The following is a 57,671-nucleotide window of genomic DNA, read 5'->3' on the forward strand; positions in this document are numbered from 1 at the left end:
TGTCCGTTGGAAAAACTGGAAGATATCCTCTTCCTAAATGGAATTACGTTGTAACTTTAGAGTAGATTTTTTTATTAATAGATTGAAGCTCTGGTATCTTATAAAGATATCAGAGCTTTTTATATTTTTGTTATTACAAATTAAAAATATATAAATATTATTTTATGCTTTAAAATATTATGAATATAGTATGACATTGCTTATAAATTAAAAATACAGTATAGTTATTGCAGTAATGTTTCATCAATATAAAATAAAACTGGGCATATGCCTGAAATATATACAGCATAAATAAATTTATACATTTAAATTTAATTGCATACAAAAATGAAAAAGCTATGGTTATAAAACATTTACTTAAATTTGATTATATTATAGAATATAATAAATTATTTAAGGTTTTTTTATTATGATATTGAATTTTACAAAAATGCATGGCATAGGAAATGATTATATTTATGTAGATTGTTTCAAAGAAAAGTTTACAGTAGAAGATGCTATGAAATATTCCCCTATATTGAGCCATAGACATTATTCTATAGGAGCAGACGGGATTATACTTATAATGCCTTCTGATAAAGCAGATGTTCAAATGAGAATGTTTAATTATGACGGCTCTGAAAGTGAGATGTGCGGTAATGGTATAAGGTGTGTGGCAAAATATGCTTATGATAAAGGAATAAGTAAAAATAACCCTATGAAAATAGAGACTTTGAGAGGTATATTAGACGCAAAACTTTTTATAAAAGATAATGAAGCTGATAGCGTTGAAATAAATATGGACTCTCCTATACTTGAGGGCTTAAAAATACCTACTACTATAGATAAAAATGTGATAATAGATGAGCCTATAACTTTTAATGGTAAAACATATTATTTTACCTGTGTTTCTATGGGAAATCCTCATACAGTTATATTTGTAGATGATGTTTCTAATATGGATATTGCTGATATAGGAAACTATATTGAAAACAACACTATATTTCCAAACAGAACTAATGTAGAGTTTGTAGAAGTAATAAATAGGGGTGAGGTTAAGCAAAGAACTTGGGAGAGAGGAAGCGGCGAAACTTTAGCCTGCGGTACTGGGGCATCAGCTGTATGTGTTGCCGGATTTATAAGTAAAAGAACAGATAATATTATACTTAATCATCTTTTGGGGGGCGATTTAATATTAAGATATGAAAATAACAGCGTATTTATGAGAGGAGAGGCTAGATACTCTTTTGAAGGCTCTGTTAAATTGTAAAAAATGTATAAAAATATTAAAGATAATGTAAAAAAATTGTATTTTGTTATGACATTTTTGAAAAAAATGTTAATTTTAAAGTATATAATAATTATCTTTTTTGCAGTTTATATATAAGCATATTTTAGCTAAGAGGGGGGTGTATGAAAAGAACGGTTATAATATTGGTTTTATTTCTTTGTAATTTAAATCTTGAAACGCATAATTTTAATATAAATGATTATTCTTTTCCTTCTAATGATTGGGTTACTTTAATAAAAGATGTTTCAAATCATTATAATCAGGACTTTTGGTTTATAAAAGATGTGTTTGATGTTTGCGTTAACTATAATGTAGACCCTCTTTTAATGGTTGCTTTAATAAAAGTTGAAAGCAGCTTTATTCCTACAGCTTTATCCAAAAAAAATGCATACGGATATTGTCAGATAACACCCATTGCTAATGAAGATGTAGATCCTTCACTAAACAGATATAATGCAAGAGATAATATTATACTTGGTGTAAGATTTATAGATAAACTATTAGATAGATTTGATGGTGATATAATAAAGTCTTTAAGATATTATAATGCCGGAAATAATTACGATGAATACGGAGAATCTTATGCAGAAAGTATAAGATATGAATATACAAATATGGTTAGCCTTTATGTTAAAGATGAAAGTTCATACGGAAATATATACAGAAAAGAGGTCTTTGAATAATATAAAATCAAGACCTCTTAATATATAATTACTAGTTATTAAAAAAATTATCTTTTTAAGTTTACAACTGTTGCAAGCAAGTTATCGCTAGTTTGTACTGCTTTAGAGTTCATTTCATACGCTCTTTGTGCCACAATCATATCAACCATTTCATCAACTACTTTAACGTTTGACATTTCAACGAATCCCTGATGTATTCTAGGAAATCCGTTAGCACCAGGTTCACCTTCAAAAGCAGGACCGCTTGCTATAGTTTCTTTATATAAGTTATCGCCTATAGAAAGAAGTCCGGGCTGATTGATAAATCTATGAAGTGTAATTTGACCTATTTCTACAGGATCATTTTCATCACCTATTTTTACAGATACAACACCTTCTCTTGATATAGATATTTGCTCTACCAAAAAGTTTTCTGGAAATACTATTTCTGGTACTAGTCTGTATCCATTTGAAGTAACCATTTGACCGTTAGCATCAATTTTGAAAGATCCGTCTCTAGTATATGAAACGCTTCCGTCCGGCATTAATACTTGAAAGAAACCTTCTCCTTCCAATGCCAAGTCAAGTTTATTTCCTGTTGCCTGTAAAGAACCTTGATCAAACATTTTTTGTGTAGAAGCACTTTTTACACCTAGTCCTGTTTGAAGTCCTACAGGTCTTACTGTATCTTCTGTAGCTGGTGTGCCTTGTATTTTTAAGTTTTGATATATTAAATCTTCAAAATCAGCTCTTACTTTTTTATATCCTATAGTGTTAACATTGGCAAGGTTATTTGCGATAGTGTCAGTTTTAAACTGCATACCATTCATACCGCTTGCTGCTGTCCATAAAGAACGTACCATATAATACACTCCCTAATTTATAAATTTATTGATATTATATATTCGGTAATTATAAAAATTGCTTTATAGAATTTATATAAAAATATTATGTTAAGTTATTTAATTCTGTTTTGATATTAAAATACTTGTTAAAGATAAAATTCTGTTATAAAATAATATAAATTAAAAAAGGTATTTTGAAAATGTCATATTCCAAGCTAATAATTAAAAATTTCGGTAAGATTAAAGAGGCAGAAATAGAGCTTTCTAATTTTATATTGTTTATAGGTGATAATAATAGCGGAAAAAGCTATTTGATGACATTGATATACGGTTTGATGGAATACAGTAAAGCTATTGCTGATATTATGTTTCAAGATAAGGATTTTATTTACAGCTTGGAAGAATATAAAAAAATTAAAATTATTGTTGATAAATATGTAAAAATAAATGAGAAAATAGAAAATGATAATGTAGTTACTGATAGTCTTTTAATAAATAAAGATGCTGATAAAAAATTGTCTCTTTTAAAAAAGGATGAAATTAATTTATTTAATGAATTATTAAACAAATTATTAAATAAATACAAAATAGAAATTTTGAAATTTATTTTTAATGATAATGATAATGTAATAAATTTAGAAAGTATATATTTTGATAATTCAAATTATTTATTTAATATTTTTATTACTAAAAAATCTCTATTTATTCGTAAATTAAATTCTTTTTCTATATTAAAAATAGGAAATGATGATAGTATCGACTATATTTTTATAATGAGAAATATATTTTCTAATATATTAGAAAATAATTCTTCTTCTTTTGAATTAAAATTTTTACCAACATCAAGAACAGGTTTTTTATTAACATATAAAGAATTATCAAAAATATCAAATATGCATCAATTTAGTATTGGAGATAAAAAAGAAAAAACTTTATTTCAGAAACCTATTATAGATTTTATTAATAGTTTAATAGATTTGTCTTATAATTTTGAAGAAAGTGAAGACTTTAAAGATATAATAGAAATACTTGAAAATAATATACTAAAAGGTAAAATTAATATTAATAAAGAAACAAATGCTATGTATTATCAGCCGAATAATAAAGATTTAAAAGTACCTATGCATTTATGCTCTGCTGTTATTACAGAAGTTGCTCCATTATATTTATTTTTGAAATATTACAATATATTTGGGGATTTATTTATTGAGGAGCCAGAATTATCATTGCATTTAAAATTGCAGAAACAATTAGCCCGTATATTAATAAACTTAGTTAATAAAAAAAGAAATATTATAATATCTACTCACAGCGACACAATATTGGAACATATAAATAATATGGCAGTTCTTAACAGTATGAAAGATGATAATAAAAAAAATCAAATATTAAAAGAGTATTCATATACAGAAGATGACACTATAGATATAGATAAAATTAGGATATATCAATTTGATACTGATGATAATGATATTACAGCCATAAAGGAATTGAAAGGCGACAGAGAAACAGGATTTTATATAGAAACATTTCATAAATATATAAATAATGCCTCTTTAGAATATGATGCAATAAATGAAGATTAATGATTATGGACGATTTTAATAAACTTTATAATACTCCTTTTATAGATAATCAAAGATATTTATTTGATAATACCATGTGCAAGATTGATGTGATAGAAGATATTTTTACTATAAAAGATGAAAAATCAGAAATGGAATGCCGTATAAAATTAAACTCTAAATCTATTTGCAGTTCGGATATAGAAGGCAATAAAAAATTTAACCATTTAAGAATGAATAAATGTGCTGATGCTGTTATTATAAATAAAAATAAAAATGATAAATTTGATTTGCATATAATAGAATTAAAAAATGATGTTCATGATGATGATTTGAAAGAACTTCATAAACAGTTTTTAGGTGCATATTTGAGAATAAGAGCTATTTTTTTAGCCTATTCTAATGATATAGAAAATATAAAGTTTTATCTGATATATAATAATTTTAATAAGTCATATAGAAATATAAATAGTACAAATAAGAAAAAAGATAAAATTATTGAAAGACAATTATTATCTAAAAATAAAATTATTAATAATATATTTCTTCCAATTTATCCGTTTAATTCTAATACATTAAATATAAAAAAACATAATATAAGTTTAGAAAATGAAATAATCATTTAATTTTATTATTGTGATTTAGTTTATTAAATATACTGTGAATAATTCTTTGTATATTTTTATTATTGATATTTTTACAAATAGTATTATAATGGCATTTCAATTAACTTTTTATATTTATTGGTTTTATTTATGGATTATGTAATATCTACTACTTTGTACCTATTAAAAGGAACATACATCACCTTATGTCTTTACTTTGTAACGGCAATATTTTCTCTTCCATTATCTATGCTTTTTGCAGCATTGCAGTTTAGTGCTCCAAAGTTTATAAGGTATATTTTTGATATATATGCTTGGATATTTAGAGGAACTCCTTTAATACTTCAGCTTATATTCTTTTATTATGGGCTTCCTCTTATGACCAATAATATGATAGCTTTTCCGGCTTTTACATCCGCTGCTGTAACTTTTATACTTAATTATTCTGCCTATCTTATGGAGATATTCAGAGCTGGTATTGAAAGTATAGAGAAAGGTCAGTATGAGGCTGGTTTTGCTCTTAATTTAAGCTATAGACAGATTATGACTAGAATAATACTTCCTCAGGCTGTGAGAAGAGTACTTCCTCCGCTTTCTAATGAGGCTATTAACTTAATAAAAGATACTGCTTTGGTCATAGTGTTGGGTATAGGCGATTTAATGCTTCATGCCAGACAAATACTTACTAGAGATTATAAATTACTTCCGTTTTTTATAGCAGCTATTATATACTTGCTTTTTACTTCTATTTTGGTTCTTGTATTCAGACAATTGGAGAAGAAATATGTCATTAGAAACTAAAGAAACTAATTTGAAAGTTGTAAATATAAAAAAACATTATAAAGACACTCCAGCTATAAACGGAGTATCATTTACGGTTAATAAAGGAGATATACTTTCTATTATAGGACCTTCAGGAGCTGGAAAGAGTTCGCTTTTAAGAAATATTATACAGATAGAAGAGCCAGACTACGGAGAGGTTTATATAGATAATGAGGTTTTATTTTGTAAGAGGGAAGGTGAGAAGGCATTAAATATTACACATTCAGATTTTATGAAGCGTAAAGAAAAAATAGGTATGATATTTCAGCATTTTAATTTATTTCCTCATAAAACGGCATTAGAAAATATAATAGAAGCTCCTATCATAGTAAAGAAACAGAATAAAGACGAAGCTATTGAAGAGGCATTAAAACTTTTAGATAGTGTAGGGCTTAAGCATAAAAAAGACAGTTATCCTAATGAACTATCAGGAGGACAAAAACAGAGAGTGGCGATTGCAAGGGCTTTGGCTATGAAACCAGAAATACTTCTCTGCGATGAGCCTACATCAGCATTAGACCCAGAACTGATAGGTGAAGTTTTATCAGTATTAAAAGAGCTTGCAAAAGAAAAAATGACTATGATAGTTGTAAGTCATGAAATAAGTTTTGTAAGAGAGCTTTCTACAAATATTGCTTTTATGGACGCTGGAAAAATTATCGCTATGGATACTTCGGATAATTTTTTTAATAATCAGAGTAATGATAGGATTAAAGATTTCTTAAACAAGATATTTCATAAATAATATTTTTATATAAAATCAAAAATTGGAAATTAATTTTCAAATAAATGTTGACATTTTCTTAAATAGTATTACAATACGTAGTAATGAAGTAGGTTATGGAGCTGCTTATGAATAATAATTATTGTTTATGCAATATTTCTAATATTCTTTTTTTGTCATTTCATTATACCAATCATAGATATCATAGATAAAATCTTTAATTATAAGCTGTATAAGCTAATTTTATAAACTAATTAAATATAAAAATTTCTTAAGGAGAAAAAATTATGAAACGTATATTAACTTTTTTATTATTGGCTTTTTTTGCAGTTATTATAAGCTGTAATAATAATTCAGGAAGTGCTAATAATAATGCAGCACCAGAATCAACAGAGGATAATTCTCTTCAAAAGGTAAAAGATGCAGGCAAATTAGTATTAGGTTTGGATGATACTTTTGCTCCAATGGGTTTCAGAGATGAAAACGGAGAAGTTGTAGGATTTGATATTGATTTGGCTAAAGAAGTTGCTTCAAGACTTGGTGTAGAATTAGAGATAAAACCAATAGAATGGTCTAGTTCAATATTAAGCCTTAATAAAGGCGATGTAGATGTGCTTTGGAATGGTGTAACTATCAATGACGCTAGAAAACAGCAGATTAATTTTTCTAAACCTTATCTTAATAACAGACTTGTTATAGTAAAAGCTATTGATGATGCTGCTATTAACTCTAAAGATGACTTATCAGGAAAAGTATTGGGTGTTCAGGTTGGAAGTAATGATGAAGCATTAACTGCTGATCCTTCAAGTAAAGATGCTAAAGAAATACGCAGATATGATGTAAATGTAAATGCATTTTTGGATTTGCAGGCTAAAAGAATAGATGCTGTTATTATAGATGAAGTAGCTGCTCAGTACTATATATCAGAAAAGAAAGCACCTTTTGTTGTAGTTGATAATAGCCCTTTAACAGAAGAATTGTATGGTGTTGGCTTTAGAAAAAGTGATGAAAAACTTTTGGCAGAGGTTGACAGAATATTAGATGAGATGAAAGCTGACGGAAAGGCTGCTGAGATATCTCAGAAATGGTTTGCTAAAGATATAGTTTTAAAATAAAATTATATTTTTAATATTTTATTTATTGATGGAGAAAATAAAGATGAAAAAAGCATCAATTATTATATTGTCTTTCTTTTTATTATTTGCTGTTTCATGTTCTAAAGAAGATAATAAAAATCAGCCTTTAAATAATTTTGATATTGTTAAAGAAGATGAGATGCAAGTTCAGGAAGAAGATAATTCTTTATCAAGAGTACAAAATGCAGGAAAATTGGTACTTGGTTTAGATGATACTTTTGCTCCGATGGGATTTGTAGGAGATAACGGCGAAATAGTTGGATTTGATATTGATTTAGCAAGAGAAGTTGCTAAACGTATGGGAGTTCAGCTTGAAACTAAACCTATAGATTGGGGCAGCTCCACATCCATTTTAACTAATGGTGAAATAGATGTTCTTTGGAATGGTCTTAATATCAGCGATGAAAGAAAGTTGTATATGAATTTTTCAAAGCCATATTTGAATAATATGCTTATTATTGTTAAAAATAATGATGATGAAAGTATTAATTCTATAGATGATTTGGCAGGTAAAATTGTAGGTGTTCAATACGGCGGTAATTATGAGCAAATATCAAATCACCCTATAGTTTCACAGATAAAAGAATTACGTCAGTATAATGGAAATATTGATGCACTTGCTGATTTGCAAAATGACAGATTAAATGCTGTGATAATAGATGATGTTTTTGCTCAGTATTATATAGCTCAAAAAAATGCTCCTTTTACTATAGTATACAGCACTCCTTTTACAGATGGTTTATATGCTGTAGGAATAAAAAAATCCGATAAAAAACTTTTGGAGGAAATTGATAAAATATTAGATGAGATAAAATCTGACGGAACAGCTTCAGAAATATCTCAAAAATGGTTTAACAAAGATTTAATTATAAAGCAGCCATAGATATTATTGGTAATAAGACAAGGGTAGTAGATACTCTTGTCTTATTTTTTATTGATAATGAAATTTATAAGCTTTTTATTATCATTCCGTTTATATATAAATATTTTAATTTTTTTAATTTATAAATTTCATTAGGCAAAGATGAGAGGTTTCCTTTTATATATAGTTTTTTTAGATTTTCTAAATTATAAAAATCATTTTCTATAGTTATTAATGAGCTGCTGCTAAAATATAACTCTTCCAAGGTATTGATATTTCCTATATACTCACTTATAACCTTTAAATTATTATCCAGCAATGATAAAATTTTTAATTTTGGAAGTTCTGTTATTGCTTTAGGAATAGATTTTATTTTATTATTATTAATATAAAGTTTTTTTAAATTAGTTAATTTTGAAATCTTATTAGATATATTTACTATATTGTTATTTGATATATCTAATTCTTCTAATTTTGATAAATAAAATACTTCATTAGGAATTTCATCTAATGAATATCCTGATAGATTAAGAGTTTTTAATTTCTTTAATTTAAATATTTCTTTAGGAAAACTTTTTAATATATTATTTGATATATCTATTTCTTCAGCATTTTGCAAGACAATAATTTTTTTAGGTATTGATTTAATTTTATTAAAACTGATATCAATATATTTTAAATTTTCCAGCGATAATATGCATTCTGGAAATTTATCTATATCATTATTACATATATCTAAATGTCTAAGATTTGTTAATATACTTATTTCATTTGGAATATATCTAAGCTTAAGACTGCTTAAATCTAAGTTTTTAATATTTAATAAATCTTCTTTTTTATAGCTTTTTATTTTAGTTATATTATTATTTTCAAAGAAATCATATAAAACTTCTAGTTTATTATTTATTATTTCATTATTATTTTTTGATGACGATATATTTTTCATTATCATTCTCCTTTTCTAATCATATATTATAATTATATTAGGAGTCTATGACAGATTTTGTCATTGATATGAAAAAATATAAAAAAATCTAATTTTTTGTATAAATACTGTCTAAGATATATTTAAGTTTCATAGCCTCTAGCTGCCCTGGTGCCGATGAACGTTTAGCTGAGGCAAATGTTAGTATAGAGCCGAATATTCTGCTTATAATTCCAAGCTCTCCCATAGATATAGCTATTATAGGAAAATCTTTTATTTCGTTTGAAGCATCTAATAATGTTATTACATCTTTTTTTGTTTTAGGCATATATGCTACTTTTGCTATATCACATTTGAATTTTATCATTTTTTTTATTCTTGATATTATTTCTTTTTTTGAAGGTGTTTTATTAAAATCATGATTTGATATTATTGTTTTTATATTGTTTGCTTTTGATAATTTTATTAATTTTTTGATATTATCATCTTTTAATGTTAATAATTCTAAATCTATTAAGTCAAAACATTTATTTTCGATGACAGCATTATATACATCTATTATAGAATTATTATATTTTATATTTCCTCCTTCCTTTATGCTTCTTAATGTAAATAATATAGGCTTGTTTGTTGTTTTTTTTATTTCATTAGAGATAGATATTATATAATCAAAATTTGAAGTGTCATTTATAAAAAAATCTGCCCTCCACTCTATAATATCAACAGGAAGTTTGTTTATCTCTTTTATATATTTTATTATATCTTTTTCATTTTTTTCTACTACAGGTATACATATTTTTGGAGATCCGATTCCTAATTTTATATTCTTTATTTTTACTATATTTTCCATTTTCTAAATCCTCTCATTTTTATGTATACTTAATTTATTTAAATATGATATTTTTTATATATTCTACAGGCATTTTTTCATTAGTCCAAAGCTCAAATGATAAAGCACCCTGATACAATAACATTCCCATACCGTTTATGATTTTACATCCTTCTTTTTCTGATATTTGAAGCAGTTTTGTTTTTGCGGGACTATATATACAATCGCTTACTACTAAATCATCTCTAAAAAAAGTTTTATCTTCTATTAAAGAAACATCTTCTTTCATACCAACGCTTGTAGCATTAATTAATATACTGCTGTCGTCTATTTTTCTTTTTAAAATGTTTTTATTTTCAAGTGAGAATAATTCTATAGAGCAGTTAGTTTTTTCTGCTATATTATCAATAATTTTTTTTTGTTCGCCCCAGTTTGTATCTCTTTTAAAAACATATATTCCTTTTACTCCATACAAAGCAGCCTGTGATATTATAGCAATAGAAGCTCCTCCAGTACCCAGTATTGTAATATTTTTATCTTTTATAAATATATTTTCTTCTTCTAATGATTTTATAAAACCCTCTCCATCAGTAGAGTATCCTTTGAGTATTCCATTATCATTGACTATGGTATTAACGCTTTGAGTGAGTTCTGCGGCCTCTGATATTTCATCAAGATATTTTATTACCTCTTTTTTATTGGGCATTGATAGGTTTACGCCTCTCATGTTTAATGTTTTTATTGAGTTTACAGCATCTTTTAAATTATTTTTATCCACTTCAAAAGCTAAATAAGCATAATTAAGATTAAGTTTATTAAATGCTTCATTATGCATAATAGGGGATATACTATGCCGGCATGGAGAAGCAAATAATCCAGTAAGTATAGTTGAAGAGTTTATTTTCATGAATATATAACCTTATAAAATATAAAAAATACTGCTACTAATAATAATATAATTTTTATTATTGTCAATTAATACTATTTTTAATTCTTAAAAATAATGTTTAATTACTTGATATTTTGCAAAAACTAATTATAATTAACATAATAAAGTAATGAAAAAAAATATATAAAAATAGAAAGGAGAATTAGTATATGGATAAAAAAATCATTAAAACACACAAAGCTCCGCAAGCTATAGGACCTTATTCTCAAGCTGTGAAAAGCGGAAATTTCATTTTTGCTTCAGGTCAGATACCTTTGGATCCAGTAAGCGGAAATATGGCTGAAAATGATATAAAAAAACAAACTGAAAGAGTTATGGAAAATATAAAAGGTCTTTTAGAATCAGAAAATTTAACTATGGCTAATATTATTAAAACTACTTGCTTTTTAACTGATATGGCTAATTTCGCTTCTTTCAATGAAGTATATGCAGCATACTTTCCAGAAAATCCTCCTGCAAGAAGTACAGTTGCAATAAAATCTCTTCCAAAAGATGCTTTGGTGGAAGTTGAAATAATAGCTGCTATAAGCTAATTTATTAAATTTATTAATAATAGCCATGAGTATAATTTTATATTCATGGCATTTTTTGTGAAAATTGTTATTTTTTATTATTGCTAATAAAAATTGTTCACTAAAAATGTATGGTAAATGAATTTTCTATATGCTCACAATTTTTATATTTGGCTTTCTAATATTTAAAAATTATTATTTTTTATTATTATTGCTAATAAAAATTGTTCGCTAAAGATGTATAGCAAATGAATTTGCTATACGCTCACAATTTTTATATTTAGCTTTCTAATATTTAAAAATTATTATTTTTTATTATTATTGCTAATAAAAATTGTTCGCTAAAGATGTATAGCAAATGAATTTGCTATACGCTCACAATTTTTATATTTAGCTTTCTAATATTTAAAAATTATTATTTTTTATTATAATAAAAATTAAAATAAATTTAATAAACTTATAAAGAGGAAACGATGAAAAACTATATATCATATTTTATAAAAGGAATGGCTATAGGTATTGCTAATGCTATTCCGGGAGTTTCAGGCGGTACTATTGCTTTTGTACTTGGAATATATGAAAAATTGACATATTCAATATCTATTCTGCCTGAGGCATTAATAAAACTTAAATGGTCTGATATTAAAGAGAGTCTAAAAGTATTAATACCTGTTGCCGTTGGAGCAGCTATTTCTATAGTATTATTTCTTAAACTTATTAATTATACTTTTACATATTATCCTATTCCTACAAGAATATTTTTTGTAGGTCTTATATTGGGTTCATTTCCATTTATAACAAAGACTGTAGAAGAGTTTAATATTAAAGTATTTATAGCATTTGTACTAGGGGCTTTTATTATGTCTGTATTTGTGTATTTTGATATTAATAAACCTGTAAGTGATACCGCTGTATATACTGGTTCTTTTTCAATTATTTATTGTTTTAAGTTATTTTTATGCGGTATTGCTGCTGCTGTTGCTATGGTTATACCGGGTATATCAGGTTCTTTACTTCTATTAATATTAGGAGAATATGAAAATATATCATACTTTATATCAGCATTTGTTGAAACTTTTAATTTATCTTTATTAATACCTTTAATATTTTTGGGTTTTGGTGTTGTTATAGGTATATTTAGTATATCAAAATTGGTAACAGTATTACTTCAAAAATATAAATCTATATTATTCGGCTTTGTACTTGGTATTATAATAGTATCTTTTTTAAGTTTATGGCCTAATATAACATCTTTAAGTGTGCCTATGCTTGCTTCTACTGTTATTTCTATGTGTGTTGGATTTTTAGTGGCTATTGTTATGGAGAAGATATAATATTAATATATACTGATAAGTTATAGAGGCTTAAAATATTATAATTATTTCATTAAGGAAATAAATTATAATTTTTAAGTCTTTTTATTTATGTATATATTATAATGTATTTGTATTATTGTTGTAATTAATATTCTGCTTTATTAAATTTTATATATTTCATTTCCGAGAATTTTTATAGTGTATATAAGGATAACTGCATGAAAAAAATAAGAACTAAAAAAAATGGAATATATTTGATATTTGCTTTTGTAAGCATAATATTTTTTTATATATCTATCAATGTTTTGTATACTCAAACATCATCATCTCTATATAATGAAGATTTGATAAACGATCTTCCAAATGCTGAAAGATTTGCAAAAAATATAAAAATATCAGCTTCAGAAACAAATAGTAATACATTGATTATTGAATGGGACGGTATAAACGACAGCAGTGTAATATATTATATATACAGAAGTCTAAGCCCTATAATAGGGAAATCTTCTTTAATAGATTCTTCTGTTGTTGATTATATAAAAGCGACTAATGATTCAAAACATTATTATGTATTAGACAGACCAATATTATCATCTAAATATTATTATGCTGTTGTTTCTTATGCAGACGATTTAATTTTTTATAGTGCTAGAGATAATGTTGATACATCATCAATAGTTTTTAATGGTTTTTCTAATATTAAGTCATACACTAATAATAGCGGCTTCTATGATACCAATAATACTTTAAATAACAGTAAATACATTAGCAATTCATATATAACAAATACTGTATTTAATACTAATAATATAACAAATACTTATGTACAAACTAATGTATATTCGATTACAAATATGTATACATTAACTAATATATATTCTTTAACAAACAGATATAATATTACAAATATAGTTAATAATAATAATAATAATAATAATAATAATGCTTCCGCATCATCTTTAATCAGCAAATATAATGGTGATTATAATAGAGCATTGACAGAGTTTAAAAATAAAAATTATTTGTCAGCCGTAAATATTCTTGAGCCAATATCATCAAGAAATATTAATAATGATATTTATTATAAGATTAATTTGCTTTTAGGAAAATGCTATAAATATTTAGGAAGGAAGAATAATGCATTAGATGTTTTGAACAGAATAAAAACGTATAATGCTCAAGAGGTTAATTTTTGGATTAATCAAGTTTTAAGCGATTTATGATTGGAGTGTAAATATTTATGAAGACTTATGCAGCAGTTTTGGCATCTGTTATAACAATAGTAGCTATTTTAGGCGGTGTATTTATTACTAAAGTTTCTGCCTTATCTTCTCCTGAAAGGTATTTTCAGAAAGGTAAAAGAAGCTACGAGATAGAAAATTATGAAGATGCTATTAATAATTTAAATGAATATTTATCCATAGACAGCAGATCCAGACCTATAACCAATATAGCAGAATCATATTTTATGGTAGCCGATTCATTGAAGAGATTAAAAAAATATTCTTTGGCAAAAGAGAGACTTACAGACATAATTAACAATCCTAATTTTGCATATTATTCTACAAATGCAGTTCTAGCCTATGCAGATATTTCAAGATTAGAAAATAGTGCAGATCCTTATATAATGTCAAAATTGCAGGAAAACTTGAAGACAGCAGATAAAGATTTGTCTTCAAAAATTAATATTCAGTACGGGTATCAATTGTTTCTTCAAAAAAAATACGGAGAAGCATTGAGCTATTTTTTAAGGGCTGACGGAGAATTAGCGGTTTTAGGAAGAGCGAGAGTATATTTCAATATGAATGAATATGACAGAGCTTTTGAAACTTATGAGGATTTCCTTAAATATAATAAAACGAGTATATATTATGATGAAGTTGTAAGAACATATTTGATACAGGTTCCGGCGATGGCACATAAAACTTTTGTAGAGGGCAATTATGTAAAATCGAGAATGTACTATACAAAAATAGCAGAGTTATTTCCAAGAACAGAGTATGCTGAAGAGGCTTTATTTAGAATAGCACAGTCTTATTATAATGAGAAAAACTATAACAGAGCTATTGATTATTATAATAGGGTAAGGCTTAATAATGTTTATACTTTAGATGCTGAGGCACTTCTTTATATAGGTTTATCATATTTCAAAGTTGGAAGATATTCTGATTCTTATAAGGCTTTAGATAATTTTGTATCAGAGTACCCTGCTAATCCTAATGCCTCAAGAGCAAGAGAGTATATGCAGGCTTTACAGGAAACACTTTTAGCTATTAATTAATTTTATTTTATATACTTTGTTTTAATTAAAAATAATAAGTAATATTTATTATACTTGTTTATTCACAATAAGTTTATATTTAGATAAAAATTAAGAGTTGGTAGTTTCTTTAGGCTTTTTTGCCGTTATTTTTTCAAAGAATACTAATACCCAGAATCTCATATAATTAAAATATAGAAATATTCTAAATATATTTTTTTTAAGATAAAATCTTTCATTTTTATCTTTGTTTAGTATTTCCATACTTGGGGGCTTTATTTTTCCTGCAAAACTATCAAGAGGTCTTTTGAAAGGGATGCAGAATTTCATGTCTAGGTTTTCTTTATTATTGTTAAACCAATATAAAGATTTTTTGAAATTCATATATATTAAAAATACATCAGGCTCTATTTTTTTAAATCCTATAAATGCTTTGTCTAACTCTTTTTTATCTTTTGTATTTTGATAATTTCCCATCATATATATGCCGGGGTATATTTTTTTGATTTTCTCAGATATAGTAAAGAAATACTTTTCTTCATCGCCAAAGAGAAACATAGACATTTTTTTTCCTTCTATATAGTCTAGGACTTTTGAAAATAAAATAAAATTATTTATATAATTTAATTCTTCTTTATGTATAAATTTATATGCTTTAGCTATAGAGGGATGTGCTGCAATTACAAAAGAAGCATTATTAACAATTTCTCTTAACTTTTTATTATAATGAACTTTTAGTAATTGATGCACGTCCAAAGATATTATGAGTATATTTTTTCCATATTTAAGGTAATCTAATATTTCTTCAAGAGTTGCCTTGAAATTATCTATTCTAACACCTAAAATGGACTTATTTTCTATCATAATATCTAATCCTCTGTTTATTAATTTTTTAAATTATATAGCAAGTGTTCTGCATAGTGCTAAGTCTATAGGATCAACTTTAGGCACTTTTTTTACAGCATCTGTTAAAGGAGTATAAGTATATTCTCCTTTCCAAATACCAACAGCCACATTTTTTTTGCCTTCTAGTAAAGCCTTAACAGCAATATATCCGAATCTTGCAGCCATTAAGCGTTCTCTTGAAGTAGGGGATCCTCCTCTTTGCATGTGACCGAGTATAGTAACACGTGTATCAAAACCAGTTTTACCTTCTATTTGTTTAGCTACTTCCATAGCTCCGCCAGACTCATCACCTTCAGCAACAACTATAATAGAAGATTTTTTTCCTCTTTTTTTAGCTATTTGCAATTCTTCTACTATTTTATCCATATCAGTAGGAGTCTCAGGTATAAGTATATCCTCAGCTCCTGAAGCTATTCCTACTTCTAATGCTATGTATCCGGCATGTCTTCCCATAACTTCTACGACAAAGCATCTTCCATGGCTTGTAGCAGTATCTCTTAATTTATCAATAGCGTCCATTGCTACATTAACAGCCGTATCATAACCTATAGTATAATCAGTACCAAAAATATCATTGTCAATAGTACCCGGTATTGCTACTATAGGAAAATCAGGGTGATGATTATAAAAATCCAAAGCCCCTTTATAAGTTCCGTCTCCGCCTATTACTATTAAGGCGTCCATACCATGATATCTCATATTATCAGCGGCTTTTTTCATACCGTCTTCTGTTTGAAATTCAGGTGATCTTGCAGAAAATAATATAGTTCCTCCATGATTAATGATGCCTCCAACACTTCCAGCTGTCATTGGGTATACATCATTATACATAAGTCCTTGATAGCCCTCTTTAATTCCCATTACTTCCAAACCATTGGCTATTGCTGTTCTTACAACACTTCTTATAGCAGGATTCATTCCAGAGGCATCTCCTCCGCTTGTTAATACACCAATTTTTTTTATATCAGACATATTACAATAACTCCTTTATTTTTTCATAATATTCAAGTATATATTGGATTTTTTTTATTATATTATATAATGTTATATATTATATAATAATAATAAAAGAATTGATATACAAAATATAAAAAAAATTATGACAGAAAACAAAGAATATACAGAAATTATTAATATTATAGAAAATCAGAGATGGGATAAACTTAAATATTTGCTTTCTAATATGCATGCTGCTGAAGTAGTGGATATTATACGTATACTTGATAATGATAAAAATAGAAGTATGGTTTTTAGACTTTTATCAAGAGAAAATGCAGCATATGTATTTTCTGAGCTTGATACAGAAGAACAGGAAAAAATCATAGTTTCTATGAGTGATAATGAGCTTAAAGAACTTATGCATGATATGAGTCCTGATGACAGAACCTCACTTTTTGAGGAACTTCCAGCAGACATTACAAAAAAGATATTTTCTTTAATGGGGGAAAAAGACCTTAATGTTACAAGGCAGTTATTAGGATATCCTGAAGACAGTATAGGACGTATAATGACCCCTGAATATATTGACGTATTTCCAGAATATACTGTAAAACAGACTTTAGACTATATTAGAAAATACGGCAAAGATTCGGAGACTTTTGAAGTTATATATGTTGTAGATAAAGAAGAAACATTATTAGGTTATATTTTATTAAAAGATCTGTTATTCGCCTCTCATGATGAGAAAATAGAAGAGCTTATGCATACAGATATTATATATTTATCGGTATATTCAGACCAAGAGGAAGCTGTACGCATAGGAAGAAAATATGATTTGCTTTATATACCTGTAGTAGATTCCAAAAATGCTTTGATTGGAATAGTTACTATAGATGATATATTTGATATTGCTGAAGAAGAAGATACAGAAGATTTTCACAAATTGGGTGCTATCAGCATTGATGATGATTTTGACGGAAATATAAAACAAACCAATCCTTTAATTTTATATAAAAGGCGTATATCTTGGCTTTTTATTTTAGTATTTGTTAATATTATATCTGGTTATGTTATAGGTATGTTTGAAGAAACAATAAGTCAGTATGTTTCTTTAATATTCTTTTTGCCTCTTTTGATAGACAGTGCAGGAAATGCCGGGGCTCAGTCTTCTACTCTTATAATAAGAAGTTTATCTGTAGGAGACGTAAAGAAAAGCGATTGGTTTTTTATGCTTTGTAAGGAAATACTTGTTTCTCTTACTCTTGGTATTACTATGAGTATTGCAGTATCATTAATAGCAGTTTTTAGAGGCGGTTTAATGATAGCATTGGTGGTATCGCTTTCTATGGTTCTGGTTGTAGTGATAGGAAGTTTAATAGGTTTGTCCCTTCCTTTTTTATTTGTAAAGCTGAAAAAAGATCCTACTACAAGCAGCGTACCTTTGGTAACTTCTATATGTGATATAAGCGGTACAGCTATATATTTGCTGCTTGCTACAACTATATTAAGCAGACTTTCTCATTAATAAATTATTTTTTTATAATTATTAGGATTATACTTGTTTAAAACCTATTTATAATTATAAATTTAATCTATAAATAGATTTTATAGAATTCTAATTTACAAATATTAAATTAAAAACTTATAAGTATTAAAAGGCTAAAATAAAAATTTAGTTAAAACTTTCTTTTTAAAAAGATAGCCTTATGCGGACACAGCTCCTGACAGCAGTAGCATGATATGCAGTGTTTATAATAATATTCTGGCGGAGAGTTTTTACCTTTTTTATCAAAATTAAGTGCTAATGGTGTTACAGGGCATACTTTAACACATACTCCGCATTTTACGCATTTACTTTTATCTATTACAGGTTTTGGTATAATAGCAGCAAATAGCCTTTTTATTATAGGGAATTTGCTTAGTTTCATCAAACTTCTGCCTATGCCGACACCTTTATGAGGCTTTTTAAAATCTGTAACTTTTACGCTTTCTATGCCGTCTCCTAATACTTCTATATCATCTTTATTGCAGAAACCATGCTTAAATCCCATTTTTAAAGTAGGTATAGTATTATAATCAAATGATATTATCTGTGAAGCTGTATAATCTAATGCCACTGCATCATCTGATACTATTATAGCATTTATTTTTCTAGGGCTTCCGTTTCTAGGTCCGTTTCCTTCCATAGCTAAAATAGCGTCCATTATATAAAGTTTAGGACTTATAAGTTTATTCAAATCAAGGAGCATAGTTGAAAAATCTTCAAAATCTGGAAGTTTTAAATGGTATTCAGCCTTCCTAAAACCGGGTATGCATCCGAATTGATTTTTTACAGCCCCAGTCATAGTCGTAAGTGCATGCGATTTTAATTTGGGCAGACTTATTATAACATCAGCTTCTTGAATAGGTTTTGCTATTGTAAAGCTTTTTTCCTGCACTCCATCTTCATATGTAACTCCTACAGGTTCTTCAAAATCAGCATACTGAACATTTAATCTATTAGCCGCTTCATCTATACCAGCCTTTGATGCCGCACTGCTTCCTCTTCCTATACCGGGAGAATCTCCATAAGAAATGTTTTTTGTTTTCTCCTGAAGTATAGATACTACAGCTTCAAATACAATAGGGTGGGTAGTAACTGATCTTTCTGCCGTTTCTGCTGCGAGTAAATTGGGTTTTAATAATACTTTATCATTTTCTTTAATAAATAAATCTATTGTGCCAAGCAGGTCTAAAGCTCTTTTAATAGCGTTTTTTACCTCTTCTAAATTATAATTTTCACATTTTATAACAGCAACTTTGCTCATAATAATTAATCCTAAATTAAAACTATTTTTATATATTATATAGGAATTAAATTAATTGTAAATAATGACAAATGAAATTTGTAAAGTAGAGCTATCAGTTTTTTAATGATAAAAATTAACATACTTTTTTATAATACTAATTTTATTTTTTAAACTAAATGAAAAATATAATTAATAATATTTCAGAGTATTTAATTGACAAATTATAGTTGTTTATCTATATTTAAATATATCTTTGATTTTTTCAATTCTTTCTGATACTCTTTTGATATTTTATTTTGTAATTTTTCATCTTTTACAATATCACAGCATAATAATACTTTTTCGTATAATTTTATATAAAAAGAAGAATGTTTATTTGTAAAAGGCTCACTTATGAAAGCCCATATTTCTTTTTCCGTCTCATCATCTTTTATATTAAACATTATATCCGCTGCTCTTTCTATTATATATCTGCCTAAATTAATATCATAAAAATTATCATCTTGAATATTTTTTATATTGTTCATATATTTTGATATTAATTGCCAAGCATAATCATATTTATTATTATCAATTAAAGATTTAAGATAACTATTTAAAGCAGAAACTATCTCCCAATTACTTTCATTTTCTTGAAGAGCCATTTCAAAAAGTTTTTTATTAGTTTCAAGTAAAGATTCTTTATCTTCTATAAATGACACATAATATTTTAATTTATCTAAATTATTTTTGTCCCATTCTTTTACATTGCTTTTCCATATACAAACAAGTTTTGAAAACAATGTTAACTCATTAATATCTATAGTATATGATATTATAGAATCTAAATTTAATTCATCTAATCTTTCATTATAATAATTATAATCATTATAGTAATCAATACCATAACCGCAATTACAATCAAAGTTGGCATTTTTTGCTTTATCAAATAAATATTTGTATTTAGAGAGTAATTTATTTATATCACCATTATAGAGTTTGACAAATAAAAAACTTATAATTTCTAAAGAAGTACCTATACCTTGATAAGAATTAGATTGTCTGTCTTTTATTTCTTCTTCAAACAAAAAAACAAGCAAATCTTCAAATGATTTTTTATTCATTAAATCATTTATATTTTTATGATAAAGCATAGATAAAACTAATTTTAATCTTTCAATATAATTTTTATCTTTTGTATATTCTTCCTCATTATCTTCTTTATATACAAATGGAGCAATATTTATTTCAAATTGTTCTTTATCATTATTTTCTAAGCAATTTAATAATTCTTCAAAAACATTATAATATTCTTTCAAACAATCATTAAACATCTCCTGATACAATAACATAAAATACCTCAAAAAATATATAATCAGTTTTATATTTTTTACTTATCTTGGTCGTATATTGAAGTTACTCCAAGAACTTTAGCAACCATATATGATATTATAGCAACTATCACCAGAGCCGAGAAATTAGAAATGGAGTTAGATATTTCAAGTATTAATATACATACCATTATAGGAGTTCTTGTAATACCAGACATAAGAGAAGTTATTCCAAGAAGTATAAACAAATCCCCGTATACTGCATAATCTGGAAAATATTTAATAAGAAATGTATCATATACAGAACCTATAGAAGCCCCAAGTATAAATGTAGGAAAAAATACACCGCCTACAGCACCAGATGTAGCACATACAGAAGTATAAAAAAGTTTAACAAAGATAAGTATAAAAAGCATAGAAACAGAAAATTTATCTTTAACAATACTTCCTATAAGCAAATCTCCGCTTCCTAAAACATAAGGAAAAAACATTATCATAAAACCAGCAAGCAGAAATGCCGGTACAGGACGAATTATATCATTATTAATCTTCTGATACATCTTAGAAAAGAAATTCATAAGAAAGTTTAAAATAGAGGCCAGTATTCCGCATATTATACCAAAAGGAAGAAGCGATATATAATGCCTTACTTCAAGTATTTTAGGCAAATTAAAATTAAGTATAAATCCCTGACCTACTATATGCTCCACAACTAAAATTGAAGCTATAGAAGAAAAAACTATGCATACAAATACTATATGGTTTTTCTGCTCTCCAAGCTCCTCAAAAGAAAAAGCAATTCCAGTAAAAGGAGCACTAAAAGTAGCCGTCATTCCAGCACAAGCACCTGAAACAAGTAAATACCTCCTATATTTAGATAATTTAGAAAAGTATTTATGAAAGAAAAGCCCCACAAGCATACCGACATGCATAGAAGGACCGGCTCTTCCTAACGAAATACCGCTAGCAAAAGATATCATACTCCCGAAAAGTTTAAATAAAATTTCAAGAAAAATATTTTTAGGTTCATGAAGCGATATATAGTATTTTATTTGCGGAACTCCGGCACCTCTTATCTGAGGGTACTTAGTTAATATATAACCTATAAGGCAGCCCATACCTATAAGGAATGCAAAAAGAAGTATAGGATAGTACCATCTTTCAAATATAAAATTTGAAACATAAAAGACATTAACACTTAGTCTATACAATAATAACCTATAAATAGAAACTATAAAACCTACAACAGCACCTATACATGCTGATAATATAAAAAATTTTATATATTTTATTTCAAAATTTATTTTCATTATTCTAATCGTTGTTTTTATTTACATATGTTTATTTTTAATAATTAAACATTAAATCTGAAAGTAACAACATCGCCTTCCTGCATAAGATACTGTTTTCCTTCCAGTCTTATAGCACCAGCCTCTTTTGCTTTAACAAAACTTCCAAGCTCTAAAAGTTTATCGCAGTTTATAACTTCAGCACTGATAAATCCTCTTTCAAAGTCGCTGTGTATAACACCTGCAGCCTCTGGAGCATAAGCACCTTCTCTAACTGTCCAAGCTCTTGTTTCATCTTCTCCAGAAGTTAGGAATGTTAAAAGTTTTAATAATCTATGCCCAGCCTTTGTAAGCCTTGCAACTCCTGATTCTTTGACTCCCAAATCTTCTAAATAGCTTAATCTTTCCTCTTCGTCCAAATCCTGTAAATCTGCTTCTATTTTAGCACTGAAAGGTATTAACTCAATATTTCTTTCATCTGCATATTTTTGTAATGTTACATAATTAGAGTTTTTTTCTGGGTTGGCTAATTCATTTTCTGATAAATTAGCACCTATCATCATACTTTTTGCAGTAAGTAAGAATAATGGCTTTAATATTTCTTTTTCTGTATCTGTTAAATCAAGACTGAATATTGGCTTAAAATTATTTAATTCTGGAAGTATTTTTTCAAGCAATGCAACTTCCTCTTCTGCCGCTTTTACTTTAGCACCTTTTGCTATCTTTTTTTGCTTCTCCATTCTGGCATTAACAGTTTCAATATCAGCAAGCATAAGTTCTGTTAAAATAATATCCAAATCTCTTAAAGGATCAACATCTCCTATATGAGTAATATTTCCATCTTCAAATACACGAACAACATGAAGAACTGCATTTACTTCTCTAATATGAGAAAGAAATTTATTGCCTAATCCCTCTCCTTTTGAAGCTCCTTTTACAAGTCCTGCAATATCTACAAATGTTGTTGTATTATAAACTTTCTTTTTTGATTTGAAAAGTGCTGCTAATTTATCAACTCTTTCATCTTTTATTATAGCTGTAGCCTCATTTTTATCTATAGTACAAAATGGATAATTAGCCGCTTCAGCATGAGCATTAGTTAAAGCATTAAAAAGTGTTGATTTTCCTACATTTGGAAGTCCTACTATTCCTATAGATAAAGCCATAATTATTTCCTTAAAATATGAATTGTTTTTTATAAAAAATTATTTTTTACAGTAATATTATATATTAAAAAATATTAATAACAAGTATATTAAAAAGCATAATAAAAAATTTTTATTAATTTATATTTTATAGTTAATTAAATATTTCAGTTTATTGTAATTCTATCATTAATAATTTATTTATGTTTAAAAAGTATATTAATACATTACATAGAATAGAAAAGAAAAAATGTCTTTGACAAAATTAAAGGTTTTCAGTATATTGTAATGTTTTATTAAATTTGTTATTATTATGTTAATAAAATATATGGGAATGAATATTATGAATAAATCTATAAAAGGTGTTCTAATAAGAAAAAATGTTTCACTTAAAAAATTTAATACTTTTAGAGTTAATGCTAAATCCTCAGAGTTTTATGTTCCAGAGACCATTAATGGATTTATAGATTTAATAAAACTTCTTAACGAAAAAGATAAAAGATATTTAATACTAGGAGGCGGAAGCAATATATTATTTTTGGATAAGGTAATAGAGTTTCCAATAATATATACAGGTTTTTTCAGCCGTATAGAGCATACATCTCATAATATATTAGCATATTCTGGGGCAAGAGTTATTGACACTGTGAAATACGCTTATAAAAATGCATTTACTGGTTTGGAATTTTTATATGGTCTGCCCGGAAGCATAGGAGGGGCAGCTTACATGAATGCAAGATGTTATGAGCATTCAGTATCTGAGTTTATAGACAGTGTTGGAATAATAGATGATAATATTGAGTATATGCATATAGGAAATGCTGATTGCAAATATGATTATAAAAGAAGTATTTTTCAGAATAAAAAATATATTATTTTGGATGTGAGATTTAAATTAAATAAATCATCAAAAAAATTAATAAAACCAGAAATGAATAAATATCTTAAAGACAGAAAAACAAAACATCAATTTAAATATCCTTCTGCAGGAAGTACATTTTTAAATGATTATAATACAAATATGATAGCAGGAAAAGTTATAGACTCTATCAATATGCGTGGGGTAAGATTAGGGGGAGCTATGGTTTCTCCCTATCATGCCAATTTTATAGTTAATTATAATAATGCCTCTGGTTATGATATACTTAATCTTATGAGAAAAGTAAAGGAAGAAGTATATAATCAAAAAGGAATTACTCTTAATGCTGAAGTGAGAATAGTATCCAATGATGAAGATGCAAAATTATAGTATCATAAACTATAAGAAAACTCTATAATAGCATAAGTTTTATTATCTTCATTATCAAATTTTAATAAAACTTTATCATCAATTACAGCCTTTTTTACAACTATAGTATCACCTAAAGCGGCAGGCACTCTGTACTCTATTCTTATTCTTTTAAAATTATCATCGGCATAATCTATAGCCATATCGATATACCTTGCATTATTAACATGATTATTATCATCTATACAGTATTTTTTTACTTTAAATCTGTCAATTTCTTTTAACAAATTATTATCAGTTTTTATTTTTCTAGGCAGATAATTCATATCCTGTTTTTTATCAAATTTATAATTTTCTATAAATGAAGAAGGAACCCTAATCAAAACACCGCTTGATAAATCTACAAACCCTCCTATAGCATAGCAAATAGCAAGTTCATTATCATTTTCATCATATATTACAGTATTTCTATATCCATATGCCTCATTACATTCATATACATAAGTGCGTACTGTTATTTTATCGCTGTATTTTGGGAGTTTATATATATCAACCTGTCTTAATACCAAAAACATACTTATATTGTTTTCATTAAAATATTTTGTAAGCTCTATATCAGAATCCAATTGAAAAAAAGAACAATCCTGCATAAGGTCAAATATAGATGAAGCTTTTAAAAGTCCGTCTTTATCTATCTGGCTTGTTCCTACTACTGTTTTCATTTCGTACATACACAATAACCTTTTATTATTATTTAATATTATTTTTAAAAAATATTATAATACTAAAAATATAATTGTCAAAGATAATTAATTTTTTATTTTTTCAAGTGCCTCTTCTTTATTTTGTTTAGCCCTTTCATAATCAGGATTTATTTCTATAGCTTTATCATAATCTTTTAAAGCCTCTTGATAAAGCCCCATACAATATTTTGTAAAGCCTCTGTTGTTATAAGCATCAGCAGATTGAGGATTTAATTCTATAACTTTATCATAATTTTTTAAAGCTTCTTTATAATCTGACAAATTATAATATGAAAGTGCCTTATTATAATATGCATCTATATTATTATTATCAAACTCTGTTACAATATCATAATCCTTGACAGCATATTCATGAAGACCAAGATTATTTTTTGCAAGTGCTCTATTGTAATATGCATCAATATATGAAGGCTCTATATTTAATGCTGTATCAAAATCGCTTATAGCTTCTTCATAAAGACCTAATGCACTTTTAGAGTTTCCTCTGTTATTGTAGGCATAATAATACTGGGCATTTAATTCTATAGCTTTATCAAAATCTTTTATAGAATCCTCATAAAGTCCGAGATTATACTTTGCTATTGCTCTATTATTATACGCATCAGTATATTCATCATATATCTCTAAAGATTTATTTATGTCAAGTATAGCCTCATTATATAGCTTTAATCCTATTTTGCAAACTCCTCTATTATTATATGCATAAGCACTGCTTGCAGGAGAAATCTCTATTGCTTTATTATAATAAAAAATAGCCTCTTCATAAAGTCCAATGCTTCTTTTAGCATCTCCTATACCATTATAAGCATACACATCTTTATCATCTAATTCCAAAACTTTTTTATAATCTTCTATTGCTTCATAATATTTTTTTGAAACAAGTTTTATAAATGCTCTGTCGCTGTATGCATCTATATTAGTGCTGTCTAAAATAATAGCTTTATCAATATCTTTTAAAGCCTCTTCATAATATCCCAAATTACCTTTGGCAAAACCTCTGTCATCATATGCTTTTGAATGTGTAGGTACTAATTCTATTACTTTATCATAGTCTTTTACAGCTTCTTCATAAAGACCTAAATTGCATTTTGTATTGGCTCTGTTATAGTAAAGTTCGGCATAATTTTCATCTGTCTCTATTGCCTTATCATAGTAATTAATAGCTTCTTCAAAATTACCTAAAGCATTTTCTGAAAGTCCTAAATAGTTATATATTTCTGATTTAGTATTTTCTTCTTTATTTAAGGCTTTGTTAAATAGTTCTACAGCTTTTTTATATTCGCCTTCTTTAAATAGTTTTAAACCTTCTTCAAAGTATGACATTTTATTTCCTTATTTTTTTTATAATAATATAGTAATGAAAAATATAAAATAAAGCTTTGTTTTGTCAAGTAAAATGTTTATAAAAAGAATACAATATATTTATGCTTGATTTTTGTGTTTATTATATTATAATAATTATCAATTTTTTAATTTACTATTATGGGGTTTATGAGGTAACAATTTATGGAAGAAAGTACTATTCAAAATAACAATACAAATCAAAAAACAAATACAATTAATGATATAAACAATAAAATAGGCAAAATATTAGAAAATAATTTAATATCAAATTTAATAATTATTTTTATAGGTCTTATTGCTTCAATATTTATTACAGCTACTATTTTTATTTTGATGAATAATAGAATTTCTAGATTTCTTATGGATTCAGAATATAGTTTTACTTTATTCACTCCATTTTTTCATTTATTTTATTTCTTTTCTTTAAGTTTGATATTTTATATAAATAAAAATTTTAATTTAAAAAACATATTGATAACTCTTTTGTCAGTTATTTTTATATTAATTGTAGATTTAAGCACTGGTTTTTTTATAGGAACTGCTGCTATAGATAATATGGATTTTTTTGTACAAATCTCTATTATAAAATATATATTTAATAATATAATATTTTTTATAATACTGGCTTTATCATATAATGGTTTTCAAGTATTAAACTCCAAAAGTATTTCAGAGTTTTTTACATTTTCTGCTGATATATTGATATTTGCAGGCTTAATAGCATCTGTAGTATCAACAGTATTTGGGATATTTGCAGCGATAGTTTTATTTTTAATAAAAGATATTATTGGCAGTTTAGATGATGAGATTATAATAAAATTAATAGTATTATCAGGATCATTTTTTACTTCATTATTTCCTTTTTTGGTATATACAGTTTATAGAAATATGAAAACTAATATTTCTATATATTTATCAAGAATATTAATGCCTTTCAGTTTATTATTTATATTTATACTTTTGATTCTTTTATTAATGCCAGACATAAGCCCTTATGATAACAGAGTTAGTTTTATACTTTATAATATAATGCTTGCTGTAATTGTATTAAACATGTTCTTTATAAGAATTGATTATAAATCAAGCATATTTACTAAGGCTTTATATATTGTTCTTCCTTTAATAGCGATTATTTTTGATATATTAGTGTTAACATCTTCTTTATACAGATTAGTAGAATATGGTATAAGCCCAAATAAAATAGTTTTAGTAGGTACAAATTTAATAATGCTTGGTAATTTGATTTTTATAACATTTCTGAATATTAAGTCTATTCTAATAATATTCAAAAAAACTGATAGTATTCCAAACATAAAAGAAATTACTATCGGTAATACCAAATCAGTATTTTATATATATATTTACGGAGCTTGGGCTTTTATAGTATGTTTTATAATACCTGTATTATATAGTATATTTGGCTAATAAAAAATAATTTTCAAATTATTATATAACCAACCATAATTTGTCAAAAATTAAAAAATGTAAATAAAAAAGTGCATACGTATAAAAAATAAGCATGCACTTTTATTGAAACTATTAAAATTATTGTATATTCAAAATCTTAAGCATTTCAGCTTCTATTGCTTTAATATCTCCTTTTGCTTCCTGAATAGCTTTTATTTCTGCTCTTCTTTGCTCTAATAATTCTTCCTGACCTTGTTTATCCAAAGCAGCTTTTTTAGTAAAATATGCGTCGCTTATAAGTTTGTCAGCTACTCTCAAAGTTCTGTCGGATACTATTGCTTTGTCTGATGCATTCTCTGCTTTAAACATATCAAAACTTGCATCTGTTTTTAAAACTCCTTCAGGCATTCCATCGAGTATGCTTCCTTTCCATTCCAATTTTGGCTGATAACTATATGTAATATAATTAAAAACTTCTGCATTTTTTATTTCATTATTATCAACGAATATATCATATGCTTTATTATTAAGAGTATCTAATAAAAGCATTTTATTTTTGCCGTTTTCTGTGTATATTTTTTGAGTACATTCTAAAGATTGAAAATCAGGATTATTAATAAGCAGTCCTGTTTCTGAATCAAAATCTATTTCCAAATTCTCTTTTAAAAGTAAAGTATAATGTGCTATACCGCCTCTTCCTGCAGAACTTGTATATTCGCCTGAAAGCATTAATTCTTCTTTGCCGTCATTATTGATATCACATAAGAAGAAAGATACGCTATGCAAAGGATAATACATTTTGCTGGCTATATAAGATGAATATTGTTCTCTATCAAAGCTGCCTGAATCTATAAATTTGGAGTCTTCAGTATAATCTTTCAAATCATTTGTAGAAATTGAATTAATTTTGGCAGATTCTATATTATCTATATCTCCAAGTCTGAAATTATAATTTTTTATCTCTTTAAATGAAGCATATAAATTATCTTTTATAAACTCAGGATTATAATAATGCATATTTACTAATCCGTCCATAGTGCTTTCAATTAAAAATGTATTCTTTTTAAACTCAAGTAAATTAAGGTTGTTCCAACCGTCATAACAATAAACGGCATTAATATTGTAATAATTTTGATAATATTCTAAATAGTCTTCTATATCATCATTAGCTAATCTATTATTTACATAAGTTTTTATATATTTGTTCATTATATTTGTATTGCCTATTTCTTCTGCTATTTTTACTGAAGATAAACGGGCTGTACCTTCCAATTCAATTGAGGTTAAAGAATAATTATTTTCATTGAATAAATCTATATATCCATTATCTTTTACAATGTATCTATAGAAATTATCTTTATAAGCATCAGCAGCTAATTTTTCTGCTCTTAAAGAATCAGGAGCTTCTATTATATAATTAATTAAATTCATCTTTTGTATATAAGCATTCTCATTATCATTTTTTCTCATCATCATAGCAATATTACTGCCGCCTGCTTTTTTCCATTCTGTTAAATATTTTTTCTCTTCTTCAAAATAGTAAAGCGAATCGCAGGCAAAATGAGATAAGAATAATGCTAAATAAACATCAGCATCTTTTTTATTTAATTTTAATAATTCTTCTCTTGCTTTTTTTAATGCTAAATTTTGATCAACATATAAATATTCAACGGCATAATAATCTGCAGCTTTACTATATATACCCCAGTTACCCCAGCTTATTAAGAATTCTAAATCTAATGCAGCATAATTAACATTTGATATAAACTCTATAGAATATTTTTTTCTTTCATCATCATTTGCAAATTTCCTATTAAGAAAATCAAAATTCCTTTTTGCATATTCATTATTTTCTCTTAAATTTTTAAGCTTTTCATCAAATTTTATTTTATCTGCTCTAATGCCTTTATATACATATTTCATATCAAATAATTCTTTTTGATTATTTGTCTGTTTGCTTTGATTAACTAAAGTATTAGTTTGAATATTTTGAGATTGTGATGTTTGATTAGTTTGAGTATTTTGTTCTGATTGATTAGTTTCTTTGTTTCCGCCGCATGAAATTACAGCAATAACTAAAATAAATGCTGCAATTATAGAAATAATATTTTTCATATAGTACCCTCTGTATGTATTGTTATTTTCGCATTATAAATCAAAATGAGTGAAATTTCAATTATAGAATATTGATAAAAAAGTGCATACATATATAATGCATGCACTTTTTATTATTTTTTATTTTTATATAGTAAGATAGTATTCTAAACTGTCTGGATTATTTAAATGATGAAGTGCTGCTTTGTCATCTTCTTCTATAACAATATCCATAGCTGTTTTTCCGTCATTATTTTTTATATTATAATCTGCCCCCATATTTATAATAACTCCTAACATACCATAACTTCCAACAACATTTTCTACGGCAACTATTAATGGAGTATCTCCGTTATCATTTTTTTTATTTACATCAGCACCATTTTTTATCATATAGTAACAAGCATCTGTACCAAACCAAACTTCACGTACTAAATATGTTAAAGGGGTATCTCCTGTTGCTGAACATATAGCATTTAAATCAGGCTTCAAATCAATAATATCTTTAACTAAATCTATATTACGATACTTCATTGCTATTATTAAGGGAGTATATCCGTATCCGTCTTCTAAATTTATATCAGCACCTTTCTCTACTAAAAATTTAACCATTTCTTTATCATTTCTAGCAGCAGCTAAGCCAAGAGGTGTAATATTATCATATTGTTTATTCAAATCAGTATCATCTTTTATAAGTTTTTCTAATGCTTTCATATCGCCTTTAGATATAGCATTCATTAATTCATCATATCCGTCTATATTATTGGAATCTTCGCTTGATAATAATTTTTCTATTTCATAATATTTGCTATTTTTTACTAATTCTATAGCTTCTTCTCTAGTTGTATTAGTATTAAGATTAAAAATATCATTATCTGCTAATAATTTAGTTATATCATAATTATTATATGCATAAAGCATATAATCATCAGCTGAGTTTAAATTAGCTCCTTCATCAATTAAAAATTTAGCCATTTCTATATATCCGTTTTCAGCCGCTACTTTCAAAGGAGAATCAACCCAAAATCCGTCATAAAATCTCTGAGCATCTATATCTTGTCCTATAGATAATAAATATTTAACCATTTCTATGTTATTTTCTCGTACTGCTTCTGGAATTAAAGTTTCTTTTGAATCTCCTCTTTTTACAAGAAGTTTAAGTACATCAAGATTGTTGTTGCCAATAGCAATATCTGTCAAATAAGTAGAATATTCATAACCATAATCTCTATTTTTATCAAGTCCTTTATCAATTAAAATTTTAGTCATTTCAGGATTATTATTTCTAACAGCATAGTAAAGCATATCCATACCGCCTTCTGTTTCCATATCGCTTGCTCTGGCATTAACATCAGCCCCTTCTTTTATAAGCTCTTTTGCTAAATCATTGTATCCGAATTGTACTGCCAAAAATAAAGGAGTAGAATCTTTAAATATATATTTATCACCAAAATTTGTCATTTCAGTAATTTTTCCTTCTAATCCTTCCTCTGCTATTAGCTTTGATATTTCGTATATTGGTGCTTTATATTTATGTTCATTAAGTATTTCATCTATTTTACTATATCCTGTAGGCATAGGGTCTAATTCTGTACCTTGAATATATTCATTGGTATATTTAGTTGTATCAATGTTAATATCAATATCTGTATTATTATTTTCATTTGTAGTTGTAGGATTAATATATACTTTATTAGTTTCTGTTTGATTAGTTTGAGTATTTTCTGATTGATTTGTTTCTTTGTTACCGCCTCCGCAGGAAATTATAGAAATTATTAAAATAAATATTATAATTATAGAAATAATATTTTTCATAGTAAACCGTCCGTATGTATTTTTATTTTCGTATTATAAATTAAAATAGGTAAAATTTCAATGATATTTATAAAGACTATAACTATTTTCTGAGCAGTTATATTATCTCTGTATTGCATCTTTTTTCAGCATAGTATAATGCATTTCTATTAGAATTATCTCTTATCCTCTTATCAGTACCAGCGTCTAAAACATTTTTGTCATTTCTAAATTTCCATTATGACAAGCCCGCATCAATGCTGTCATACCATATTCATCTTTCATGTCTACTTCAGCATTATTTTTTAGAAGCAATTTTGCAGCATTAACCTTATTATATACAGCTGCCATGTTAATATAGTATACTTAATATAAGTTCTAGCATTTACATCAGCACCATTCTAAATTAGCTTCTGTAAAAAAAAATCATCATCTGAATTCATTATTGTATAAAATAATGTAATTAAGAAAGTAATTATTATGATAGAAAGAAGTTTTTTATATTAAACCGTCTGTGTGTATTTTTATGTATCATAAATTATAATGATTGAAATTTCAATTAAAAAATATTTTTAACAAAAAAGTACATACATATCAAAAATATGCATATGCTTAAAAATTCCTTTATCAGATTATATGTTTTACTATATATTCATAATTTATATTTTTTTATTTCTTTATTCATAAAAAATTTTTATCAAAGTAATGAATTATTTTATGTATATATACTGGAATAATCAACTGATGCACTTTATATAGAAATTATCAACTTTTTTTCAGCAACTTTGACGGAGTCTGACTGCACCTGAATGAAGTACCGTTAGCTATGAAAAATAACAATAAAAAATTGACAAACTTAAAAATTAGTTTTTATGTTTTTAAATTTCATTACTAGCCATACTAATCCGCTATTATAATTTAACGATATTAAATAAAAAACTATAAGTATTAATAATTGAGTTTTTAAATAAGTATAATATTTTATAATACAGCAAATAAAAAAGGAGGCTTATATACCTCCTTATTATTTTTTTATTATTGAAATTATTAAAAAATTATTTATTAGCTAATTCATGAGCATATGCCATTCTGAACATATCAGTTTCATTAAATTGTTTAGTTATAAACTGTATACCTATAGGCATATTGTTTTTATCATAACCGCAAGGTACGCTCATAGCTGGAAGTCCTACTAAATTAATATTAGAAGTGTAGCTGTCTGCTAAAAAGCTCAAAGCACTGTCAGTTTGGTCTCTAGTACCTAAAAGTCCTGCAGTTACAGGAGAAGATGGTGATATAATAACATCTACATTTTTGAATGCATTATCAAAATCCATCTGCATTAATTTTCTTACTTTTAGAGCATGCTGATAATGGCTGTAGAAAAATCTTTTACCAGTCATTAAAGTACCGAATAATATTCTAGCTCTAGTTTCAAAAGCAAGTCCGACACTTCTTGAAGTATAATAATATTCATCTAAATTAAAATCGCCTTTAGGGTGATATCCGTATCTTATTCCATCATATCTTCCCATATTTGAAGCGACTTCTACAGTCATAACAGCAGTATAAACTCTTGAACCGTATTTAGCATTAGGCAGACTTATATCAACAATTTCAGCACCTTGATCTTTTAATCTTCCTATAGCATTCATAATATTTTCTTTTACATCTGAAGCTATTAAATCAGTATCATAATACTCTTTAGCAAGTCCTATTTTCATTCCTTTGATATTTCCGTCTAAAGCAGAAAGATAGTCTGGAACAGGAATATTTAAAGTAGTAGATTCTTTAGGATCAAAACCAGCAATAATTTTTGTCATTAAAGCAGCATCTTTAACATCTTTAGTTAAAGGTCCTACTTGGTCTAAACTGCTTGCCATAGCGATACAGCCAAGTCTAGGTACTCTTCCGTAAGTAGGTTTAACTCCTACTATACCGCAGAAAGAAGCAGGCTGTCTTATAGATCCGCCAGTATCACTTCCCAAAGCAGCAAATGCAAAATCAGCAGCAACAGCAGCAGCAGAACCGCCTGAAGAACCTCCGGGTACATAAGCTCTGTTTCTAGGATTTCTAGTTATGCCGTAATTGGAAGTTTCTGTAGTTCCTCCCATAGCAAATTCGTCCATATTGGTTCTTCCTATAATAATAGCACCGTTATCTATTAATCTTTGAACTGTAGGAGCTGTGTATGGAGCTTTATATCCTTCAAGCATTTTTGAAGAAGCTGTCATTAAATGATCTTTATAACATAAATTATCTTTAATAGCTAAAGGAACACCAAGAAGAGGCAAGTCTTCTCCATTATTTATTCTCTCCTGAGCTTTTTTAGCTTGTTCTAATGCCTCATCTTTAAAAACTTCAAGATATGCATGTATTTTATCTTCTCTTTTATCATCTTCTTCTATTCTTTTTATAATAGATTCAACTAATGTAGGTGCATCTATTTCCTTATTTTTTAATTTCTCTCTAATTTGAATTATGCTTAATTGCTGTAACTCCATAGTAAAAAACCTCTTAAACAAAAATATAACAAAAGTTATTTAATCAGAAAAATTATATCATATATGCATGTTTTTTGCAAAATAAATAATAAGTTTTAAATTTTAAAAAAGTGATTATAAAAAAATAGAGAGCCTATATTAAGTATAGACTCTCTATTTATTAAACTAAATTATTAATTACTGAGCGTTTTCAGTAGCTTGAGTGTTATTGTTGTTATCCTCAGTATTTTCATCTTTTGGAGGTTTGATTTCCGGAGGTATTCCTACAGGAACATCAGCGAAATCAAAATAATTTTCATAATATAAGTTTTGGAATCTGTTTGCTATAGGCTGCATTCTAAAATTATCTACATAAGAAGCAACAAAGTTAATACTTTTACCAGCATAAGTAGCATAATAAACAGCTAAAGAAGTATTAGCAGCTTTATTAGCGTAATTTCCATATCTCATAGAAGTAAAGTCATCAAAAGTAGTGTATCCGCTGTTGTGGAAACCGCCGTATTTCATATGGAAACCGCCCAAAGTTCTGCTGAATAAACCTCTTGACATTACATAACCTGGGTGAGCATATTCATTGCCTTCATTTCTATCTTTATACTGTTGTAAAGTGTAATCACCTTCATAAACAGCACTTACAGCAAATAATTTGTCTTCATGAAAGAAGAATTTATAAGCCCATTTAGTTTCTTTTCCAGCTAAAGTAGCTTCTTCATTGATAGCATCAGCTCTAACTGTCATACATTTAAACTCATTAGTAACAATGAAATTGAAATATAAAATATTTTCATCTCTTGTGAAAAGTTCTGAAACATCGTTAGTAGTAAATTTAACATTTATCCATTTCATAGTATGAGGATTATACCATACTAAATCAGGGTCTGGATATCTGCTTACATAAAATGTACCGCTTACAGGCTCAGCAGCAGCTGAAGAAAAATTAGAAGCCATTAATATCTCATTAACTTCATCAGGAGTAATTCCATATGGTACTAAATCATTAAACATGAAAGGAACAGTTTGGTATGCATGAACTGATATTGATATAGCTACCAACAAAAACATAACTAGTAATTTTTTCATTTTGTTCTCCAAGATTTTTATTAATTATATTATACTATATTGAATAATAAAATCAAATGCATTATGTTTACTTACAGTCATTTTTTTTACTTTTACTCACTTTCAAGTAACATAATAAGATAAAACAGATAATATATAATATTTTGTAAAGATAAATATTCTTGACTTTTTGATAAAAATCATTTATTATAGTAAAGTAAATAATTATATACTTCGCTTCTTTGAAAGTTCTTATCTTTTTAAAGAAGCTTTGTCCAAGGAGTTAATAAAATGAGAGAATACGAAATACTATTCGTAACAGAAATCAATGACGCTGTGCATCAAAGTGCTAAAGATCATGTCAAAACTATTCTTCAAAACTATCATGCAGAAATTTTTAATGAAGCTGATTACGGTATTCATAATCTAAGCTACCCAATACGTAAAGTTAATCAGGGTAAATTCTATTACTATCATTTCAGATGCGATGGTAATAATTTGGCTCATATTGAAAAAGAACTTCGTTATGAACTTAGCATATTAAGATTTATAATAGTTCGCTTAGATGAAATAATACAAAAAAATAAAAAAGAAGTTAATAAAGAAAATAATAATGAAGAAGCTTCTAAAGAGGCTTAAATAAAGGTTTATTTTTATGGCAACAGATTTTAATAGTGTAACTTTAATAGGAAGACTCACAGCAGATCCAGTATCAAAATATCTGCCTAGCGGAAGTGCTGTTGCAGAGTTTTCTATAGCAAATAATTATTATGTAAGCAGTAAAAATGCTACAGAAGTTAATTACTTTGATGTAGTTGCTTTCGGAAAAATGGCTGAAACTGTAAGCAAATATCTTACAAAAGGAAAACAAGTTGCTGTAATGGGTACTTTAAGGCAGGAAAGATGGCAGGATAAGGATACTAATGCTGCAAGATCTAAAGTGAGAATCATTATGCAGAATATGCAGATGTTAGGTTCTTCAAATGCAGCAGGAAGTACTATGGATACAACATACTCTCCTTCATCTTCAGGTGTAGATTTGGGTAGTTTCTCAGATGATGATGATGAAGTACCATTTTAATAATTAATTCAATTTTTTAGGAGATAAAACAATGGATTTAGAAAATACTGAAAATCTTGAAAATAATAATACTAATAATGAAGAAGAGGTAAAAATTAAAACTGAAAGAAAGCCTCATTTTAATAAAGAAGGTAATGAAAAAGACGGAAGAAAAAAATTCTTTAAGAAAAAAGTTTGCTATTTCTGCAAAAACAATATTGATGTATTAGATTATAAAGATATCAAATTATTAAAAAGATACGTTAAAGACAGCGGTAAAATTATACCTAAACGCTTAAACGGTACTTGCTCTAAACATCAAAGATTAGTTACTAAAGCTATTAAAAGAGCTAGAAATATAGCACTTTTACCTTATGAAACTAGATATTAATTTTTACTGAAATATAAAAATCATTAAAGCTGCTGTTATTTACAGCGGCTTTTTTATTTTAACTTTTTTATTTTGTAATAAAATATTAATAATTAATAAATATAATAATCTTGCTTCCATACCTATTAAGCATAATTAAATATAATAATTAAATATTTGATATTATAAAAAAAATATTTATAATCCAAAATAATTTAATAACTATAAAGGAGTTCATTTTATGGAAATAAAAATGCCTAAAATAGCATTAGGAGCTTGGTCTTGGGGATCAGGTTTGGCAGGGGGAGATCAAGTTTTTGGAAATAGTTTATTTGAAGAAGAATTAAAACCTGTATTTGATAAAGCAATGTCATTAGGTCTAAATTTATGGGATACTGCGGCAGTTTATGGAGAAGGTAGTTCAGAGCGTATATTGGGTAATTTTATTAAAACTTTGACAAATATAGATGATATTATAATCTCAACAAAATTTACTCCTCAAATAGCTGGAAAATCTGATAATCCTATTCAAGAAATGCTTGATGAAAGTAAAAAACGTCTTAATACTGACAAAATAGATATTTATTGGATTCATAATCCATTAGACTTTGAAAAATGGATAAATTATATAATACCAATAGCTAAAGATAAACAAATTAAAAGTATTGGACTTTCAAACTTCAATATAGAACAAATTAAAGAAGCTGAAGATATACTTGAAAAAGAGGGATTAAAAATATCAGCTATTCAAAATCATTTTAGTCTATTAGATAGATTTTCTGAAAACTCTGGCATATTAAAATATTCTAAAGATAAGGGAATTATATTTTTTTCTTATATGGTTTTAGAACAAGGAGCATTAACAGGAAAATATAATAGCACAAATCCATTCAAAAAAGATACTGCAAGAGATAAGGCTTATAATTCTCACTTAAAAGAATTAGAAGCATTGATTGAAGGATTAAAAACTGTGGGTAAAAAATATAATGCAAGCCCCGCACAAGTTAGCATTGCTTGGGCTATATCTAAAGGAACTTTACCTATTATTGGAGTTACAAAAGTACATCAAGTTGAAGAAGCAAAAGAGGCTGAAAATATTCAATTAAAAGAAGATGAAATTAAATATTTAGAAAAATTGGCAGATGATACTAATATAAAAACAGTAAGAGAATGGGAAGAGAATATGAAATAGTTTTATAATAAATAAAAAACTAAAAAATAATGTTTAAATATTAATTTTTATATAAGATTAGTATTAAAACATTATGATAAATAATAGATAAAAGAGGTTTTATAAAATGAAAGTATTAGCTATTAATGGAAGTGCGAGAAAAGACGGAAATACTGCTATTCTTATAAATATAATATTTGAAGAGCTTAACAAGGAAGGAATCGAAACTGAAATGATACAATTAGCAAGACAAGTGATAGAACCTTGTAAAGCATGCTGGGGCTGTGCTAAAAAAACTAACTGTGTGCATAGAAATGATAATTTTCAGGAATATTTTGAGAAGATGAAGAATGCTGATGGTATCATATTAGCATCTCCTGTTTACAGTGCAAATATTTCTTCTAATCTTCAGGCATTTTTAGAGAGGGCATCTGTTATTTCTGATATGCATAGGGATAAAAACTTATTTAAATATAAGGCCGGGGCTTCTGTTTGTGCTTCAAGGAGAGGCGGTGCTTTGAATGCGATTGATGCTATGAATCATTTTTTAATTATTCAGGATATGTTTTTAGCAGGATCAAGCTATTGGACTTTTGCTTTTGGTAAAGATATTGAAGATGTTAAAAATGATGCTGAAGGGATAAAAACAATAAAAAATCTTGGTATAAATATAGCTTATTTAATGAAGGCTTTAGAAGATAAAAAAATAAAATAATATTAATTTTTATACAAAAAGTATTTTCTTATTTTTATTTATTGCTCCGTAATTTTTACGGTGTATTTTTTAGAATAATATAATTTTATAGTTTATGTTTTAATTTTGATGAAGCTATTGACTTTTAACAAACTTATTGCTATATATGTTATATTACACAAACAAAATATATGATAAAAAACGGAGCAATAATAATGAATAACAATCAATTTAAGGTCTTAAAATACATTATAATTCTAATTTTTGTTACTGCATATACTTCTTTTGCTCAGAATAATAATTTAATGAATTTAAATGCATTTGATAGATTAGATAAAAATGCTGAAATCTCTTTTACATTAATTACAAATAATAATCAATTAGCAGTAAAGGCAAATATCCCAAATAATTATTATGCATATTTAGAGTCAGCCGTAGCAAATAAAATACTATTTTTTGCAGACAATAAACAAATTAATACAATATATCCAGAAGGTGAAAAGTATCATAATGATATTATAATAAAAGGTGATACTGAGTTTATTTTAGAAGATGTTGATATAAATAAAATTAACTTTATAAAATGTACTTATCAATTATGCTCAGAAAAAGACAATGTATGTCTGCAGCCTCAAAGTAAAGTTATATACGGAGAAGAAATTGATATACAAAACAATAATATAGCAGATGAAAAACCAGAAAATGCCAGTTCTATAGAAAATTACATAAAAGGAAGCAATAATATATTTATAACATTGATTTTAATATTTGCAGCAGGGCTTGCATCTGTACTTTTACCTTGTACTTATCCGCTACTATCAATAACAGTGTCTATTTTAGGAACAACAACTGATAACAAAAACAATAAAAAATCGAGTGTATTAGCTTCGCTATTATTTGCATTAGGAGTAATAACAACATATACTCTTTTGGGTGCTGTAGTTTCTGTTGCTGGATTTGCTTTTCATAAAACTATTCTATTTGGAAGCATTGGATATAATCCTATTATTTTAACTATATTAGTATTGTTATTTTTATACTTTACTTTTTCAATGGCAGGTTTTTACGAGATTAAAGCTCCTAGCTTTTTACAGTCAGCAAAAACAAATGCATACAGCAAAAAAAATCAGTCATTATTTCATAAATATATAATGGGGCTTCTTGCTGGAATAGTTGCTACACCTTGTGCTGCTCCTATAATAGCTGTTATTTTAGAAATTGGTTTTCTTAATCCTGTATTTGCTGCTCTTTATATGGCAGTTTATGCTTTGGGTTTCGCTTCTGTATTATTTGTTCTTGGTACATTCGCTTCAATACTCACCAAAATGCCTAAAGCTGGAACTTGGATGGTATATGTTAAATATATTTTCACTTTCCTAATGATGATAATAAGTTTCTATTATGCTAATATACTTTTTGGTGTTTTGGGCTTTAATAAAATAAGTTATATATTATCATCTGTTACAATATTAATATTTGCGGTATTAGTTTACATAATAAAAAATAAATCGGCTATGTTAAGTGCCTTAGAATTAAAAATATTTGTTTCTGTAGTAATTATATCTATAGCATTAGGAAGTGCTTACGGATTTATAAAGTCAAAAAGCGAAGTTTCAAATCATATAACATACACTGAAGCATTAGAGCTTTCAAAACAAAATAACAAACCAATACTTATAGATTTCTCTGCTGTTTGGTGTGCTAATTGTTATGAACTTAAAGATAAAGTATTTGTAAATGAAGAGCTTAAAAAATTTATAGATGATAATTTGATTTTCACTGAAGTAGATGTGGATAAATACAAGAATATTTCTGATGAGTATAATGTTAAATGGCTTCCTTGGATAATAGTTATTGACAGTAACAAAAATATATTATACACAAAGAATTCATTTTCAAGTTTCGATGATGAAATGGCTTTGACTATAAAAAAAGATTTAGAGAAAATAATTAATAAATAAATTTTATAAATATTTTTATCATAGTTTTATAATCTAATTTATAATTGACAATTAAAAAAATATTAGTATAATGCAAAAATATTTTTAAATACAATCTGTAAAAAGTTAAAGGAAAGTTTATGAAGAAATTTATATTAATGGTAGCTTTAAGTATTCTAATAAGCTGTAGTAACAAATCTAATAACACACAAAATAATATTACACTTAATAACAATACAAACATAACAGTAAATAATACTACACAAAATACAAATCAAATTACAAGTAAGCAAACAAATGCCGTAATAAAGAAAAAATTTAAAAATATATATCCTATCAAGCCATATACAGAAGAAGAAATCGATGAGATATTATACAAAACCATTGACACAGAATTAGCAAATTATGGAATATCTGATAATTCCAAAAAAGAAAGAAGAGAAGAAGAAAAACAAAAAATGCAGAATATTAAAGATTTACTTTTGGAAGGGATAAACAGCAAAGATGAAGATGGAAACGGCGTATTGACTCTAATGCAGAAACTTGACTATAGAAATTATGCTTATAATGATTTAGTGAAATGGCTTGTTGAACATGGCATTAGTTTAGATGATACTAGAATATTAGATTATGATTATACTGATAATATGATAGATTATTTATTAGATAGCGGAGTTAATTTTGATTATCAAACAGTATATAATAAAATTGACTTAAAAAATAATAATTATAATTTAATATCAAAATTGATTAAAAAGTTAGAATCTGCAGGTTATTATTTTTCTGATATAGATTATCAATTACAAAGTGATTTATTATTTCAGTCTATTTTAGCTGATAATTTGGATTTAGTAATATTATTTTTAAAACTTGGTGCTGATATTAACTCTATAAACAGAATGAGTGATGGTTATGTTGGAACTCCTTTAATGTATAGTGCCTATTATGAAAAGTATGATATTATGGATTATTTAAAAGAGAAAAATGCAGATATTACTATTCACTGCTTTCAAGATACAGAAGAATTAGAAAGTATTCATACTTATGATAGCCATATATCTTTTGTATTGATGGAAAATTTTCCTGTTTTAAGTCCTACAAATTTAATTAATACTGTTATCACTGGAAATAATAATGAAGATTTAATGATAAGAATATTAAATAAAATATCTCAAACTTTTAAATTTGCAGATACTAGCTATATTTATTCTCCTGCCTCACAAACTGAATTTACAAACAATAATGAAAAATATATTTTAATACAAAGTCATATATTAAATGAAGAATATGTAGAAAATCTTATATTAATGGAAAAATATGTATATGATTTTGAAGTAAACGATAAATATTTTAATTATGTAACTATATGGAAAAGAGATAAAAACGATGAAAATAAAGCAGAGTTTGTAACAGGCTTTTATCCAATACAAAATGATGACTACTCACAAATTTATGATATTGCCTCATCAGGAAATTATATTACAATAGAATCAATAGATGATGGAGTATATTATTATACATTTATAATAGAAAATAATGATTTTTATTTAGATAAATTTTCTATGGAAAAGTATAATAGATCAGACAATAACAAAAAAGAAGAAGAGCATTATTATAATTATAAGATAGATGCTAGTAAATTTAATCATACTAGCAGAATAAAAGCTATTGATTTAGAAAGAGGTTTCTTCAATAAGTTAATAGAAGAATATAATAAATAAAAATAATAAAGGGCTTTAGTTTTTTAATTAACTTAAATCCCTTTGTTTTTTATTGATTATAATTTTTTTATTTCTTCTATACTCAATCCTGTTAATTCACTTATAAGATTTAAATCCATATTTTTATTTTTCATATTTCTAGCTAGAGAATATTTTTCTTTTTCTATACCTTTTTCTATACCTTGTTCTATGCCTTCTCTTATGCCTTCTTCTTTACCCTCTCTTATGCCTTCTTCTTTACCTTTCTTAATACCTTCTTCTATTCCTAATCTTCTCTCCTCATCAAGCATTATTTGATTGCCATATAAATAAGCCTCTTTTTTTTCATATTCCATCATCATCAATCTGCTTTTTACAAAATTATTATATTTTTTCTGTACTTCTTCCATTATAGGTTTTTCTTTTACTATTTCAGACATAGATGCCTCCAAATTTTTACTTGTAAATATTTTGAGCCAGTAATTTAAATCTTTAGATAATACATTTTTCTTAAATTTTTTTAATTCTATTATATGTATTTGAAGATGGTCGGTTAGAAGTTTTTTATTATTCATCTCATAAAGCATATAACAGGAATGTATATTCTTTGTTTTATCTAAATTAAAATTAAGAAGATTGATACTTATTACTGGAGTAAGTTCATCATATCTTTCGCCATGTTTTAATAACTTACTGTAATTAGCTGCCCAATAATAAAGTATTCTTTCTGGAAATCTTGAGTTACCTTGTAATTGTATTTCTATAATAACAACAGATCCATTTTGAGTTATGCACTTGACATCAACAATAGTTTCTTTCAGATTTTTATTTTTTTTCAAGTTGAATGGTGTGAGTATCTCTAAAGAACGGAAAGTTTTCATATTAGCATTAATCATTATAGAATTAATAAAATCTAAAAGTATAGTTTCGCTGCTTCCTTTATCAGTAAATAGATATCTTATAAAATAATCATTCAAAGGATTAAAGTATTTTATTTGTTTAGTATTTATATTTTTTTTCATAAAAATATTATACTAAAATAATTATAAATTGTCAAAATTTAAAAAGTGTATACTTGTTACGCATACACTTTATTATATTTACTAAATCAAAAAATTGGTTATATAAAAAACATATTCAAATTAGACTTAACACATATATTTTATAAAAAATTAAATTTCTTCTCCGTTCTCTATTTTTGTGAGAAGTTCAACTCTTCTAGAATGACGTCCGCCTTCATATTCAGCATCAAGCCATTCTTTTACTATCATTTTAGCTAAATCAACACCTACTACTCTAGCACCGAATGCTATTATATTAGAATTGTTATGCTGCTTAGAAAGTTTAGCAGAATAAGGCTCACTGCAAACTGCTGCCCTTATTCCTTTAACCTTATTTGCCGCTAATGATATGCCAATACCAGTACCGCATATTAAAACGCCTCCCTCATATCTTCCGCTTGCCACCTCATCAGCAACTTTTTTTCCATATATAGGATAATCTACACTCTCAGGAGTATAAGTGCCAAAGTCTTTTACATCATGTCCCAATTCTTCTAAATATCTTGTTATCTCTTTTTTTAACTCTATAGAAGAATGATCTCCGCCTATAGCTATTTTCATGTTTTTATTTCCTCTTATTTATAGTATTTAATTAAAATAATTTTGTATAGAAATGACAATAAGGCATAGAACCTTTTTTAGCATAATAATCCTGATGATAGTCTTCTGCCTCATAAAAGTTTTTATACTCTCTTAATGTAGTAGCCACATCATAATTTCTATCTCTAAGCATTTTTATATATTTCTCTGCAATTTCTTTTTCTTCATCATTTTGATAGAATATAGCAGATAAATACTGTGATCCTATATCAGGCCCCTGACCATTTTTTTGAGTAAAGTCATGAGTTTCAAAGAAAAGTTTTACAAGCTCTTCATAAGTTGTTTTTTCTGGATCATAACATACTCTGACTGTTTCTAAATGACCTGTAAGTCCAGTGCATACTTCTCTGTAAGTAGGATTAGCCTTATGTCCTCCGGCATATCCGCTCACAACAGAAATGACTCCTTTAGATTTTTCAAACCAATATTCTGTTCCCCAGAAGCAGCCTGAAGAAAAATATGCATATTTAACATTATCTGGTATTTCTGTTTTCGTCATATCATAGTCCTTATTATTAATATTTTGGCTGTTTAATTTTTGAGAACAGGATATTACTGATAATAAAGATAATATTGTTATTATAATTTTTTTTATCATCGTATTCTCCTATCATCTTTTATATTTATTTTATTTATTTGTATAATTTTCATTTGTAAATTTATTTATAAAATTAAGAGAAACAGAGTTTATACAATACCTTGTTTCTTTTTCAGTAAATCCTTCATTATAGAATACATGTCCTAAATGTCCTCCGCAATTTGCACATACGACTTCAATTCTATTACCATCTTTTTCTAATTTTATATTTTCTTTTATAGCATCATCAAAACTAGGCCAGCCGGTACCAGAATTGAATTTTGCTTCAGAACGAAATAAAGGCGTATTGCATATTTTGCATGTGTATATTCCGTCTTCTTTATTATTTAACAACTCTCCAGTAAAAGGAAGTTCTGTGCCTTTATTTATTAGTACATGATATTCCTGAGCAGACAGAGTTTTTGAGCAGTCTGCTGCAGAGTATATATTATCATTGGTATTACTAGTATCATTATTTTCATCACATGATATGATGCTTATAAATATTAAAATAAGTAAAAAAATATTTTTTTTCATAGCAGTTACTGATATTAATTATCCCTTTAAATTAATTTTTTATTTATTTTATTTATCTATGTGTTCTTATAGGAAAACTATAAGCTGTTCTGTCTCTTATATCAAAAATATTTCCCGAAGTATCTATTATTTTATAATCAAACATATGAGTAAATTTTTTATATTTAATTTTAGCAGGCAATTGAATAGTTTCTATATTGCCTGAATATGCATCTATTCTATAAAGTACCATAGCATCAATTTGAGTGTTTGATAATTTTTCCTGTATTATAGCAGGCGTATCCAAATATACTTTATTGTCTTCTTTGAGGTAAAAAAATCCTCCGCTGTAGTGATTTAAAAATGACAAAAATTGTATTTTCCATATAATTTTTTTATTGCTGTATAGTGAAATTGATTCGTCATGATCCATTAGAAGTAAATCTTTTCCTTCGGCATTGAAAATTTTAGATACTTTAATTTCAGCGTATCCTATTAATTCTTTTGTCTCAGTTAGAGAATTAAAATTTAAATGATATAATACCCCTGTTTTCTGATATTGAAGGATATGAAAATATAATTCTTTTTTTCATCAAAACATCCGTTTTTAATGAAAATATGTTCTTTCAAAGTATGCATAATTTTTTTATTTTGAACGTCATATACAAATACTTTCATAATGTTTCCGTCTTTAATACGCATAAAAATATATCTTTCATTTGCCGTAAAATATGCTTTCGTATACATACCATTCAGTTATTTCTAATAATACTTTATTTGTACCTATCTCTATTATTTTAAATATATTATTTTTAGAATCATTACTTGTAACAGAAGTTGTCATTATTTTTGTTCCGTCTAATGAGAGATCTATAATAGAGTATGATCTAGCATTTTTATGAAATATTCTGCAGATATCTAATTTAAAATCATATAAAAAACTATTCCAACTTCCTTTATAGTACGGAGTAAATATACCTTTATTTGTCTTTTGATCTATATAAATATAATAATCTTCTCTATCTATTTCATTATAAAGTACATTTTGTTTAGTTATCATAATATTTTTACTCCTAATTTTTTATTTTCACTATCATCATAGGTTCTATTTTATCATGATCTTTACTTTCTAATACAGCAAAATTATCATAAGTTTCTATAACTTTTGCAGATGTTATTAAATTTTCAATATTTTTATAATATCTATATTTATAAAGCATTTCACTGGTGTACCAAATATCTCCTTTTTCATTTGTTCTTACAGATACATATCCCGCATTTTTCTGACTTGTCTGTGATGAAATTTTAGGGCTGTTGCTTATATTAGTTGCAATATTCATCTGATTTGAGCTTGGCAGTTCTAATATTTTTTCTAATTTATAGATATTAAATTCATCTCCTTTTTTTATATTATTTTTTTTACCTAAATTTATGTAAATCTGATTATTATCAACTCTAGTTATAATACCCGTTAATGGAGGATTTCCCAAAAAACCTGATATACTTAATGCTGTTTTATTAAGAGCAATAGCGGAAGCCCTTCCCAAAGCCGTTTCGTTAAATAATGCATCTTCTGCAGAATAGACCTGACTATTATTTGGAAGCGTATATGTTCCTGTATCAGTAAATGATTTTATAGTTCTTAATGAGTTTATATCTAATAAATTTACTCTAAACTTAACATTCGCTGAATCTTTTCCTCCTTTTTTCAAATTAAAGTCCAATATTTCCCCAGTTATTATGTAATCAGAATTAAAGGTTTCTTTAATAAAATCTGAGGCTATTTGAAGATTAGTCGCTAATGACTTATATGAAAGCACTATATCATATGAACTAAAATATGATACTAATAGGTCATAATCAGTAACATTAAACATTTTTGTATTTATAAGAGAGTCCTGCAAAACTCTTGGTATTCCGTCATCTACCTTATATTCGTTTATCCACTCTTCATTTTCTGAGGTAAAAGGCAGTATTGTCAGTGTAATAGAATATATATTAATACTATAGATTAGTATCATACTTAATATAATTTTACTTTTAAAAAAAAACATATTTAATAGTCTTTTGTTATTTCCTTTTCTTTTTTTGGTTCGCGGTATGCCATTAATGCATTTATAGATATTAATGACAAAATTATTCCAAAAAGAAAAAACATTTTCCTGAAAATTTTCATAATACTTAGATTCCTCTTTAGTATTTTATATTATAGTATAAAGTATAACAATTTCAATAGAGTTAACATAAAAAATATTTTTGTAATTCTTTTTTATATTATTAGTATTCAAATATATTTGACAACTTAATTAACATAATATATTATATATTGATGACTGAACATAAAAAAAATAATACTAATGATGATAAAGCTCTAAGAACTATAAGTCAGGCAAATAAGAAAGCTGCTATGCTTGTACTTTTTTCGGCTATTATTATCGTATTTGTATTTGGTTTTATATTTTATTACTTTTTCTTTAGTAAATTAAATACTGCAAAAAAGAATGATGAGCCTTTATATTTTTCTGTATTATTTATAGATGATGACAGAGAAATTTACGGTGCTTATGTAGGTATTATATCGAGTCTTCATAATAGGATAGGTATGATAGGGCTTCCGCGTAATATAGCTTTATGGGAAAGCAGTAAGGATTTACCTCCTATACCATTAGAAACTTTGTATAAAAACGGAGGAGAAAATGCTGTTTTTAGGGCTATAGAAACTTCTGTTGATAAAAAAATAAGTTATAGAATTGCTATTGATAATAATCAAATTTCTGATATTATAGACTTGATAGGCGGTGTGAAAATGTATGTTGAAGAGCCTATTGAGTTTAAAGATGAGGAGAAAGGATACGAGCTTTCATTTGGTATAGGGGAATGGCTTTTTACTAGCAGTAAAGTAATATCATATCTGCATTATCTTCAAATGAACGGATACAGCGATATAGAAACGCTTTATAGATTAGAAGATGTAATAATTAATTCTATGATAGGATTTATACAAAGTCCTCAGCTTAGAAATATTCTTCATTCTAAGGATATGCGTAAAGCTATAGCTTCAAAAGTAAAAAGTAATTTAAGACCTCCGGATATGAAGGCATTTTTGGATATACTAGCAAACAGCAATGAAAGGACATTAGTTATAGAAAATATAGATGCAAGACTAGATGACAATGGTGTACTAACTCCTATATTTGAAGGAAGTGCCTTTATTAAACAGATGGACGATTTAACATTATATGTAGAGCTTAAAACTCAAAAAAGTGAGCTAACTAATGAAGATGTGAGTTTGACAGTACTTAATGCCACTACAGTTGCAGGTCTTGCCGACAGAATAAATATAAGAATGCGTTATAGGGGGTTTGCAGCAGGGGAGTACGGCAATTTTACTACCAACTTGAATGAAAGTGTTGTACTTATAAGAGACGGTCAGATAGAAAAGGCATTTATGGTTGCAAATGAGGGCAGGGTAAGCCGAGTATATGCTAAAACTGACAGAAGAGTATTAAATAATGCAGTATTAATTTTGGGGAATGATTACTATGAAATTACACAATAATAATATTAATAATAATGAAAACAATAATGAATTAAATACTAATGAAAACAAATCAAAGCCTAAAAAAAAGAAATTTATAGACAGAGAAAAAGCTAAAGAATTGACATTAAAGGCAGCTAAGGCTTTAGATGATAAAAAACTAGAAAACATTACAATTCTTGATTTAGACGGAGTAACAACTCTTTCAGACTATTTTTTATTGGCAACAGCATCTTCGTCTCCGCAAATGAAAGCTGGTTCTGATGCTGTTTACAAGGAATTAAAAGAAGAGGGTGTTTTACCTTATGCTGAAAATGATAATAATCCAGAGTCTGTTTGGTATTTAAGTGATTATGGTTTTTTAGTGGTGCATATTTTTACTGAAGAGGGAAGGGAGTATTATAATTTGGATAAATTATGGCATGAAGCTAAAAAGATAGATTTATTATAATTATTTTTAAGGAGTATCTTTATGAGAAAGATTACAGTTATTATTTTATCTATTATGCTTGTATCTGCTAAATTATCATTTGCTGACAGCGGATGGCAGTTTAATATTATGGTGCCTATAGGAGCTAGTTTTAGTTTTTATAATGTTAGTTTTAATACTTCTCAAGCTACAGCAGATTATATTAACAATTATAGAAAAAGCAGCGGGATAGTTGGGTTTGATGCAGGTGTGAATTTACAGGCTGGATATTTGATAACAGACGGAGATAAGGGTATAAGTTTACTTCTTGATTTAGGATATGCACATGATTCTTTCGGACTATCAAGCTCTTATGATGAAAATAATGTAAATGTAAAGGTAAAAGAATATTATACTTTTGAGAATTTATCTATAGGAATACTTCCTAAATTTCATTATGAGAAGTTTGCGTTTGGTTTGGGTGTAGGAGTAAAACTTCCATTATATCTTACTCACTCTACAGAAATATCAAAAGATAATACAGCTACAAAAACTTACGGATATTATAATGCTTCAAAAATGAATACTGTTATGAAAAATGCTGTTATGACTTATGTTAAACTTACTTTTGATTATTCTCTATATGTACATGATAATATTGCACTTTTATTGGGTGCTTATATAGGAACAGATTTTGGTATAGATTTACGCGGTGCTGAATTAGTTATGGTTGACAGTAGAAATTTAGCTTCATTTGATTTAGGCATTCAATTAGGTATGAAAATAGGAGAAAATCTTTTTTAATAAAAACAATTAACCTTACAGCATAATTTTTTATTTATTAATTATACTGTAAGGTCTTTATTATTTTATTGTAAATAGTATTCAAAAAATTCTAAAGGTATAAATCCTATTAGTTCAGTATTTTTATATTTTTTTACATTGTTTGCCATATCATCTTTACTATAAAAATTTTTCAAATATATATATGTTTTAGTAGATTTGGATTTACTTATAACACTATTTAAATAATCATTAGTTAAAGCATTATAATCTTTTTTTATTATTTGTTTGGATTTTAAATCAAGATAATTTGTTATTTTATACTCATCTTCTTTTAAATAATAAGTTTCTGTATTAGTATACCAGCCTTTTGGTACTAATAAATTGAGAAATGAATCTTTGCTGTCTATATACTGAGCTATAGTGCTGGTATAATAAAATTGAGGGCTATATACAAATTCTATATTCCCATAATTATTATAATTTTTTACTTCTTCATCACTATAAGATCTATCATAGTATTCATTTTGAAAACATAATATACTAGTTATTTCTTCATTATCATATATGTTTTTTGTCTTTAACAAGTATATACCTATAGAATTTTTATTTATTATTTCATCCTGTGTTAAACTATATTTGTATGCTTTGTTTATATAATTTGTATTATATGTATCGCTTCTATAGAAATAGATTTGTTGATTTAAATAACTACTAAAGTTACCATTATAGTAATTATTTATTACTATATCATATAGACTTTCACCAAATCTATTTTTTGTAACTTTATACATTGAATTTATATCTATATTTTCATCTGCAAAATCTTCATACATATTATTATTAAAATCATAGTAATAATACTTATCTTCATCTTCAATATGTTTATAAAATAATTTCTTTTCTTTTTTATTAAAATCATATATATATTTATAAGTATTATTATTTGAATATTCATTTATAAATATACAGTCTTTGGGTATTATTTCCGTTTTTAATGTGCTATGATATAATTTGTTAGTATAATAGAAATAATGAAATTCTATTTTCTCTTCAGAAAAAATATTTAAAGTCATTATAAACATAAAAAAAATTATTAGTTTTTTCATAATTTTATCCTTTTATAGATTAAACTTGTTTCAAAAGTATCTTAGAATTTAATTATTAATATATTTTTTATTTTTTAAGTGTTTTATTTCCATTTTATTGTTCTTTTTGCTGTGGAAAAAAGAACAATAAAAAAAATAACATTAAAATATTTTCTTTGTCAAGAACTTATGAAACAAGTCTATTATAATTTATTAATAGGTTTCTACATCATTTATTAATTTTTTTAATTCTTTTGCAAGTATCTCTCTATTTATTATACTGCTTGAAAATCTATTGTATCCTACTATATGTATATTATGTAATTTTGTTACTACTATATGACTATTTTCAACTTTTCTTATACTTTTATTTTCTATTTGGTATATTAATTTTATTACATTAAATACATATTTTCCTTCACAAATTAATATTTGAGGTTTTATATTTTTTATTAATATTTTTATATATTGATGAAATTTATTATAATAGTCAATACCTGTAATATTTTGAAGATTAGTAAATAGTTTTTTTATATTTTTTTGATTTTCAGTTCCTATATAATATAAATTAGTTTTGAAAGCATTCTTTAATAAATCAATTCTTCCTATACTTTCAAATAATTTTCTATTTTGTATTGCAAATCTATATTCATATTTTATATAATCTATTTCATCTAAAGGTTCAAATCTTTGTGCTCTTTTGTTTGTCCATTTTAAATTACCAGCTCCTGTATTAATTCCTAAAAACATTATTGTAGGATTTATAACTAAAGGGCTAAAATATATTTGCATACCTGTATATTGTTTATCAATTTCTTTATTCTCTTTACAAATTTCTAGGATTTGTTTATCCATTTCTTTGATTTCATTTTGAATTTTTATTAATTCTTCCATAAAAAATATTTCCTTATAAATTATAGTTTATCAATTTAATACAATTTTTTAGTATTAGAGCTACATAAAAATATACAGCCCTAATTTTTTAATATGATTGATTTTATAGATTATTAATTATCTTATATTATATAAAAATATATCAATTCCAATGTAAACTTCCTCCGCATCTGTCGCATTTAGATGAGTGAGTTCTTGGATAAGTAAGTCCGCATTTTGAACATATTAATCTTTTATCTTTAGTTACAACTCCGTATCTTCTATATGCTTCTGTAAATATGCTCATTATATATCTGGTAATTCTGCTTGATTTGTAGAGTATACTAAATAATTTACCGTCTTGAGATGATGTAATAGATAATATTGATATTATTATAAAGGCAATGGCTATTATAATAATAATTGGTATTGATACTGCATCTTTACTTATTTTATTTGTTATTACTATAGAGCCTATACAAAATATTATAAATAATACTATATACATACTCCAAAATATTTTAATTCTTTCTATAAGTTTTTTCATTTGTTTTCCTTTTTATTAAAAATATATATTATTTATTTGTTGCAAAATAATCATTCATTTCAAGAATATCAGATGCATATTTTTTAGTTATATTTTCATCATATTTGAAAACTGCAGTATTGGTGCTTTTAATTATATCATTAGTGTTTTCAGACATATAAGCTGTTATAATATTGCCTTTCTTTTCAAAGTAAAAATAATATAACTTATCATCATCATCTCCAAATTTAAATAATGCAGTATCCTTTTTAGGAGATTCTATATATTCTGATAATGCTGCAGAACCTATAAATAATAATCCGTTTCCTAAAGCTCCCAAAAAATCATCTTCAGATTTTAATTCCTGCATTATAAAATTATAGTCAGAGAACCCTATCCACATTGTTTCTCCGTCTTCCTCATAACTGTATGCTTTTCCTGATACAGCATCTATCCATCTCTCTGTTCTTTTTTCTGCAGTTTCATTACATGATATTAAAATATATTGTACTACAATTATTATTATAAATAACTTTTTCATTTTTATTTCCTTTAATTTTTATCCTGACTATATATTAATTATATAGTCAGAATATATCAGTTTTATATTTTTATGATTTTATTTTTCTTCCTTGATAATCTGTAAAATTTTTAGTTAAAATCATAATGAGGTCTATTATCCACCATATTCCAGCTCCGCCTATGGTTAAAATAAATAGTACAGCTGTTATTGGTTTTCCCGCATAAAATCTATGAGCACCCACTTCCCATAAAAATATAAATAAAAGCAGGCAGGTACTCCATTTTTTAGCAGGGTACATCATTTGTCTTGCCCCGCAATATTCGCATATTTCATCATGCTTGGTAATTATTTTACCGCAGAAACTGCAGTATCTTTCATCTTTTTCTATTGTTTCTTTAATATTTTGTTCTTCTAATTCATTTGATAACATTGTAATACTCCTTAAATTATTTGTGATTTATATAAAATGAATTTATATACATATTTGATGCATGCTTAAGAATAAACATAATATTTTTAATAAATAAAATTATGCTATTAGATATTGTATGAGATAATTTTTTATATGAATATAATATTAACTTATGCGATGCGATGCGATGCGATGCGATGCGATGCGATGCGATGCGATGCGATGCGATGCGATGCGATGCGATGCGATGCGATGCGATTGTATTTTGTAATTATTTTAATTAAGTTATTCATATGATTTTATTATATACAAATAATTTAATAAGTCAATCTTATTTAATATTAACTTAATTAAATTTGCAAAAAAATATCAATTATGTTATAATTTATAAACTTAAAACTTATGTGCCTGTAGCTCAATTGGATAGAGCATCAGATTGCGGTTCTGAAGGTTGGAAGTTCAAATCTTCTCAGGCACGCTTAAATTATTAGGAGAGATGTCCGAGTTGGCTGAAGGAGCACGATTGGAAGTCGTGTGTACGTAACTGTACCGTGGGTTCGAATCCCACTCTCTCCGTATATATGTTTTTATTTATTTTATACATCTCTTATAACGGGGTTCTACGGCAGTTGATGATGAATCCGCCAGGTTCGGAAGGAAGCAACGGTAAGTCAACCCAACTGGGTGCTAGTCCTCCTGTTATAAGGGGCTTTTTTTATAAACTAAAATATTTTTAATTTTTTCATTTTTTATCTGTAAATAACTTGACAAAAACAATGTATTTTTATACAATGTATTATTATATTGTTTTTTAGGAGAATCTTTAAATATGGCTACTAAAAAGAAAGAAACTGCTGAAGTAAAAAAAGACGGTAAAAGTGAGGCTATTGAAGCTATTACCGACCAAATAAATAAAAAATACGGTCCGGGTTCCTTTATGAGACTTGGAAGCAATAAAACTGTTAATGTTGATGTTATATCTACTGGAGCATTAACTCTTGACCATGCTTTAGGTGTGGGCGGAGTTCCTCGCGGAAGAATTATAGAGATTTACGGTCATGAGGCTTCTGGTAAAACTACACTTACTCTTCACATTATAGCAGAAGCTCAGAAGGCTGGAGGATATGCTGCTTTTATAGATGCTGAACATGCTTTAGACCCAGTATATGCCAGTGCTTTAGGGGTAGATATTGACAATTTATATATTTCTCAGCCTAATAGCGGTGAAGAGGCTTTGGAGATATTAGAAAAAGTTGTTTCTTCTACTGCTTTTGACATAGTTGTTGTGGACTCTGTTGCTGCCCTTGTTTCTAAAGCAGAGCTTGCAGGTGATATAGGAGATGCTCATATTGCTTTACAGGCTAGACTTATGAGCCATGCTTTAAGAAAATTAACAGCTATAATAAGCAATACAAATACTGCGGTAATATTTATCAACCAATTAAGACAAAATATTGCTACTACAGGTTATGGGGCAGGTCCTACTGAAACTACTACAGGCGGTAAGGCTTTGAAATTCTATTCATCTGTTAGACTTGATATTAGAAGAACAGAATGGATTAAAAAAGGCGATGAAACTATAGGTCATAAAGTAAAAATAAAAGTTGTAAAAAATAAATTATCATCTCCATTTAAAGTTGTTAATTTAGAGATAATATTCGGTAAAGGCATATCATCTGAAGGTCTTTTAATAGATTTAGCTATGGAAGCAAAAATCATCACTAGAAGCGGTGCTTGGTTCTACTATAATGGTGAACAGATTGCTCAGGGTAAGGAGAAGGTAAGAGAACTTTTAGCATCAGATCCTAAAATGCGTATGGAGCTTGAGATACAAATTAGAGAAACATTGAATATGGGCGGAGCTGATAAGGTAAAAGAAAAACTTGCTGAGTATTTAGAAGAGCAGAAAAACGGCGTACCTAAAGAAGTATCAAAAGAAAACAGCGATGATGAAGAAAGCAATGAAAGTTCTTCTTCAAAAAAGAAAAGCAAAAAATCGGAAGAGGAAGAAGAAGCTAATCTTTTAATGAGTGCTGAAGAGGCTTATTCTGATGATGAAACTTACAGCGACAATGATTTTGAAGATACTATTGTAACACCTTTAAAAAATCAATAATTTTTTATGATATAAATTTATTAAGGGGACTTTTTAATAATGTCTCCTTTTTTTATTTTTTAATAATTATTGTTTATAGTGAAGTAAGCCATAAAAAGCATATACATATTTTTATAAAATGTTATAATATATTCAATTATTATAATATTGATTATTTTTTATTTAGATGAAGTTATTAAAATTTTTAATTATTTTTATATTATATGCATTAGTAATACTAAAACCGCTTAATGCACAAACCAATATGCAGGCAGGTCTTTATATAGGTGCAGATTTAAATGCAAGGTTTAGTCCATATTTAGACGGCGGCGGAAAGATTATGCTTTTTTATAGATTTATATCTGATGTGTTTCCGGGGTATATTTGGGAAGGTATAAAAACTGATGTAGGTATAAGCGATCATATTAGTGCTGAAATGAACAGGCTTACTTTTTTTGTAAATAGTTCAATATCAGAATATTTTAATATAGATGTAAAAGTATCAATGCTTAATTACTACCTTTCATATGCCAAAAGAGGTTTTGTCAATTTTAATAGTCCGAGCGATAAATTCGGTACTGAAGAAATAGCTAATGCCCCAAAAACTTCTAATATATCTTTTGAAGCTGAGGCTACTCCTACATTTAAAGTGAGTTTTTTAAGATCATTATTTGAAGGCAGAGGACTAACTCTTCAGGCGGGACTTACTTTTAAATATGCATACAACAGATATGGTAAATATTATTTGGATTATGACTTATTATTAATCAGAGATCAAAATGATATATCGTATAAACTTGATGCTATGCTTCTTTTTGATTTAATGCCCCTTACTGTAGGTATTAATTATATGCTTGCTTATATGAATAACACTAAACAATTATGGCATTCAATAGGGGCTTATGCCCATTTTCAGTATGAGTTCTTAAACAGAATATATACTGAAGTTAATTTGAAAATAGGGCAGTATATAGCACATCCTCAGTTTCCAGCTACATTATACTTCGACATGAATGCCATGATTACATATAGGATAATTTAGATGAAAGAGTCGCTTAAAAAAAGCTGCACCCAATATACTTCCATTATACTCATAAACACCAATGCCTATTGTAGTATAATAATCAGCTAGAATATTATCTTTATGTCCTTGAGAGTTCATCCAAGCGTTCATAGCTGAAGATGCACTTTCACGCATAGCAACTATATTTTCGCCTCTTATATATGCTTTTGAATTAAATCCGTATTCATCAAGTACAGTATCAAAATCAGTTCCATTTGGTCTTATATGGTCATATTTCTCTACTATTTCTTGAGCTCTTTTGACGGCAGCTTCGCATAATTTTGTATCTAATTTATATGCTTTAAGTCCAGCCTTTGCTCTTTCTTGATTTACCAAATCAAATACAGCTTGGGCATCTGAACTTACAGCATTATTATTTTCAGAGGTATTGCTGTTGGCTGAAGAATTACTGCTAGGTTTTGTGGTATCATTTTGGCATGAACTAAATAAGAATGCTGTTATAAGCATAATAAAAACATATTTTTTCATTTTTTATCCTTTGTTTTATTTGTATTAAAATATAACAATTTTATTATATTTTTGATAAAAAATTATTTTTATGCTGTGCTTGAATTTTTGCTAATATATGATATATTAAATCTTTATGAAACGTGTTATATTTTTTATACCAAATTTGGAACATATATTTTTTAAGAATACTAAATTCTCTTTATTGAGAAGAAGTATTCTTTTTTTATAATTTAATATTAATAATCAAAGGCTTATATAAAATGTTTTTAGAAGATTCTGTTGTAATAGACAATATACAAATATCAGATGATAAATATATTATTAAAGTAAAATCAAAAGAAAGTTAT

Annotated in this window: 59 protein-coding genes, 2 tRNA genes and 1 other RNA gene (2 of these 62 only partly in view); 32 read left to right on the forward strand and 30 right to left on the reverse strand. The window is 26.6% G+C overall.

Annotated features, from left to right (window positions below):
• The 3 genes from BMUR_RS11730 to BMUR_RS11740 form a co-directional block, all read left to right on the forward strand.
• Positions 1–65, forward strand: the 3' portion of a protein-coding gene (locus BMUR_RS11730; RefSeq protein WP_013114755.1) for a hypothetical protein. It extends 808 nt beyond the left edge of the window; only the last 65 of its 873 coding nucleotides appear in the window; its start codon lies off the left edge, out of view; it ends in the stop codon at positions 63–65.
• A gap of 344 nt (positions 66–409) precedes the next feature.
• Entirely contained in the window at positions 410–1,249 is an 840-nt protein-coding gene (gene dapF / locus BMUR_RS11735; protein ID WP_013114756.1) for a diaminopimelate epimerase, read from the forward strand.
• Between the two features lie 143 nt (positions 1,250–1,392).
• Positions 1,393–1,953: a lytic transglycosylase domain-containing protein gene (locus tag BMUR_RS11740; RefSeq protein WP_013114757.1), complete on the forward strand. Its 561-nt coding sequence runs from the start codon at positions 1,393–1,395 to the stop codon at positions 1,951–1,953.
• 47 nt (positions 1,954–2,000) lie between these two features.
• Here the strand turns inward: BMUR_RS11740 and flgG are convergent, their stop codons facing one another.
• Positions 2,001–2,795, reverse strand: a complete 795-nt coding sequence (gene flgG, locus BMUR_RS11745; protein ID WP_008726144.1) for a flagellar basal-body rod protein FlgG — start codon at positions 2,793–2,795, stop codon at positions 2,001–2,003.
• A gap of 182 nt (positions 2,796–2,977) precedes the next feature.
• Here flgG and BMUR_RS11750 point away from each other — a divergent pair, with 182 nt between their 5' ends.
• The 6 genes from BMUR_RS11750 to BMUR_RS11775 all read left to right on the forward strand — a co-directional run bounded on the left by BMUR_RS11750 (position 2,978) and on the right by BMUR_RS11775 (position 8,512).
• Complete coding sequence (locus BMUR_RS11750) at positions 2,978–4,363, forward strand: AAA family ATPase (protein ID WP_013114758.1); 1,386 nt, start codon at positions 2,978–2,980, stop codon at positions 4,361–4,363.
• Positions 4,364–4,368: 5 nt separating this feature from the next.
• Complete coding sequence (locus BMUR_RS11755) at positions 4,369–4,968, forward strand: hypothetical protein (protein ID WP_041750131.1); 600 nt, start codon at positions 4,369–4,371, stop codon at positions 4,966–4,968.
• 129 nt (positions 4,969–5,097) lie between these two features.
• Entirely contained in the window at positions 5,098–5,748 is a 651-nt protein-coding gene (locus BMUR_RS11760; protein ID WP_013114760.1) for an amino acid ABC transporter permease, read from the forward strand.
• Positions 5,732–6,514, forward strand: a complete 783-nt coding sequence (locus tag BMUR_RS11765) for an amino acid ABC transporter ATP-binding protein (protein ID WP_013114761.1) — start codon at positions 5,732–5,734, stop codon at positions 6,512–6,514. The genes BMUR_RS11760 and BMUR_RS11765 overlap by 17 nt, the downstream gene beginning before the upstream one ends.
• Before the next feature lie 266 nt (positions 6,515–6,780).
• Entirely contained in the window at positions 6,781–7,608 is an 828-nt protein-coding gene (locus tag BMUR_RS11770) for an amino acid ABC transporter substrate-binding protein (protein ID WP_013114762.1), read from the forward strand.
• Between the two features lie 43 nt (positions 7,609–7,651).
• The gene (locus BMUR_RS11775; protein ID WP_013114763.1) at positions 7,652–8,512 is read left to right on the forward strand and encodes an amino acid ABC transporter substrate-binding protein; all 861 of its coding nucleotides are present in this window, start codon (positions 7,652–7,654) and stop codon (positions 8,510–8,512) included.
• Between the two features lie 64 nt (positions 8,513–8,576).
• Here the strand turns inward: BMUR_RS11775 and BMUR_RS11780 are convergent, their stop codons facing one another.
• The 3 genes from BMUR_RS11780 to aroE form a co-directional block, all read right to left on the reverse strand.
• The gene (locus BMUR_RS11780; protein ID WP_013114764.1) at positions 8,577–9,437 is read right to left on the reverse strand and encodes a leucine-rich repeat domain-containing protein; all 861 of its coding nucleotides are present in this window, start codon (positions 9,435–9,437) and stop codon (positions 8,577–8,579) included.
• A gap of 88 nt (positions 9,438–9,525) precedes the next feature.
• Complete coding sequence (gene aroD, locus BMUR_RS11785; protein WP_013114765.1) at positions 9,526–10,266, reverse strand: type I 3-dehydroquinate dehydratase; 741 nt, start codon at positions 10,264–10,266, stop codon at positions 9,526–9,528.
• A 34-nt stretch (positions 10,267–10,300) separates the two neighbouring features.
• A complete protein-coding gene (gene aroE, locus BMUR_RS11790) occupies positions 10,301–11,152 on the reverse strand; it encodes a shikimate dehydrogenase (protein ID WP_013114766.1) in 852 nt (283 codons plus the stop codon).
• A gap of 191 nt (positions 11,153–11,343) precedes the next feature.
• On the opposite strand from aroE, the gene BMUR_RS11795 reads away from it, so the two are divergent.
• The 4 genes from BMUR_RS11795 (at position 11,344) to BMUR_RS11810 (ending at position 15,303) form a co-directional block, all read left to right on the forward strand.
• Positions 11,344–11,727, forward strand: a complete 384-nt coding sequence (locus BMUR_RS11795) for a RidA family protein (protein ID WP_013114767.1) — start codon at positions 11,344–11,346, stop codon at positions 11,725–11,727.
• Between the two features lie 452 nt (positions 11,728–12,179).
• Positions 12,180–13,040 (forward strand): DUF368 domain-containing protein, encoded by an 861-nt coding sequence (locus tag BMUR_RS11800; protein ID WP_013114768.1) that lies wholly within the window; start codon positions 12,180–12,182, stop codon positions 13,038–13,040.
• A 200-nt stretch (positions 13,041–13,240) separates the two neighbouring features.
• Positions 13,241–14,245, forward strand: coding sequence for a hypothetical protein (locus BMUR_RS11805; protein ID WP_013114769.1), 1,005 nt, complete (start codon positions 13,241–13,243; stop codon positions 14,243–14,245).
• 17 nt (positions 14,246–14,262) lie between these two features.
• Positions 14,263–15,303, forward strand: coding sequence for a tetratricopeptide repeat protein (locus BMUR_RS11810; protein ID WP_013114770.1), 1,041 nt, complete (start codon positions 14,263–14,265; stop codon positions 15,301–15,303).
• 90 nt (positions 15,304–15,393) lie between these two features.
• Here BMUR_RS11810 and BMUR_RS11815 read toward each other — a convergent pair whose 3' ends face one another.
• Together BMUR_RS11815 and pfkA are read right to left on the reverse strand one after the other, a co-directional pair.
• Positions 15,394–16,146: a WecB/TagA/CpsF family glycosyltransferase gene (locus BMUR_RS11815; protein WP_013114771.1), complete on the reverse strand. Its 753-nt coding sequence runs from the start codon at positions 16,144–16,146 to the stop codon at positions 15,394–15,396.
• 33 nt (positions 16,147–16,179) lie between these two features.
• The gene (gene pfkA, locus BMUR_RS11820; RefSeq protein WP_013114772.1) at positions 16,180–17,160 is read right to left on the reverse strand and encodes a 6-phosphofructokinase; all 981 of its coding nucleotides are present in this window, start codon (positions 17,158–17,160) and stop codon (positions 16,180–16,182) included.
• Between the two features lie 127 nt (positions 17,161–17,287).
• On the opposite strand from pfkA, the gene mgtE reads away from it, so the two are divergent.
• Entirely contained in the window at positions 17,288–18,652 is a 1,365-nt protein-coding gene (mgtE, locus tag BMUR_RS11825) for a magnesium transporter (RefSeq protein ID WP_013114773.1), read from the forward strand.
• Between the two features lie 151 nt (positions 18,653–18,803).
• Here mgtE and BMUR_RS11830 read toward each other — a convergent pair whose 3' ends face one another.
• The 4 genes from BMUR_RS11830 to ychF all read right to left on the reverse strand — a co-directional run bounded on the left by BMUR_RS11830 (position 18,804) and on the right by ychF (position 23,681).
• Positions 18,804–19,934 carry a DUF362 domain-containing protein gene (locus tag BMUR_RS11830; RefSeq protein WP_013114774.1) on the reverse strand — a complete coding sequence of 377 codons (1,131 nt, stop codon included), beginning with the start codon at positions 19,932–19,934 and terminating at the stop codon, positions 18,804–18,806.
• Positions 19,935–20,137: 203 nt separating this feature from the next.
• Positions 20,138–21,247: a hypothetical protein gene (locus tag BMUR_RS11835; RefSeq protein ID WP_013114775.1), complete on the reverse strand. Its 1,110-nt coding sequence runs from the start codon at positions 21,245–21,247 to the stop codon at positions 20,138–20,140.
• A gap of 38 nt (positions 21,248–21,285) precedes the next feature.
• Positions 21,286–22,536 (reverse strand): chloride channel protein, encoded by a 1,251-nt coding sequence (locus BMUR_RS11840; protein ID WP_013114776.1) that lies wholly within the window; start codon positions 22,534–22,536, stop codon positions 21,286–21,288.
• A gap of 44 nt (positions 22,537–22,580) precedes the next feature.
• Positions 22,581–23,681 carry a redox-regulated ATPase YchF gene (ychF, locus tag BMUR_RS11845; protein WP_013114777.1) on the reverse strand — a complete coding sequence of 367 codons (1,101 nt, stop codon included), beginning with the start codon at positions 23,679–23,681 and terminating at the stop codon, positions 22,581–22,583.
• Between the two features lie 322 nt (positions 23,682–24,003).
• Between ychF and murB the strand changes: the two genes are divergently transcribed.
• On the forward strand, positions 24,004–24,909 hold the full coding sequence (gene murB / locus BMUR_RS11850) for a UDP-N-acetylmuramate dehydrogenase (protein WP_013114778.1): 906 nt from the start codon (positions 24,004–24,006) through the stop codon (positions 24,907–24,909).
• 2 nt (positions 24,910–24,911) lie between these two features.
• Here murB and BMUR_RS11855 read toward each other — a convergent pair whose 3' ends face one another.
• Complete coding sequence (locus BMUR_RS11855) at positions 24,912–25,619, reverse strand: acyl-[acyl-carrier-protein] thioesterase (RefSeq protein ID WP_013114779.1); 708 nt, start codon at positions 25,617–25,619, stop codon at positions 24,912–24,914.
• A 78-nt stretch (positions 25,620–25,697) separates the two neighbouring features.
• The gene (locus BMUR_RS11860) at positions 25,698–26,975 is read right to left on the reverse strand and encodes a tetratricopeptide repeat protein (protein ID WP_013114780.1); all 1,278 of its coding nucleotides are present in this window, start codon (positions 26,973–26,975) and stop codon (positions 25,698–25,700) included.
• A 183-nt stretch (positions 26,976–27,158) separates the two neighbouring features.
• Between BMUR_RS11860 and BMUR_RS11865 the strand changes: the two genes are divergently transcribed.
• Positions 27,159–28,421: a hypothetical protein gene (locus BMUR_RS11865; RefSeq protein ID WP_013114781.1), complete on the forward strand. Its 1,263-nt coding sequence runs from the start codon at positions 27,159–27,161 to the stop codon at positions 28,419–28,421.
• 120 nt (positions 28,422–28,541) lie between these two features.
• Here BMUR_RS11865 and BMUR_RS11870 read toward each other — a convergent pair whose 3' ends face one another.
• From BMUR_RS11870 to BMUR_RS11885, 5 genes are all read right to left on the reverse strand, one after another.
• Complete coding sequence (locus BMUR_RS11870; protein ID WP_013114782.1) at positions 28,542–30,518, reverse strand: lysozyme inhibitor LprI family protein; 1,977 nt, start codon at positions 30,516–30,518, stop codon at positions 28,542–28,544.
• Between the two features lie 126 nt (positions 30,519–30,644).
• Positions 30,645–32,312 (reverse strand): ankyrin repeat domain-containing protein, encoded by a 1,668-nt coding sequence (locus BMUR_RS11875; protein ID WP_013114783.1) that lies wholly within the window; start codon positions 32,310–32,312, stop codon positions 30,645–30,647.
• 186 nt (positions 32,313–32,498) lie between these two features.
• Positions 32,499–32,642, reverse strand: a complete 144-nt coding sequence (locus tag BMUR_RS15075; protein ID WP_013114784.1) for an ankyrin repeat domain-containing protein — start codon at positions 32,640–32,642, stop codon at positions 32,499–32,501.
• A gap of 704 nt (positions 32,643–33,346) precedes the next feature.
• Complete coding sequence (gene gatA / locus BMUR_RS11880) at positions 33,347–34,795, reverse strand: Asp-tRNA(Asn)/Glu-tRNA(Gln) amidotransferase subunit GatA (protein ID WP_013114785.1); 1,449 nt, start codon at positions 34,793–34,795, stop codon at positions 33,347–33,349.
• 177 nt (positions 34,796–34,972) lie between these two features.
• Entirely contained in the window at positions 34,973–35,875 is a 903-nt protein-coding gene (locus BMUR_RS11885; RefSeq protein WP_013114786.1) for a hypothetical protein, read from the reverse strand.
• Positions 35,876–36,145: 270 nt separating this feature from the next.
• Between BMUR_RS11885 and rpsF the strand changes: the two genes are divergently transcribed.
• From rpsF to BMUR_RS11920, 7 genes are all read left to right on the forward strand, one after another.
• Complete coding sequence (rpsF, locus tag BMUR_RS11890) at positions 36,146–36,493, forward strand: 30S ribosomal protein S6 (protein WP_013114787.1); 348 nt, start codon at positions 36,146–36,148, stop codon at positions 36,491–36,493.
• Between the two features lie 16 nt (positions 36,494–36,509).
• On the forward strand, positions 36,510–36,935 hold the full coding sequence (gene ssb / locus BMUR_RS11895; protein WP_013114788.1) for a single-stranded DNA-binding protein: 426 nt from the start codon (positions 36,510–36,512) through the stop codon (positions 36,933–36,935).
• A 31-nt stretch (positions 36,936–36,966) separates the two neighbouring features.
• On the forward strand, positions 36,967–37,305 hold the full coding sequence (gene rpsR / locus BMUR_RS11900) for a 30S ribosomal protein S18 (RefSeq protein WP_013114789.1): 339 nt from the start codon (positions 36,967–36,969) through the stop codon (positions 37,303–37,305).
• Between the two features lie 220 nt (positions 37,306–37,525).
• Positions 37,526–38,476, forward strand: a complete 951-nt coding sequence (locus BMUR_RS11905) for an aldo/keto reductase (RefSeq protein ID WP_013114790.1) — start codon at positions 37,526–37,528, stop codon at positions 38,474–38,476.
• A gap of 106 nt (positions 38,477–38,582) precedes the next feature.
• Positions 38,583–39,170 (forward strand): flavodoxin family protein, encoded by a 588-nt coding sequence (locus tag BMUR_RS11910; RefSeq protein WP_013114791.1) that lies wholly within the window; start codon positions 38,583–38,585, stop codon positions 39,168–39,170.
• A 194-nt stretch (positions 39,171–39,364) separates the two neighbouring features.
• A complete protein-coding gene (locus tag BMUR_RS11915; protein WP_013114792.1) occupies positions 39,365–41,110 on the forward strand; it encodes a protein-disulfide reductase DsbD family protein in 1,746 nt (581 codons plus the stop codon).
• A 119-nt stretch (positions 41,111–41,229) separates the two neighbouring features.
• Entirely contained in the window at positions 41,230–42,810 is a 1,581-nt protein-coding gene (locus BMUR_RS11920; RefSeq protein WP_013114793.1) for an ankyrin repeat domain-containing protein, read from the forward strand.
• A 56-nt stretch (positions 42,811–42,866) separates the two neighbouring features.
• Here the strand turns inward: BMUR_RS11920 and BMUR_RS11925 are convergent, their stop codons facing one another.
• The 7 genes from BMUR_RS11925 to BMUR_RS11950 all read right to left on the reverse strand — a co-directional run bounded on the left by BMUR_RS11925 (position 42,867) and on the right by BMUR_RS11950 (position 47,597).
• Complete coding sequence (locus BMUR_RS11925) at positions 42,867–43,811, reverse strand: Rpn family recombination-promoting nuclease/putative transposase (RefSeq protein WP_013114794.1); 945 nt, start codon at positions 43,809–43,811, stop codon at positions 42,867–42,869.
• Between the two features lie 150 nt (positions 43,812–43,961).
• Positions 43,962–44,411 carry a ribose 5-phosphate isomerase B gene (rpiB, locus tag BMUR_RS11930; RefSeq protein WP_013114795.1) on the reverse strand — a complete coding sequence of 150 codons (450 nt, stop codon included), beginning with the start codon at positions 44,409–44,411 and terminating at the stop codon, positions 43,962–43,964.
• Between the two features lie 31 nt (positions 44,412–44,442).
• Positions 44,443–45,048, reverse strand: a complete 606-nt coding sequence (msrA, locus tag BMUR_RS11935; protein ID WP_041750014.1) for a peptide-methionine (S)-S-oxide reductase MsrA — start codon at positions 45,046–45,048, stop codon at positions 44,443–44,445.
• A 30-nt stretch (positions 45,049–45,078) separates the two neighbouring features.
• Positions 45,079–45,564, reverse strand: a complete 486-nt coding sequence (gene msrB / locus BMUR_RS11940; RefSeq protein WP_041750015.1) for a peptide-methionine (R)-S-oxide reductase MsrB — start codon at positions 45,562–45,564, stop codon at positions 45,079–45,081.
• Positions 45,565–45,616: 52 nt separating this feature from the next.
• Positions 45,617–45,976 (reverse strand): hypothetical protein, encoded by a 360-nt coding sequence (locus BMUR_RS15080; protein ID WP_013114796.1) that lies wholly within the window; start codon positions 45,974–45,976, stop codon positions 45,617–45,619.
• Positions 45,977–46,258: 282 nt separating this feature from the next.
• Complete coding sequence (locus tag BMUR_RS15085) at positions 46,259–46,603, reverse strand: hypothetical protein (protein ID WP_013114797.1); 345 nt, start codon at positions 46,601–46,603, stop codon at positions 46,259–46,261.
• 13 nt (positions 46,604–46,616) lie between these two features.
• Complete coding sequence (locus BMUR_RS11950; protein ID WP_013114798.1) at positions 46,617–47,597, reverse strand: hypothetical protein; 981 nt, start codon at positions 47,595–47,597, stop codon at positions 46,617–46,619.
• Positions 47,598–47,872: 275 nt separating this feature from the next.
• Here BMUR_RS11950 and BMUR_RS11955 point away from each other — a divergent pair, with 275 nt between their 5' ends.
• Genes BMUR_RS11955 through BMUR_RS11965 form a run of 3 tightly spaced genes read left to right on the forward strand, consistent with a single transcriptional unit; the run spans position 47,873 to position 50,294 of the window.
• Positions 47,873–49,102 (forward strand): LCP family protein, encoded by a 1,230-nt coding sequence (locus tag BMUR_RS11955; RefSeq protein WP_013114799.1) that lies wholly within the window; start codon positions 47,873–47,875, stop codon positions 49,100–49,102.
• Positions 49,086–49,532 carry a ribosome silencing factor gene (gene rsfS / locus BMUR_RS11960; RefSeq protein ID WP_013114800.1) on the forward strand — a complete coding sequence of 149 codons (447 nt, stop codon included), beginning with the start codon at positions 49,086–49,088 and terminating at the stop codon, positions 49,530–49,532. Before BMUR_RS11955 ends, rsfS begins: the two co-directional genes overlap by 17 nt.
• A 21-nt stretch (positions 49,533–49,553) precedes the next feature.
• Positions 49,554–50,294 carry a hypothetical protein gene (locus BMUR_RS11965; RefSeq protein WP_013114801.1) on the forward strand — a complete coding sequence of 247 codons (741 nt, stop codon included), beginning with the start codon at positions 49,554–49,556 and terminating at the stop codon, positions 50,292–50,294.
• Between the two features lie 65 nt (positions 50,295–50,359).
• Here BMUR_RS11965 and BMUR_RS11970 read toward each other — a convergent pair whose 3' ends face one another.
• The 5 genes from BMUR_RS11970 to BMUR_RS15090 all read right to left on the reverse strand — a co-directional run bounded on the left by BMUR_RS11970 (position 50,360) and on the right by BMUR_RS15090 (position 53,713).
• Positions 50,360–51,382 (reverse strand): hypothetical protein, encoded by a 1,023-nt coding sequence (locus BMUR_RS11970; RefSeq protein WP_013114802.1) that lies wholly within the window; start codon positions 51,380–51,382, stop codon positions 50,360–50,362.
• A 192-nt stretch (positions 51,383–51,574) separates the two neighbouring features.
• Positions 51,575–52,255, reverse strand: a complete 681-nt coding sequence (locus BMUR_RS11975) for a hypothetical protein (RefSeq protein ID WP_013114803.1) — start codon at positions 52,253–52,255, stop codon at positions 51,575–51,577.
• 142 nt (positions 52,256–52,397) lie between these two features.
• On the reverse strand, positions 52,398–52,781 hold the full coding sequence (locus BMUR_RS11980; RefSeq protein ID WP_013114804.1) for a hypothetical protein: 384 nt from the start codon (positions 52,779–52,781) through the stop codon (positions 52,398–52,400).
• A 28-nt stretch (positions 52,782–52,809) separates the two neighbouring features.
• A complete protein-coding gene (locus BMUR_RS11985; RefSeq protein WP_013114805.1) occupies positions 52,810–53,301 on the reverse strand; it encodes a hypothetical protein in 492 nt (163 codons plus the stop codon).
• Positions 53,302–53,371: 70 nt separating this feature from the next.
• Positions 53,372–53,713, reverse strand: coding sequence for a TM2 domain-containing protein (locus BMUR_RS15090; RefSeq protein WP_013114806.1), 342 nt, complete (start codon positions 53,711–53,713; stop codon positions 53,372–53,374).
• A 386-nt stretch (positions 53,714–54,099) separates the two neighbouring features.
• Here BMUR_RS15090 and BMUR_RS11995 point away from each other — a divergent pair.
• The 5 genes from BMUR_RS11995 (at position 54,100) to BMUR_RS12010 (ending at position 56,832) form a co-directional block, all read left to right on the forward strand.
• Positions 54,100–54,173: transfer RNA gene (locus BMUR_RS11995), tRNA-Arg, on the forward strand.
• A 12-nt stretch (positions 54,174–54,185) separates the two neighbouring features.
• Positions 54,186–54,271: transfer RNA gene (locus BMUR_RS12000), tRNA-Ser, on the forward strand.
• Positions 54,272–54,305: 34 nt separating this feature from the next.
• An RNA gene (gene ffs / locus BMUR_RS14545) (signal recognition particle sRNA small type) lies at positions 54,306–54,400 on the forward strand.
• 124 nt (positions 54,401–54,524) lie between these two features.
• Positions 54,525–55,811 (forward strand): recombinase RecA, encoded by a 1,287-nt coding sequence (gene recA / locus BMUR_RS12005; RefSeq protein ID WP_013114807.1) that lies wholly within the window; start codon positions 54,525–54,527, stop codon positions 55,809–55,811.
• A 166-nt stretch (positions 55,812–55,977) separates the two neighbouring features.
• Positions 55,978–56,832, forward strand: a complete 855-nt coding sequence (locus BMUR_RS12010) for a hypothetical protein (protein ID WP_013114808.1) — start codon at positions 55,978–55,980, stop codon at positions 56,830–56,832.
• Here BMUR_RS12010 and BMUR_RS12015 read toward each other — a convergent pair.
• Positions 56,788–57,342, reverse strand: a complete 555-nt coding sequence (locus tag BMUR_RS12015; RefSeq protein WP_013114809.1) for a CAP domain-containing protein — start codon at positions 57,340–57,342, stop codon at positions 56,788–56,790. The genes BMUR_RS12010 and BMUR_RS12015 overlap by 45 nt on opposite strands.
• 242 nt (positions 57,343–57,584) lie before the next feature.
• Between BMUR_RS12015 and BMUR_RS12020 the strand changes: the two genes are divergently transcribed.
• Positions 57,585–57,671, forward strand: partial view of a dihydroorotate dehydrogenase electron transfer subunit gene (locus BMUR_RS12020; RefSeq protein WP_013114810.1) — the 5' portion only. It continues 687 nt past the right edge of the window; the window shows 87 of its 774 coding nt (coding positions 1–87); it begins with the start codon at positions 57,585–57,587; the stop codon falls past the right edge of the window.

This window comes from Brachyspira murdochii DSM 12563 (assembly GCF_000092845.1).
GTDB classification, from domain to species: Bacteria; Spirochaetota; Brachyspiria; order Brachyspirales; family Brachyspiraceae; genus Brachyspira; species Brachyspira murdochii.

Excerpts from the sequence above, each read along its gene's own strand:
- dapF (WP_013114756.1), top strand. The coding sequence starts at position 410 with ATGATATTGAATTTTACAAAAATGCATGGCATAGGAAATGATTATATT.
- BMUR_RS11740 (WP_013114757.1), top strand. The coding sequence starts at position 1,393 with ATGAAAAGAACGGTTATAATATTGGTTTTATTTCTTTGTAATTTAAAT.
- flgG (WP_008726144.1), bottom strand. The coding sequence starts at position 2,795 with ATGGTACGTTCTTTATGGACAGCAGCAAGCGGTATGAATGGTATGCAG.
- BMUR_RS11750 (WP_013114758.1), top strand. The coding sequence starts at position 2,978 with ATGTCATATTCCAAGCTAATAATTAAAAATTTCGGTAAGATTAAAGAG.
- BMUR_RS11755 (WP_041750131.1), top strand. The coding sequence starts at position 4,369 with ATGGACGATTTTAATAAACTTTATAATACTCCTTTTATAGATAATCAA.
- BMUR_RS11760 (WP_013114760.1), top strand. The coding sequence starts at position 5,098 with ATGGATTATGTAATATCTACTACTTTGTACCTATTAAAAGGAACATAC.
- BMUR_RS11765 (WP_013114761.1), top strand. The coding sequence starts at position 5,732 with ATGTCATTAGAAACTAAAGAAACTAATTTGAAAGTTGTAAATATAAAA.
- BMUR_RS11770 (WP_013114762.1), top strand. The coding sequence starts at position 6,781 with ATGAAACGTATATTAACTTTTTTATTATTGGCTTTTTTTGCAGTTATT.
- BMUR_RS11775 (WP_013114763.1), top strand. The coding sequence starts at position 7,652 with ATGAAAAAAGCATCAATTATTATATTGTCTTTCTTTTTATTATTTGCT.
- BMUR_RS11780 (WP_013114764.1), bottom strand. The coding sequence starts at position 9,437 with ATGAAAAATATATCGTCATCAAAAAATAATAATGAAATAATAAATAAT.
- aroD (WP_013114765.1), bottom strand. The coding sequence starts at position 10,266 with ATGGAAAATATAGTAAAAATAAAGAATATAAAATTAGGAATCGGATCT.
- aroE (WP_013114766.1), bottom strand. The coding sequence starts at position 11,152 with ATGAAAATAAACTCTTCAACTATACTTACTGGATTATTTGCTTCTCCA.
- BMUR_RS11795 (WP_013114767.1), top strand. The coding sequence starts at position 11,344 with ATGGATAAAAAAATCATTAAAACACACAAAGCTCCGCAAGCTATAGGA.
- BMUR_RS11800 (WP_013114768.1), top strand. The coding sequence starts at position 12,180 with ATGAAAAACTATATATCATATTTTATAAAAGGAATGGCTATAGGTATT.
- BMUR_RS11805 (WP_013114769.1), top strand. The coding sequence starts at position 13,241 with ATGAAAAAAATAAGAACTAAAAAAAATGGAATATATTTGATATTTGCT.
- BMUR_RS11810 (WP_013114770.1), top strand. The coding sequence starts at position 14,263 with ATGAAGACTTATGCAGCAGTTTTGGCATCTGTTATAACAATAGTAGCT.
- BMUR_RS11815 (WP_013114771.1), bottom strand. The coding sequence starts at position 16,146 with ATGATAGAAAATAAGTCCATTTTAGGTGTTAGAATAGATAATTTCAAG.
- pfkA (WP_013114772.1), bottom strand. The coding sequence starts at position 17,160 with ATGTCTGATATAAAAAAAATTGGTGTATTAACAAGCGGAGGAGATGCC.
- mgtE (WP_013114773.1), top strand. The coding sequence starts at position 17,288 with ATGACAGAAAACAAAGAATATACAGAAATTATTAATATTATAGAAAAT.
- BMUR_RS11830 (WP_013114774.1), bottom strand. The coding sequence starts at position 19,934 with ATGAGCAAAGTTGCTGTTATAAAATGTGAAAATTATAATTTAGAAGAG.
- BMUR_RS11835 (WP_013114775.1), bottom strand. The coding sequence starts at position 21,247 with ATGTTATTGTATCAGGAGATGTTTAATGATTGTTTGAAAGAATATTAT.
- BMUR_RS11840 (WP_013114776.1), bottom strand. The coding sequence starts at position 22,536 with ATGAAAATAAATTTTGAAATAAAATATATAAAATTTTTTATATTATCA.
- ychF (WP_013114777.1), bottom strand. The coding sequence starts at position 23,681 with ATGGCTTTATCTATAGGAATAGTAGGACTTCCAAATGTAGGAAAATCA.
- murB (WP_013114778.1), top strand. The coding sequence starts at position 24,004 with ATGAATAAATCTATAAAAGGTGTTCTAATAAGAAAAAATGTTTCACTT.
- BMUR_RS11855 (WP_013114779.1), bottom strand. The coding sequence starts at position 25,619 with ATGTACGAAATGAAAACAGTAGTAGGAACAAGCCAGATAGATAAAGAC.
- BMUR_RS11860 (WP_013114780.1), bottom strand. The coding sequence starts at position 26,975 with ATGTCATACTTTGAAGAAGGTTTAAAACTATTTAAAGAAGGCGAATAT.
- BMUR_RS11865 (WP_013114781.1), top strand. The coding sequence starts at position 27,159 with ATGGAAGAAAGTACTATTCAAAATAACAATACAAATCAAAAAACAAAT.
- BMUR_RS11870 (WP_013114782.1), bottom strand. The coding sequence starts at position 30,518 with ATGAAAAATATTATTTCTATAATTGCAGCATTTATTTTAGTTATTGCT.
- BMUR_RS11875 (WP_013114783.1), bottom strand. The coding sequence starts at position 32,312 with ATGAAAAATATTATTTCTATAATTATAATATTTATTTTAATAATTTCT.
- BMUR_RS15075 (WP_013114784.1), bottom strand. The coding sequence starts at position 32,642 with ATGGCAGCTGTATATAATAAGGTTAATGCTGCAAAATTGCTTCTAAAA.
- gatA (WP_013114785.1), bottom strand. The coding sequence starts at position 34,795 with ATGGAGTTACAGCAATTAAGCATAATTCAAATTAGAGAGAAATTAAAA.
- BMUR_RS11885 (WP_013114786.1), bottom strand. The coding sequence starts at position 35,875 with ATGAAAAAATTACTAGTTATGTTTTTGTTGGTAGCTATATCAATATCA.
- rpsF (WP_013114787.1), top strand. The coding sequence starts at position 36,146 with ATGAGAGAATACGAAATACTATTCGTAACAGAAATCAATGACGCTGTG.
- ssb (WP_013114788.1), top strand. The coding sequence starts at position 36,510 with ATGGCAACAGATTTTAATAGTGTAACTTTAATAGGAAGACTCACAGCA.
- rpsR (WP_013114789.1), top strand. The coding sequence starts at position 36,967 with ATGGATTTAGAAAATACTGAAAATCTTGAAAATAATAATACTAATAAT.
- BMUR_RS11905 (WP_013114790.1), top strand. The coding sequence starts at position 37,526 with ATGGAAATAAAAATGCCTAAAATAGCATTAGGAGCTTGGTCTTGGGGA.
- BMUR_RS11910 (WP_013114791.1), top strand. The coding sequence starts at position 38,583 with ATGAAAGTATTAGCTATTAATGGAAGTGCGAGAAAAGACGGAAATACT.
- BMUR_RS11915 (WP_013114792.1), top strand. The coding sequence starts at position 39,365 with ATGAATAACAATCAATTTAAGGTCTTAAAATACATTATAATTCTAATT.
- BMUR_RS11920 (WP_013114793.1), top strand. The coding sequence starts at position 41,230 with ATGAAGAAATTTATATTAATGGTAGCTTTAAGTATTCTAATAAGCTGT.
- BMUR_RS11925 (WP_013114794.1), bottom strand. The coding sequence starts at position 43,811 with ATGAAAAAAAATATAAATACTAAACAAATAAAATACTTTAATCCTTTG.
- rpiB (WP_013114795.1), bottom strand. The coding sequence starts at position 44,411 with ATGAAAATAGCTATAGGCGGAGATCATTCTTCTATAGAGTTAAAAAAA.
- msrA (WP_041750014.1), bottom strand. The coding sequence starts at position 45,048 with ATGATAAAAAAAATTATAATAACAATATTATCTTTATTATCAGTAATA.
- msrB (WP_041750015.1), bottom strand. The coding sequence starts at position 45,564 with ATGAAAAAAAATATTTTTTTACTTATTTTAATATTTATAAGCATCATA.
- BMUR_RS15080 (WP_013114796.1), bottom strand. The coding sequence starts at position 45,976 with ATGGATCATGACGAATCAATTTCACTATACAGCAATAAAAAAATTATA.
- BMUR_RS15085 (WP_013114797.1), bottom strand. The coding sequence starts at position 46,603 with ATGATAACTAAACAAAATGTACTTTATAATGAAATAGATAGAGAAGAT.
- BMUR_RS11950 (WP_013114798.1), bottom strand. The coding sequence starts at position 47,597 with ATGTTTTTTTTTAAAAGTAAAATTATATTAAGTATGATACTAATCTAT.
- BMUR_RS11955 (WP_013114799.1), top strand. The coding sequence starts at position 47,873 with ATGACTGAACATAAAAAAAATAATACTAATGATGATAAAGCTCTAAGA.
- rsfS (WP_013114800.1), top strand. The coding sequence starts at position 49,086 with ATGAAATTACACAATAATAATATTAATAATAATGAAAACAATAATGAA.
- BMUR_RS11965 (WP_013114801.1), top strand. The coding sequence starts at position 49,554 with ATGAGAAAGATTACAGTTATTATTTTATCTATTATGCTTGTATCTGCT.
- BMUR_RS11970 (WP_013114802.1), bottom strand. The coding sequence starts at position 51,382 with ATGAAAAAACTAATAATTTTTTTTATGTTTATAATGACTTTAAATATT.
- BMUR_RS11975 (WP_013114803.1), bottom strand. The coding sequence starts at position 52,255 with ATGGAAGAATTAATAAAAATTCAAAATGAAATCAAAGAAATGGATAAA.
- BMUR_RS11980 (WP_013114804.1), bottom strand. The coding sequence starts at position 52,781 with ATGAAAAAACTTATAGAAAGAATTAAAATATTTTGGAGTATGTATATA.
- BMUR_RS11985 (WP_013114805.1), bottom strand. The coding sequence starts at position 53,301 with ATGAAAAAGTTATTTATAATAATAATTGTAGTACAATATATTTTAATA.
- BMUR_RS15090 (WP_013114806.1), bottom strand. The coding sequence starts at position 53,713 with ATGTTATCAAATGAATTAGAAGAACAAAATATTAAAGAAACAATAGAA.
- recA (WP_013114807.1), top strand. The coding sequence starts at position 54,525 with ATGGCTACTAAAAAGAAAGAAACTGCTGAAGTAAAAAAAGACGGTAAA.
- BMUR_RS12010 (WP_013114808.1), top strand. The coding sequence starts at position 55,978 with ATGAAGTTATTAAAATTTTTAATTATTTTTATATTATATGCATTAGTA.
- BMUR_RS12015 (WP_013114809.1), bottom strand. The coding sequence starts at position 57,342 with ATGAAAAAATATGTTTTTATTATGCTTATAACAGCATTCTTATTTAGT.